The following is a 57,671-nucleotide window of genomic DNA, read 5'->3' as shown; positions in this document are numbered from 1 at the left end:
TCTCGGTATTGGCTTTGAGATCTTCATGGCCGAATAGGCGAAGCAGGAGGGCGACGTTGACCGCAACCGCTCCCATTTGGGCATCAGTCCCTTTACCGGTAAGGATATCGGTAATAATGGCACGGTTTTCTTCTGGCTCTCCACCCTTGATCGCTTCAAGCGGGTGGCTTTCAAGGCCGAAATCAGCTGGCGTTAAGGTATATTCGGTGATCTCGCCATTGATGATTTCTGCTACCGTGGTTTCGCCATGGATTGCGACTTCATCCAAGCCGCTACCGTGAACAACGGCCGCGCGTTTCATGCCCATGGCTGCCATGGTTTCGGCAATTGGGCGAACTAGCGAGGCGTCATAGACACCCATCAGCTCAATGTTAGGGCGAGCTGGGTTAATCAAAGGACCCAGTACATTGAAGATAGTGCGGGTCTTTAGCGTCTGGCGAACCGGCATCGCGTGGCGAACACCACCGTGGTACTCCGGTGCAAACAAGAAGCACACGCCCAAATCGTCAAGGGCTTCACGGGCTGTTTCTGGCTTCATAGCAAGGTTAATACCGAACTTATCAAGCAGGTCGGAAGAGCCAGATTTACTTGATACGCCACGGTTGCCGTGCTTGGCTACCTTGACGCCACACGCAGCTGCCACAAAAGCCGCTGTGGTCGAGATGTTGATGGTGTTGGCACCGTCACCACCAGTCCCGACGATATCGGCAAAGTCATACTCAGGGCATGGGAATGGGTTGGCGTTGGCCAGTAATGCTTTGGCAGCACCAGCGATTTCTGCCGGTGTTTCACCTTTGATTTTCAGTGCCGTCAATACCGCCGACAGCAATACTGGTTCGACTTCGCCCTTGATGATGGCATCAAACAGGGTCTGGCTTTCTTCTTGGCTTAATGCCTGCTGGTCGTAAAGCTTGTTGGCAATGGTGTAGATGGTCGCATCCATAATTAAAATCCTTGTTGTCTATACCGGCTGATTATTGGTTCAGCTCATTATTGTCGGTCGGTGACGATGTGACCCACTCCAGCGTATTGGTCAGTAGCTGGGCTCCTTGGGTAGTGAGGATTGACTCAGGGTGGAACTGGTAGCCACACACGCGATCCTCATCATTAGTCACCGCCATGACCAAGCCGTTGACATCGGCAATGATATTCAGACTCTCTGGGACGGTTTCAGCAACCAGGGAGTGGTAGCGGGCAATCGATAATGGGCTTGGCAGTTCGCCGAAGACATCGTGGCCAGTGTGGTTCATCATGGCTGACTTGCCATGGACAATTTCACCAGCACCCGACACCTTGCCACCATAGGCTTCAACAATGGCTTGATGACCAAGGCAAATGCCGATCATCGGCACTTTACCGCGAACTTGCTTAATCAGCTCAGGCATACAGCCTGCGTCAGCTGGTGCGCCCGGGCCTGGTGATAGCACCAGCACAGGATTACTCTTTTCTACTAGCGCCAGCTCCATTTGCTCGACCGTCAGGCTGTTTCGGTAAATGGTTACTTCGCAGCCCAGCGAGCGGAATTGATCAACCAGGTTATAGGTGAAGGAGTCAAAGTTATCGAGCAATACAATATGAGGTTGGGACATCTTTGGCTCCTTAGCGCGATTTGCTTGCGTTGGTGGTACTGGTAGTGTGTTCGCAGGCATTCGGCGCACTGTGTGCCTTGCGAATCGCGGTGATCACCGCCTGAGCTTTACCACGGGTCTCATCAGCTTCTGCCTGAGGGACTGAGTCATAGACCACGCCAGCACCCGCCTGAACACTGGCTTTGCCATCTTCGACATAGGCCGAGCGGATCACAATACAGGTATCCATATCACCATGGCCAGTCAGGTAACCGACGGCACCACCATAAGTACCTCGGCGGCGTTGTTCTACTTCACGAATAAGCTGCATGGCACGGATTTTTGGCGCGCCGGTCAGGGTGCCCATGTTCATACAGGCTTGGTAAGCGTGCAGGGCATCCAGATCACCACGTAGCTGGCCGACAACGCGTGAGACCAAGTGCATTACGTGGCTGTAGCGGTCTACCGCGAGTAAATCGGCGACATAGCGGCTGCCCGGTTCGCTGATACGGGCGACATCGTTACGGGCCAAGTCAACCAGCATCATGTGCTCGGCGTTCTCTTTCATGTCGCAGCGCAGTTCAAGCTCAATACGGCCATCAAGGTCGAGGTTGATAGAGCCATCAGCATTCTTACCACGGTGTCGGGTACCGGCTATCGGGTAGATCTCAATTTGGTTGCTCTCGGTACAGTATTTGAGTGCACTTTCCGGAGAGGCGCCAAAAACAGTGAAATCAGCGTCTTGCAGGTAGAACATGTACGGGCTTGGGTTGCCGATCTTCAGTTCTTTGTAGGCATTGAGCGGTGACGGACATGGCAGAGTAAACTGACGAGATGGTACCACCTGGAATACATCACCTTTAATAACATGTTCTTTAAGATCAACGACCTGCTGGCAGAAATCTTCATCGCTTACACTGGCGACCGGCTCGCATTCATCCAGCAGCACGGCAGCAGGAAGCGGCATTGGCTCCAGGCAGGCTTCTTTGATGTGCTGTAGGCGGCGGCTCAGCTCGAAATAGCTCGAGGTATACTCATCTCCTCCGAACAGGGTTGCCTGCAGCTTGCCTTTACGGCGCTGGTGGTCGATGACCAGCAGGGTTTCGGCAATGTAGAACAGGTAATCCGGGCAGCGGTTATCTTGCTTGACGCCAGGTAACGGCTCAAAGCCGTCGACCACGTCATAGGCAAACAGGCCACCTAGGAATAAGGCTTCGCGAGGATGGCCGGCAATATTGAAGGCATGCTGGATCATTCGCAGCGCGTCAAATGATGACGTTTGGCGCAAGCGACTGTCTTCATCCAAAGTGCGCTCTGCCGACGGGAAGGTCAGTGTTAGCTCACGGCCTTGGCGTTCTGCATTGATATCGGTCGGCATCTTGCCTTCCAACGTTTGCAGTACATTCAGACCGTTATCGGTCAGGGCCTCAAGGGTGACCACCTTGCCGCGGCAGACAATCCGCACTGCCGCATCAATAAGCATTAAGCTTTTCAGGTCTTGTTTGGAGTCGATTTCGGCCGACTCCAGCAATAGGTTATGTGGGCGGTCGCCACAGACGGAGTAATATAACTCCGTCGGATCCGCAACATAGGGTACATCGAGGCTGAGTAATTCCAGCTCGCCGACACCTAGTGGGGTAGTATTCACAGCGTTCTCCCTGCCGCTTCTACAAACGGTTTCAACTCTTGCATCAACTGTTCAAACATTGGACCGGTCAGTGCCTGGTGGCCGTCCGACAAGGCTTCACACGGGTTAAGGTGTGATTCGACGATAATACCATCAGCACCAACAGCCGCAGCGGCACGTGACAGTGGGATCACCAGTTCACGGACGCCAGTACCGTGGCTAGGGTCAACAACAACCGGTAGGTGGGTACGTTGCTTAAGGTATGCCACAGCGTTCAAATCCAATGTGTTACGTGTTGCTGTCTCGTAGGTACGGATTCCACGCTCACACAGGATAATATTCGGGTTGCCTGCATCGTAGATATATTCCGCCGCGAGTAACAGCTCCTCGATAGTGGCTGAAAGTCCGCGTTTGAGCAAGACCGGTTTCTTGCTTTCACCGACTGCTTTTAGCAGGGCGTAGTTCTGCATATTGCGTGCGCCAATCTGAAGACAGTCGATATATTCACACATCGAATCCATCTGGCTGACTTCCATCACTTCCGATACGGTCGGGATCCCCAGCTGTTCGTTGGCCTGTTTCAGTAGTTTTAGACCTTCGACACCCATGCCCTGGAAATCATAGGGGCTGGTACGTGGTTTGTAAGCACCGCCGCGAAGAGCAACAGCACCATGTTTTTTCACCATTTCTGCCACGCTTAGTAATTGCTCTTCTGACTCAACAGAGCAAGGACCAGCGATAACGGCAAACTTGTCACCACCAACAGCGGCATTGCCAAAGCGTACCACGGTGTCGTGGGCTTGCACTTCACGGCTCACCATCTTGTACTTGGTCAGGATAGGTTTGACGTTTTCTACACAAGGGTAGGCGTCAAGGTCAAGTTGTTGAAGAACACGTTCATCACCCAATGCACCTAGAACAATACGTTCAACCCCCGGCATGTAGAGTGGCTTTAGACCGGCTTCTTCGATGCGGGTAAGGATTTCTTTGGCTTGTTGTTCCGTTGCATTTGGCTTTAGTACGATGATCATATTCTTTTCCTCTTCAGAGCGCTGCTTGATGGTGGCGCTCTGGTTACATTATTTGTTTGGCTGAATTCGGTTACAAAAAAACCCGCGTCAAGGCGGGTTTGTGTTATCTGTTTAAGGCACAGCTAATCACACCACCCGCGTTGGGAAGTGCCACCACCAAATTGAGAAAGCGCGGAGCTGATGATGAATTTGCTGTACCATGTAAATATCCTTTCAGTGTAATACTGGATAACTGCGTACTAGTAAACTAGTTCGTAAATGTAAAGTCAAGAAGATAATTTATGTTGTTTGATTTACACAGCCATACCACCGCATCAGACGGGCGGCTGTCACCTGAAGAGCTTGTTTCGCGTGCAGTTGAACGCCGCGTCGATGTCTTGGCCATTACCGATCATGATACAGTGGCAGGTCTCGCCGCTGCTGAGCAGGCAATAGAAGCTAAAAATCTGCCTCTGACTCTCATCAAAGGTATTGAAATATCGACACTTTGGCAAAATTTTGATATTCACATTGTCGGTCTGAATATTGACCCTGAACACCCTGCAATGGTTCACTTGATTGAAGAGCAGCTTCAGCGCCGGGCAGAGCGTGCAGCCATGATGGGAGAGCGCCTAGAGAAAAACCGGATGCCGGGGGCACTGGAAGGGGCTAAGGCGATTGCTAATGGTGCAACCTTAACTCGGTCCCATTTTGCCCAGTGGATTGTCGAACAAGGTTATGCCAAAACGATGCAGGCTGTGTTTAAAAAGTTCCTGACCCGCAATAACCCCGGTTATGTGCCGCCTAATTGGTGCTCGATGGCTGAGGCCGTTGAGGCGATCCATCAAGCTGGTGGGCAGGCGGTGCTGGCCCATCCAGGCCGTTACAACATGACCGCGAAATGGCAAAAACGCATGCTAACCGCGTTTGTTGAAGCCAAAGGTGATGCTATGGAGGTGTCGCAGCCTCAGCAGTCACCTCAGGAGCGACGCCTGCTCGGGGATTATTCAATTGATTACAAGCTACTAGCTTCACAAGGCTCTGATTTCCATTATGCCTCGCCATGGACCGAACTTGGTCGCAATCTGTGGTTGCCCAAGGGGGTGACTGAAGTCTGGCAGGACTGGAGCGTTGAGAAGAAACGCATAGATGAGGAAGTGCGCGATTAGGCTGCATTTCCTATGGAGGAAGAATGAGTCAGTTTTTTTATGTTCACCCTGAAACGCCACAAGTACGTCTGATCAACCAGGCTGTGGCGATCATCCGCAATGGTGGGGTGATCGTTTATCCTACCGATTCTGGCTATGCCCTTGGTTGTCAGCTGGAAAATAAATCAGCATTGGAGCGGATCTGCCAGATCCGCCGTTTGAACGACAAGCACAATTTTACCCTGCTATGTCGTGATCTTTCCGAGTTGTCCCTGTATGCCCGCGTTGATAATGCGGCATTCCGCTTGCTGCGTAACAATACACCGGGTGCCTACACCTTTATCTTTAAGGGAACCAAGGAAGTACCGCGCCGTTTGATGAATCCGAAGCGAAAAACCATCGGTATTCGTGTGCCCGATAATGCGATTGCATTGGCCTTGCTTGATGCGCTGGGTGAACCGATGATGTCGACATCATTGATTTTACCGGGTAACGAAACCACCGAGTCCGATCCAGAAGATATCCGCGATAAGCTAGAGCACGCCGTGGACTTGATTATCAGTGGTGGATATCTCGGCGAGCAACCGACTACGGTGATTGACTTCAGTAATGATGCCATGGAAGTGGCCCGGGTTGGTGCCGGTGACCCAACTCCATTTGAGTAAGCTTCTCGGTTTACCTATTACTATGCATCTAATTGTTTAGTGGGTGAGATATGACAGGAAATACCGTATGTTTACGGTGTTTTCTGTGGTATCTCAGCTAAGCTTTTGGCATAATCCGCCATCGCTTTAAGATGGCTTAAAGCATGATGATATTTCGACGCCTGTGAAGGCGACAAAGGTTTGTCTAATGAGTGAAAAATTACAGAAGGTACTGGCGCGTTCTGGCCAGGGTTCTCGCCGAGAAATCGAATTAATGATCCAGAACGGTCGAGTTAGTATCGACGGTAAGGTAGCCAAACTCGGCGACCGACTGGATGATCTGTCAGTCAGTGTTCGCATTGATGGCCACAACATCCAACTGGTGTCTTCTTCAGAAGAAGTGTGCCGTGTGATGGCTTACAACAAACCGGAAGGTGAGTTGTGTACTCGTCATGACCCAGAAGGTCGTCGTACGGTATTTGATCGTCTGCCTCGTCTTAACGGTGGCCGATGGGTATCAGTAGGTCGTCTTGATGCCAATACGGCAGGTCTGTTGCTGTTCACGACTGATGGTGAATTGGCTAACCGCCTAATGCACCCAAGCCGCAGTGTTGAGCGTGAATACATGGTCCGTGTATTTGGCGAAGTAACAGAAGATATGGTTCGCAACCTGGTTAAGGGTGTGAAACTTGAAGATGGTATGGCACGTTTTGAAGACGTGGTTTACGCTGGCGGTGAAGGTATGAACCATACTTTCTACGTAGTGATCACCGAAGGTCGTAATCGTGAGGTTCGTCGTTTGTGGGATTCACAAGGCGTAACAGTAAGCCGTTTGAAGCGTGTTCGCTACGGTGACATCTTCTTGACCAAAGATCTTCCTCGCGGTGGCTGGATGGAGCTTGAGCTCAAAGATGTCAACTACCTGCGTGAGAAAGTCGAGCTACCACCTGAAACGGAAACTATGCTGACGGTCGAAGGCCAGAAGCGCAAGCGTGGTGTTCGCCAGATCCGTCGTGCAGTTCGTCGCCATGAAGAACGTTTGAACGATGATAGCAGCCGCGGTCGTCGTGGTGGACGTCAAGACCAGCGTCGCTCGACGAACCGTAACCCAGGTGAAGAGAGCAGCAACGAGTCGCGTCGTAAGCCTTCAGGCAACGTATCTAACCGCCGTGGTGAAGATAACAGCGAGTCACGCCGTAAGCCTTCAGGCAATACAGCGAACCGCCGTAATCAGGCTGAAGAGAACAACGGTTCACGCCGCAAGCCGTCAGGTAATGCAGCTAACCGTCGTAATCCGCTGAAAAATAAGCCGGCTAAGCCTCGTTCACGTAAATAGTCGCGTTCACGCAAGTAAGCCTTGCAAAACAGCCGATAAATTAAAAAAGCAGCCAATGGCTGCTTTTTTGTTCATAGCTTACTAGAATTATCTAGTTGCCATGATTGAAGTCATATCATAGTTGGGCAATATTGACATGTGATTCAATAACGTCTCTTGGAAGAGTCATAACCGCATAGTCTTTCCGCCAACCATTAATAGTATTGGTGCTACGTAAGCGCAGTTGAATCGCATTGTTGAACTCAGTTGTGTTCAGGTTTTGCAGGGTTTCTTGTTCAATGCGAACGGTGATAGGAGAATCGGGTTTGCCAGCTAAGTTTTCGACTTGCCATTCATCTTTACGCGCACCAGTGCGATCCCCCATGATGCTAAATTTGTACTCTCTATCATCTTCCCAGAGTGAAAGGTTTGTCAGTTCAAATGAGACTAATAGATCATCGCCGTCGCCTGCCAGTTCTACGCCTTCAAACTGTGGCTCCCATAATGTTGGTGACGTTTGCGGTGCATCGTACGGAGTTTCAATCGTAAATGATGTACTGTACCAAAGGTGGTCGGAGACAAACTCTCGCTCACCATAGTATGGTTCGCCATTGTTATCGACTTTCACGCCCGTATGCAGGTCACTCCAAACGTAGGTATCATCTTCGCTGTGTGGACCTGGGAAGTATGTCTGAATTCGCGGACCGATGAGTGAGGCATCTACCAGTTTAACGTCTTCGGCATCAGCATTGTAGTAAATCAAATCAATACGGTCTCGGTCATCTTGTGCTCGTCCACATTCATTTATATAGGAATTACCGCTCATCCAGCTGTCATCCTGATGGAATGGCCAAGAAGCCCCTGGGTGCGTGACCGGATCAGGGAAGAGTTCGCGGTAGGTATCGGTATAACCCGCTTCTCGAAGTAGGCGGTGAGTCAGGAAGTCATGGACCGTGCCTTTGCGATCGAACTGCTGTGCACTATCTGGTGTCCAGTCAAGACCGGATGGTTCGTTAAAGTCACCGCCAAAGATGATAACCGCGTTTTCATCCATATATTGCTGGGTTTGCGTAATGAGGTGACGGGCTTGGTTTGGTCGTTGGGACTTTTCATTCATCGCATCTAATTCGTCGTTGTCCTGCTCTGGAATGCATTGCGAGCGAGCAGCCCAAGAGACACCATCTCCACCACGTGCGTCGTAGGTAATGTAATGGGTGTAGTCAAGGTGATTACTCCATACCACGACATCACGGCCATTTACGTCGAGTACTGCACCGATGAGATTACCCCTGTCACCAACATTATCTCCACTTTGCAGTACTTCTTTGATTGGGTATTTAGATAGTAGGCCGACGCTGGATATAAAATGCTCGCCCTGCCATACATACATTCCTAGCTCTTCTCCAAGGCGAGTCGTAATACCCGAAGCTTCAGATAGCAACAGGACATCAGGGGCAGCAAAACGAAGCTCTTCAACGGCAATATCGTATGAGCTTTGGTTGTTAGCTGGAAAATCTGAAGTCAGGCTGTGCCACATGTTGGCGGTGATAACTTTTAGTTCGGTTTGGTAAGTCCCTTCGGGTATGTCCGGAATGGTTGGTGTTTCACCCACTTTAGGGGGTTCTGATGACGTGGAGTTACAACCAGCAATGATGCCTGCAAGTAGGCAAGTAAGGAGTGTACGCTTATTCATTCGATTAATTACTTTGGTTCTGGAATTTAGGTTAGTCTACGAGGGTAAAATGACAATATTCATGTAGAGAAGTGATTGATTTACGAATGATTTGATAAGTTTAACTTATCAACAGTGTTGCCATACACTTCGCCCAAAAAGGTCGTCTATAAGCTAATCACTCATAGCAGGAGATAAATGGCCCATATAGCGGACTATTATTAAATGCGTGATACGTTTATTTTACGGGGAAGGTTGTGAGATTTGGTGCTCTGACACTTGATTTATTAAAGGAGGTCAACGTCGATGATAACGGTGATTAAAGAACAATTGAAATAATTAATTGCGGGCGTGCAAGGGGGGCAATGCTTTTAAACGTCAAGTTTAAATATGGAATATTCATCACGACTTTTATCAGCGAGCCTGACGTTATTGTTAAAACATCAGTCTTGAAATTGTTTAATGGCTCATACTGCTAGAAAAGGCATTAATAATTACCGTACCCACTAAAATAAAGCTAATACCGATCATTGCTGGTATGTCGAGCCGTTGGTCGTAGACTCGCCAAGCGATACCGGCGACCAGTACGATACCAGCCCCACACCAGATGGCATAAACTTGACGACTTGGGCCAGGCAAGAAAATGCCAGCGCGTAGAAGCCAAGACAAAGCAGCGTGGGCAGAGGCTTGGTAAAACCAGCGGTTTTTGCCAGGGCACTGGTCGCTGCAACTTCGGCGATAATAGCAACAGCCAGAAAGAAGTAGTGCATATCATTTTCTCTTGCACATTGAGTAAATATTTAGCTCTGCAGCGCATCGACGAGTGCTTTTTCAGGCTGTAGCGCCAAAAAGCGTTGTTGTAGCCAACCAGTAAACAGGGTGACTTTTGGCGGTGCATGGTTGCGCTCATATTGCAGATAGTGACAATCAGTGGATGAAATGGTGCTGTCATTAAATACAACGATGCGTTTGCTCTGCAGCAGCGGCAAGGCATTGAGTGAGCGACAAAGCATTATCCCCGCTCCTTGTGCCGCTAGTTCCAAACCCATCATAGTACTATCTACTTCGTATTGTTGTAATGGCGGGGAGTTAGAAAGTGTGTTGCTGCTTAGCCACTCATGCCAACCTTCGGTGTAGCCACGTACATAAATACCAGGTAATTGCTCTAAAGCGCATTGCGCCAGTTCTTCGTTGTGTTGCGCTTTAAATTCAGGGCTGCATACCGCTATCCAATACTCTTTGCAAAGTAGTTCAGAATGAAGTTCTTTGCTGGGTTGCCCGTTAACGATTTCGATATCGACTTTGGTTTGGTTGGCTTGTAATTGTGGCCAATCTTCAGTGTGTAACTTCACCTGAATAAATGGATAGCGTTGGCAGAAGTCCTGCAGTTGTGGTAACAGCCAGTAGTAGCAGAATGAAGTATTGACCTTCACCGTAAGCTGTTGAGGTTCATTACGGTGGGTTAGCGCTTTAGTCTGGTGACTGATCGCGCGTAACGATTGGTGAACTGTAGGGTAGTACTGTTGACCACGAACAGAGAGTTTTAGCCGACGGTTTTCACGGTTAAACAATGCAAACCCCAAATATTGCTCAAGAGCCTTAATATGCTGACTGATCGCAGCTTGAGTGACGTGCAATTCTTGCGCAGCCTTGGTAATTGACTGGTGGCGAGCACAAGCTTCGAATGCAACCAGAGATTTTAGCGGGGGCAACATAGTAACAACACTCCAGAGAATAAACTGTCAGCACAGTAAGAAGAGTAAGTGTCATAAATATGACCGAATGATGAAGTTAGTTTTACTTAAGTGTGTGACATGTCAATGACTTAATATTTAAGCCTAGCTTAACTAAGAAGGGCAAAATAATCATTTTACTGTCACTTTGTCTTAACTATTGATGGTTAACTTATGCATCAACTTAATTGCTTCCTAGGTTGATGGTGGCAATGAAATATTTATTTCTGGAGATTGTCATGAAAAAGATTTTGCTAGCTTCAATAGTTGCCGCGACATTTAGTGCCGCTGCATTTGCTCAAGAAGAACTGACTGTTTATACCGCTTTTGAAATTGAGCAGATCCGTGCGTTGGAAATGGCATTCAATGCTGAGTACCCAGATATCAAATTGAATTTCATGCGTGATTCGACCAGCGTTGTGACTGCACGTTTGTTGGCAGAGAAAAACAACCCTCAGGCAGATGTTATTTGGGGGTTGGCAGCAACGTCCATGATGGTGCTTGATAAAGACGAGTTGCTGGCTCCTTATGCGCCACAAGGTCTGGAAAAGCTGGACGAGAAATTCCGTGATAGCCGTGAAGTACCGCACTGGATTGGTATGGACGCATGGATTGCTGGTGTTTGTTTTAACACGATAGAAGCAGAAAAACATGGTCTAGAGATGCCACAAACTTGGGCTGATCTGACTAAGCCTGAGTACAAAGGTCACATTGTAATGCCTAACCCGGCTTCTTCTGGTACGGGGTTCCTTGATGTTTCAGGCTGGCTGCAGCAGTTCGGTGAAGAAAAGGGCTGGGAATTCATGGAAGGCCTTCATGACAATATCGCTCGCTACACTCACTCAGGATCTGCGCCATGTAATTTGGCAGCAACTGGTGAGGCAACAATGGGGATCTCGTTTGCATTCCGCGGTGCGACTTTGAAACAACAAGGCGCGCCAATCGAGATGATTTTCCCAACCGAAGGCGTGGGCTGGGATATGGAAGCAGCAGCGATTGTTGATGGTACGCCAAAAGTGGCGGCTGCACAGAAGTTGATTGATTTTGCAGCTTCTGCAGAGGCTAACCGTCAGTACAACAAGTTCTACCCAGTTATTGCTAAGCCGCATCTAGCAGAAGCGGTTGCGTTTTACCCTGATAACGCCACTGAACTCATGATTGAGAATGACTTTGCTTGGGCGTCTGACAACTACGAGCGAATTATCGGCGAGTGGGCTCAGCGCTTCGATGGGAAGTCTGACGCCAAATAAACCTTAAATTCCATGAAACAATTTCAAGGCCGCTGTTTTTGATGGCGGTCTACTCTGTGTCCGACTGTAGGGTCGGATACAGTATTTAAAGAGAGTTTAATACCGAAATGACTAGTAGTTACCTGCATATTGACCGTCTAATAAAACGCTTTGACGACTTCACCGCCCTTAAAGGGATCTCTCTAGATATCAAAGAGGGTGAGTTTGTTTGTTTCCTCGGCCCATCAGGGTGTGGCAAAACCACCTTATTGCGCGCAATTGCTGGTTTGGAATTACCAAGTGAAGGCCAAATCGTGCAAAACGGTCGGGACGTGACAGTGCTGCCTCCTGAGCAGCGTGATTTCGGTATTGTATTCCAGTCTTATGCCTTATTTCCAAACCTGACCGTGGCCGACAATATAGCCTTTGGCTTAATCAACCGTGGCATGAAAAAAAACCATGCAATGGAAAAAGTGCGCGAATGGCTTTGCCTTGTCGACCTTGACGGCTATGAAGACAAATTCCCGGCCCAGTTGTCAGGCGGTCAACAGCAGCGTGTTGCACTGGCGCGTGCCTTGGCGCTTTCTCCCGGTCTACTGTTGCTTGATGAGCCGCTATCAGCGCTGGATGCCAAAGTACGCATCCACCTGCGCCACGAAATTTGCCAGTTGCAGCGTAAGCTAGGGATCACCACCATAATGGTGACCCATGATCAGGAAGAAGCCTTGACGATGGCTGACCGTATTGTGGTGATGAACCACGGCGTGGTTGAGCAGGTTGGTACCCCGGAAGAGATATACAACAACCCGGCGTCTGAGTTTGTCGCTCAGTTTGTCGGAACCATGAACTTCCTGCCAGCAGATGTGGTCGATGGCGACCAACTTAAGATCGAGGGTATTACTGTACCTTCTCCACAAGATGTTAAAGGCCGTCATGTAATGCTGGCATTGCGCCCAGAGCAAATCCGTATAGGTAAGCCGTCTGAGTCAGGATTAGATGCGACAGTAAAGACGATAGAATTTATGGGCTCTTTCGTGCGTCTAGAGTGTCAATTGCGTGATAACTCATCGTTATTACAGGTTGATATATCGGCAGAGCGGGCTAAGCAAGGCTTGCCTGTGCGAGGCGAAATGTGCACGTTGAGTTGGGATGTCGTAAACAGTCAGGTATTTGAGGGGGAAGTAGCATGAGTGTCGAAAGTGTCATAAGTGTTGAGTCCGACCTAATTACACCGACATCAACGCCTCTGTTTGAGCGGGTTAAAGGGGGCTTTAACCGCATGAGTACTGACCAATGGGTGATGGGGGGCGTGTTGATATTGGCAGCCTTACTGATGGTCATTGGTCTTATCGCCCCGTTAGGTGCGATGTTTGTCAAAAGTGTGCAGGATCGCAGTGGTGAGTACATTGGTTTTGCGAACTACATAAACTATTTGAATAATCCGGCGCTGACCCAGTCTATTTATAACACCTTATTTATCGGCATCGTGGTTTCGTCTATTGTTGGACTGTTGGCTTTTTGCTACGCCTATGCGTTGACTCGGACCTGTATGCCGGCGAAACGTTTGTTCAAGTTAGTCGGTAGCTTGCCGATATTGGCTCCTTCACTGTTGCCGGCCATCTCCCTGGTTTACCTGTTCGGTAATCAGGGGATCTGGAAGTCGTGGCTGATGGGCAGCAGTATATATGGTCCTATCGGGATAGTGCTTGGCTTGGTTTTCTGGTGTTTTCCGCATGCGTTGTTGATCATGAGTACTGGGCTGTCTACTGCTGATGCCCGCCTGTATGAAGCGGCAAGAGTGATGCGCACCTCACCGATCCGCACCTTCTTTACCGTTACTTTACCGGGCGCGAAATACGGTTTGATGAGTGCCATGGTGGTGATTTTTACTTTGGTGGTATGTGATTTTGGTGTAGCTAAAGTGATTGGTGGACAATACAACGTCTTAGCGACCGATATTTACAAGCAGGTGATTGGCCAGCATAACTTTGCGATGGGGGCGGTAACCTCGGTGGTTCTGCTGTTCCCTGCACTGTTATCTTTTGCTCTTGAAACGCGCATTCGTAAAAAGCAGCAGAGCATGATGAGTGCCAACTCAGTGATCTATCAGCCAATGCCAAATAAAGCCCGAGATAGAGGCGCATTCGTGTTCTGCCTGATTGTTGCTACCGCCATTATGGTAGTGATCGGGATGGCGTTTTATGGCTCCCTGATTAGTTTCTGGCCTTACAACAAGGCGTTGACTTTGGGTAACTATGATTTCAGCCGGTTTATTAGCTATGGTTGGGCGCCGTTCTACAACTCAGTGAAAATGGCTCTGCTGGTGGCTTTGATTGGTACCTTGTTTACTTTTTTGGTCGCATACTGTGTCGAAAAAGGACGTAAAATGCAGCCGGTGCGTAGTGCTCTACACCTTATGGCAATGATGCCGATGGCGGTACCAGGTATGGTACTGGGGTTAGGGTATATTTTCTTCTTCAACTCGCCGACCAATCCAATGAACAATTTTTACGGCACCATGACTATTTTGGTGGTGTGCACCGTCGTTCACCTTTATACAGTCGGTCATATGACCGCACTAACAGCGTTGCGACAGATCCCAGCGGAAATCGAAGCGGTGGCGGCGTCACTAAAAATCCCGCAGTACAAGGCATTCTTGAAGATCTCTATTCCGGTCGGTCTACCTGCTCTGCTAGATATAGGTAGCTACCTGTTTGTTAATGCGATGACTACCACTTCTGGAGTGATATTCCTGTACACCACAGATAATGTACTGGCGTCCATTGCTGTGATGCATCTCGATGAGATGGGGTATACCGCGGCCGCAGCAGCCATGGCGGTGATGATCATGCTGACTTCAGCTATCGCTCGATTGGTCCACGGCGCCTTTAGCCATCTGCTACTTAAGCGCACCCAGCGCTGGCGTACACGCTAAGCACTCCCCGTTAGCGTATTGCACCAATGCGCTAATAACCCTCTAATTTTAGATACCGAGGCAGGTATAATGGCTGCCTCCGGTTAGGTACACCCTTATGAATATGAAAACCCCTGAAGCGGCGACGGAGCTTGTTGTCTTTGATATGGACGAAACCTTAATCGGCAACGATCTCACGGTATTGTGGCATGCCTTTGTGGTTAGTGAGCTGGGATTGGCTGATGACCGCTTTTTGGCTCAGGACAAGCAGATGATGGATCTTTATTATCAAGGGAAGATGGATCTTGATGCTTATATGGCATTTAGTCTGTCACCGCTTATGTCACTGACGGCTGAGCAGGTTGATGCGTTGGCTGACCGTTATGTGAGTGAACAGGCTGCGCAGTACATTTTTCCGCAAGCCAAAACCTTGTTGGCGGATCTACGAATGCGAAATGTTACCTGCATGATTATTTCTGCGAGTGCGTCGTTTTTAGTCAAGGCGATGGGGCGTTATCTAGGTATTCCATATGCAGAAGGTGTCGATCTTGTTGTTGATAATGGTTATTACACTGGAAAAATTGATGGTATTCCGAGTTATCAACACGGTAAGGTCATTCGCCTGCAACGTTGGCTAGAAGCGAATGACGGTAGTTATACTCCGATCCATTTCTATTCCGATTCAATAAACGATCTGCCACTGTTGCTCGAAGTGGATTACCCTGTGGTTGTTAATGGTTGTCCCAAGTTACAGTCCGAAGCGATAACGCGAGGATGGCCTCAGCTTAGATGGCAGATCTCAAATGTAGGCTAAAGTATGAGTGCTTACACGGCTTTGATTAATTGCTTACTAGCAATGCTTCACGCCAGCTAAGTTTCCTATTGGGTTAGTGTCAATCATCTGAGGTAACGGCATGATTATGGTGTGGGGTTAGCAAGCTCCAGGTAGGAGCTTGCTGTTATTAGTCGCAATGGATAATTAACTTCCGGCGCCCGGTTTGCGCTTGGGCTGAGCATCAATGCACTGGCCGTTGACGTCCTTGCTTTCAGGGCCTATCAGGTAGAGGTACAGCGGCATGATTTGCTCTGGCGTTTTCAGCAATGATGGGTCTTCTGCTGGGAAAGCCTTGGCACGCATACCGGTACGGGTGCCGCCCGGATTGATGGCATTGACCCGCACAGGTGTATTGGCCATTTCGTCGGCCAAAATCTGCATCATTCCTTCGGTGGCGAACTTAGACATCGAGTAAGCCCCCCAGAAGGAGCGGCCCTGATGGCCAACGGTCGATGAGGTGAACACAATGCGGCCGTCTTCGGCTTTCTTGACTAGTGGCATAATGGCTTGGGTCAATAGGAACTGGGCTTTGACGTTGACCTGCATGACGTCATCAAAGGTATCTTCGCCAAGTTGGTCGAATGGGCTGAGCACGCCCAGCAGGGAAGCATTGTGCAGCACACCGTCCAAGCGGCCGAACTGGCCCTCGATCGTTTCGACCATATCAAGGTAGTTCTGCTTGGTGGCGCCCATCATATCCATAGGGATAATCGCGGGTTGAGGATAGCCCTGCGATTCGATTTCATCGTAAACGGCTTCTAATTTGGCTACGGTGCGTCCGAGCAAGATAACGGTCGCGCCATGGGCGGCATAACTGATGGCAGCTTGGCGGCCTATTCCATCACCCGCTCCGGTTACCAGAATAACTCTATCTTTCAGTGAGTTTTCAGCGATTTGATAATCCACTGTGTACTTCCTTATTGGTTTTTTCGTCAGCTCATTGTATACCCAAACTATTCTCATCTTGAAGTGGTTTGGCTATATTGCGATAGCGGTATGGGTGACAACTTGGTTACAATGGCTTAATGCCAATAAATGAGGACTCGACATTGGATTTTTTGTTTGATTATGGATTGTTTCTAGCCAAGATTGCCACGGTGGTTGTGGCATTCATCGCGATTCTGGTGGTGGCTAAAAGTGTGAAAGGCCATCACGGTAGCCAGAAAGGTGAGCTAGAGGTCACTGATCTGACCGAGCAGTATAAGCACACTGTGCATCAACTGGAGTCTCACTTATTTGATAAGCCGTTGCTCAAAGCACGCGACAAGGCTGAAAAGAAAGCGGATAAGGAAAAGCACAAGGCAAGACAGAATGAAGTGAAGAAAGCGGCCAAAGAAGGCGATTTGTCGCACTCGCGTGAGCCTCGTCTGTTCGTTTTGGATTTTCATGGCAGCATTGATGCCCGTGAAGTGACCTCACTACGTGAAGAGGTGACCGCTATTCTGGCTGTGGCAATGGAGGGCGATGAAGTTCTGCTGCGCCTAGAAACTGGCGGCGGCATGGTCCATGGTTACGGCCTTGCTTCTTCTCAGCTTGACCGTCTAAAAGCTGCCGGGATTAAACTGACGATCTCTGTCGATAAAGTTGCTGCCAGCGGTGGCTATATGATGGCGTGTATTGCCGACAAAATCATCTCGGCACCGTTTGCGATTGTTGGTTCTATCGGGGTGATAGCCCAATTACCAAACTTCAATAAAATATTGAAGAAGAACGATATTGAATTCGAACAGATCACCGCCGGCGAGTTCAAACGTACCCTGACGATGTTTGGAGAGAATACTGACAAGGCGCGCGAAAAGTTTCAGAGCGAGATCGAAGAGACCCATGGTTTGTTCAAAGATTTTGTGTCTGAGCACCGCCCTGAGCTAGATTTGGCCAAGGTGGCTACCGGTGAGCACTGGTTTGGTAAGCAGGCATTTGAGCTGGGCTTGGTGGATGAAATTGGTACCAGCGATGACTACATCAGCCTATCGTGTAAAGATCGCGAAGTGCTGCAGGTACGTTATGTCCAGCGCAAGAAGCTGGCTGAAAAACTGGCTGGTGCTACAGGCGACGCCGCTGATAATGTATTGCTGAAATGGATAAGCCGTGGTCAGCGTCCAATTGTTTAAACGTCCAATTGTATAAAGAGGTTACGATGGGTCAAAAGTGGGCCTTGTTTTCATTTCAGGGACGGATGCGCCGCCGGGATTATTGGTTGTATAGCATTCCCGTGCTGCTGGTATCGTTGCCGGTGTTTCTCTATACCACACCGGAAAACGCGGATAATCCGCTGCTTAATATTCTGTCGATTATTGTGTTGGTATTTGTATTCTGGGCCTCTGCGGCTCTGAATATAAAACGCCTGCATGATCGCAATAAAAGCGCTTGGTGGATCATTCTGACCTTCTTGCCTTTGATCGGGCCGATCTTTGTGATTGTTGAACTGGGTATCTTAGATGGCACAGTCGGTGATAATCAGTTTGGTGCCGATCCTAAGGGACGTGGTGCGCCGCCGTCAGGGCCGAGTGCGGACAACGAGTCTAAGGATGACAAAGATACGATGACCATTGATATGTAATCGTTTTACATCACTAGAAACGTTGAATTGCTAGGAATAAATCAGCCCCGTTTGACGGGGCTGTTTTTTTACTTTAGTTCAAAAAAGACAATTACTTGCCGAGGGTGAATTTCGGCGAAAGCTGGTGGGCAAGGTATTTGAACATATTGAATACTGCCGTGGTCTTTTCTGTCGGCAGACCGTTGTCATCGAGGAAATACTCGCCTTTGAAAATCAGTACCCCGGCACGTTCTTCAACGGAGTCAGCTCGCATACCGTCAATGTAGGCTTCATGATCTTGGATAAGCTGGTTGGCAATCATCAGTAGCTCATCATTTGCAATGGATTCTTTGGTGCTCATTGTGTCTCTCTCATCTCACAGCAGTTCGCCGGTTGGGTCTCCGGCCAAGGTGGCTAAGTGTATTTGAGTTGATTCGGGATGACAAATTTTGAAAACAATATTGGGTGCCATTTTCGTGGCACTGTTGATTTTTCGCGATGACTGGCTATATCTTGAAAGAAAGGCCGTGATGATTATTGTGCGATCAAAGGGTAAATCAGCAGGGTATAAAGATTAGGCATTAACCTTATGAATTGCCGAAAAAATGTGAGCGACGGCAAAAAATAGTGGTTTTTTATAGTCAAAGCGGTGCTGAGGTGGTAATGATTAGCGCCCATTGAGGGAGATGTTTTTCAGTATTGCGGCATAAATGAGAGGAATATCGCGTGGCAACCGAACTTATCGGCACGTTTTTTTCCTATTTATTAAGTGGTGTAACTATCTGTTAACAAGTGGGGAAGGGACAACCAAACGGTCTCGTTTTGTTAAAAAGCAGTTGACCTTCTCCGATTGTAGCCCAATATGTAAATACCAATCACATTACGTAACTAGTTATCCGGAGCTGTCCTCAACCGGTTGGATTTCGCGATTTAAATAGTTACTTAATCAGTTTGGTGTACCAGCGTTGCCGTGCTAGCTCTAGTTTTTTTAGCGTGCAACTAGTTGTTTTAATTTTAAGTTTTGTGAGCACGAGGACGTAATAGAATTATTATGGGTAAATCACTCGTTATTGTGGAGTCCCCAGCCAAGGCGAAGACGATCAATAAGTACTTGGGTAAGGACTTTGTGGTTAAGTCAAGCGTCGGTCACGTTCGTGATTTGCCGACTGGTGCTCGTAGCACCGGTAAGAAAGCGGCGGCTACTTCAACCAAGGGCTTGAGCGCCGAAGAAAAAGCGCGCATCAAAAAAGAAAAAGACCGCAAATCGTTGATCAATAAAATGGGCGTGGACCCATACAATGACTGGGAGGCTCAATATGAAGTGCTTCCTGGCAAGGAAAAAGTGGTCAACGAACTACAGAAGCTAGCGGAAGATGCTGACTTTGTTTATCTCGCAACCGATTTGGACCGCGAAGGAGAAGCTATTGCGTGGCACCTTCGTGAGATCATCGGCGGCGATGATGCACGTTATAAGCGAGTGGTTTTTAACGAAATCACCAAAAATGCTATCCAGCAGGCTTTTGAGCAGCCGGGTGAGCTGAACATGGATGGTGTGAATGCCCAGCAGGCACGTCGATTCCTCGATCGTGTGGTCGGCTTTATGGTTTCCCCTCTGTTGTGGAAGAAAGTCGCACGTGGTCTTTCTGCCGGCCGTGTACAGTCGGTTGCGGTTAAGCTGATTGTTGAGCGTGAACGCGAAATCAAGGCGTTCGACCCTGAAGAATACTGGGATATGCATGCCAACACCCAAACAGCAGGTAACGATGCACTGCGTTTGATGGTGGCACAGCAGGCAGGTAAGGCATTCCGTCCGGAAAACGAAGCTGACACCATGGCGGCAAAATCGTTGCTCGAGAAGGCTGCCTTCACGGTTAAAGACCGCGAAGACCGACCAACCAGCAGCAAGCCGTCAGCACCATACATCACTTCAACGTTGCAGCAGGCGGCTAGTACTCGTCTAGGCTACGGCGTTAAGCGCACTATGGGCTTGGCCCAACGCTTGTATGAAGCCGGTTACATTACCTATATGCGTACCGACTCAACCAACCTGTCTAAAGAAGCGGTTGAAGCGGCACGTGAGTTTATTGCTGGCGAATACGGCGATAATTACCTACCGCCATCACCTAATGTGTACGGTAGCAAGGGTAATGCTCAGGAAGCGCACGAAGCCATCCGCCCTTCAAGTGTTGACGTGAAAGCGGAAAACCTTGAAGGCATGGAGCAAGATGCTATCAAGCTGTACGATTTGATCTGGCGCCAGTTCGTGTCCTGTCAAATGGTGCCGGCAAAATACGATTCCACCACGATTACGGTGACAGCGGGTGACTTTACCCTGAAAGCCAAGGGCCGTACCCTGCGCTTTGCGGGTTGGACACAAGTTCAGCGCCCGTCTGGTAAAAATGAAGATACCACGCTGCCAATGGTTCATGTGGGCGATACGCTCAAGGTTGAATCGTTGGAGCCGAAACAGCACTTCACCAAGCCACCTGCACGCTTTACTGAAGCGGCATTGGTTAAAGAGCTGGAAAAGCGAGGCATTGGCCGTCCATCGACTTACGCATCGATTATCTCGACGATCCAAGATCGTGGTTATGTGCGTGTTGACCAGCGTCGTTTCTATGCCGAGAAGATGGGTGAGATTGTTTCCGATCGCCTTGACCAAAGCTTTGCCGATCTGATGGACTACGACTTTACCGCCCGCATGGAAGGTAACCTCGATAAAATTGCCGAAGGTGATGCGGGCTGGAAGTCGGTACTTGATAAGTTCTTCAGTGACTTTACCGGTGAGCTTGAGAAAGCAGAGCTGGATGAAACTGAAGGCGGCATGAAACCGAACAATATCGTACTGACCGATATCAAATGTCCGACTTGTGAACGCCCGATGGGGATCCGTACTGCGTCGACCGGTGTATTCCTTGGTTGTTCTGGTTATGCACTACCGCCGAAGGAACGTTGTAAGACAACGATCAATCTGGGTGATGAGGACGGTATCATCAACGTGCTGGAAGAAGACGTTGAGACGGCTGCCCTGCGCGCCAAGAAGCGTTGTCCGAAATGTAGCACGGCGATGGATGCCTACCTGATCGATGCCGAGCGCAAGTTGCATGTGTGCGGTAACAACCCAAGCTGTGATGGCTATGTGGTTGAGAAAGGCGAGTTCCAGCTAAAAGGCTACGACGGTCCGGTTATCGAATGTGACAAGTGTGGCTCTGATATGGAGCTAAAGAACGGTCGCTTTGGTAAGTACATGGGTTGTACCAGTGAAACCTGTAAGAACACCCGCAAGATTCTGAAGAACGGCGAGATTGCGCCACCGAAGGAAGATCCGGTACATTTACCAGAGTTACCTTGTTCACAGGATCCAGACGCTTACTTTGTATTGCGTGATGGTGCTTCCGGTCTGTTTATGGCGGCAAGTACTTTCCCTAAATCGCGCGAGACACGTGCGCCGTTGGTAGAAGAGTTAGTTCGTTTCAAAGACCGTCTGTCGCAGAAGTTCACGTATTTGGCTGATGCACCGACAGAAGATCCAGATGGCCGTCCGACAGTGGTTCGCTTTAGCCGTAAGACTAAGGAAAACTACATTCGCTCGGAAGTTGATGGTAAACCATCAGGCTGGACGGGGCTGTTCATTGACGGTAAGTGGGAAATTACCGACAAGCGTAAAAAGCCGAAGAAAGAAAAGGCTGATGAATAGCAGATAAAAAAACCGCCGAAAGGCGGTTTTTTTTCGTTTTGAGTACAGGCGATAACCGGGTTCCTAGTTTCTATAAAACGCTAAAAGCAGGCGCTAAACCTCTGTCACTTCTAACACTGGAACACCACTGTGGAAGCGGAAGGTATCATCAGGGGTGTTGATGAGCAGAGCTTCTCGGGCGCCAATGGAACGGATGCGCTCGCTGATATCTTCACCTGCGATTTGCTCGGCCAGTTTAAGGTAATCTTGATAATGGCGGGCTTCGGAGCGTAGCAGGGAAATATAGAATTTCTTCAATTCATCATCGAGGAAAGGGGCTAGCTTGGCGAATCGTTCGCATGAGCGTGCTTCGATATAGGCACCGATGATCAGCTTGTCAATTAAGGTACTTGGCTCATGGGTACGAACAATCTTCATCAGCCCTTTAGCATAACGTCCCGCATGAAGGTTAGAGTAAGGGATCCCTCGGTTCTCCATTATCTCTAGTACTTGCTCGAAGTGATGGAATTCTTCTTTGATCAGGCGGACCATCTTGTCGATCAGCTCTTCGCCGTGGGCAAAACCGGCCTTGGGCTTCAACTCGGCGGCAAGGCCGTTTTTCTTGCCGTGGAAACTACGGGCATCCCGTTCGATACCATAGACGAACTCTTCATAAGGCTTTGCCCATGCAAGCAACGCCTTGCCGCTTTCTGCGTCAACGGCATATTTGCGGATCAGAAACATGGCGGTTTGGCTGGCTTTCAGCTCGCAGTTACAATGGTCAACCAGCAGCGGAGTAAGGTTTTCTGGTTTTTTGGCTTCGGTGATCCAGGTGTCAGGCGTATCGCATTGCAGGAACTGTTTGATCGGCTCAAGCAAGGTATCGATCATGTGCTGGGTTGTATTCATGGGCTAGGTTTGTTGAGTCTTGTTGTTGATTTTCGTCCAGTATACCAATGCTCGTGGAGAAAATGGTAATGGCAGAAAAAACAAAGGCCACCGTATGGTGGCCTTGAAAGAATATACAGAGCTGAGAAGCGCTTACCATTTCCGCTTAGGCTGGAACAGTACATCAATTTCGTCTTGATCTTTTTCTAGCATCTGTTGGCGCTTCTGCTCATGGGTCATGTTCTGGCTGCTATCAATGTCTTTAAGCATTTTCTGCAGTTTCTCACGGGCCTGATTCGCATAATCGTCATTGTTGCTGGCTAAGACATCAATCCCTTTTTTCAGTAATTGCTTTGCCGTACCCAATTGCTTTTTGACGCGGGCTTCATTGGCTCGCTTGATCACGTTCTCAATGTTGATTCTTAACTGGATACCTTCAAGGCGGGCATTCTCGGTTACAAAGGCCTGGGTTGGCATACGTCCTTTGCTATGCTCGCTTTTGACAACGTTCTTCAGGCGCTTGACAAGTTGCAGCATGCCGAGTGCTTGCTTGTCAGTGCTTGGGACCTTGAAGCTCGCTACATCAGCTTGCGAATAATTGGCTTGGAGTTGGTTGATCTGCTCGGCAACATTGCTAATACGTTGTGGCAGTGACTTATCTGTCGGATCCGTTTCCTTCATCGTTTCCAAAGAGAACAGTACTCGTTTATTGAGGCAAACCAGTAGTTCTTTGCTGTAGGGAAGATGATGGGCGTTACTGATCAACTCTTCGGTTGCATCAATAATCGCGATAAATTTGGCTAATTCCTGTTGCTTTGCGCTTTCCAGTTTATGTCGATACTGAATAATGATGTTGTAACCAACAATCAAGATCAGCAACAGGCTTACCAGGCCAATAATTAGAGGCATGCTCATGGGGTAGAGGACCATCCGTGCTTACGTGAAGCCCTATAAGATACACCATATCGATAATAGGTCATAGCCGTGAGATCGCTTTCTATCATATCCTTACCGTGTCGGTGCATGAAAATGCTGTCAATGAGAGGCCTAATTGGCATTTTATAGAAAATGTCGCTTAACTGTCGGAAATTAGACACCTAATACTGGGAAACTGGGTCTATAAGTTATATAACATTATGTTATAAAGCCCAGTAGGAAACAGCGCAGGGGACCCCCTGAGGCAGGGCAAAGATGATAAAGGACTATCACTAGGCGGAACCATGAAACTACAACAATTAAGGTATATCGTCGAGGTCGTCAATCACAACCTGAATGTCTCGGCAACGGCAGAGAGTTTATATACCTCTCAACCCGGGATCAGTAAGCAAGTCAGGTTGCTTGAAGATGAACTTGGGGTGCAGATTTTCGAACGGAGTGGTAAGCACTTGACTCAGGTTACACCGGCAGGTGAGTCAATTGTTAAGATTGCTCGGGACATCTTATCACGGGCAGAAAGTATCAAGTCGGTGGCGGGTGAGCATACCCATCCTGAAATGGGAACACTGAACATTGCGACGACCCATACCCAAGCAAGATATGCGCTTCCTCCTGTGATCCAGGGGTTTACCGCCCGCTATCCTAAAGTGACATTGCATATGCACCAAGGGACGCCTAACCAGCTTGCTGATGCAGTGTCCAAGGGGACGACTGACTTTGCCATTGCTACTGAAGCATTGCATCTCTATCAAGATATGATCATGCTGCCTTGTTACCATTGGAACCGTTCGATAGTGGTCAAAGCTGATCATCCCTTGGCGCAGAAAGCAGAGATCACCATCCATGACTTGGCGGCTTACCCATTGGTCACCTATGTGTTTGGTTTTACGGGCCGCTCGGAGCTCGACAGCGCTTTTAATCGCTCAGGTCTAACTCCAAGAATCGTGTTTACGGCAACTGATGCTGATGTGATCAAAACCTATGTACGTTTGGGAATAGGGGTCGGGGTGATCGCCAGTATGGCGATGGATCCGGCCACTGACAGTGATTTGGTTGCGATTGACGCCAGCCATATTTTTGAAGCCAGCACCACGAAGATCGGTTTCAAGAAGGGAACGTTCCTGCGCAGTTATATGTATGACTTCATCAAGCGATTTGCCCCTCACCTTACTCGGGAGGTGGTTGATCAGGCGGTAACGCTCAAAACCAATGCGGAAATCGAAGCGATGTTTGCAAATATGCCACTTCCGATAAAATAGCCCTTATCAGGCTGCCATTTGGCGGCCTGCTCTCTCTTTGCGTGAATCTTTCCTATCGTAAATAGCCTCCTTTTGCCCATTTGCCTTATTTCCGTTTACAATACTTGGGATTTTTCTGATTAACCCAAGAGTACCCCATGCACGCCCCGCGCTTTTCCCAACTCGATAGCTTACTGACAGATACCCGTGAGTGGTGGCAGTTTATGCCATTCTCCACTTCACAGGCAGAATGGGAGCAACGCCACCCAGAGCTGACACACTGGCTGCTTGGATTGGATGAGCAGCAAGTGGCCATCTTTCGGGAAAGCCCCGATCAGTTAGCCGCTGCACTAACTCAGTGGATCCCTCAGTCCGCAGAGATGCAGGCATTGGCAGCACTCGGCGCTTTGCCACAGGTAGAACGTGTTACGCCTCGTGGTTTGGACACTGGTATTCCTGGTCGTAAATGGCAGCAGTTGCAGGCTTTTAATGGGGTGTTACCGGCGCTATCGTTGCCATGGCTAGAATGGTGTGCTGGAAAAGGCTTCCTCGGCCGGGTGCTTGCGGCTACCCACAAGACATCGGTAACTAGCTTGGAGTGGCAACAGGCGCTGTGTGAAAGTGGTGAAGTTGCTGCTCGCAAGTTGGCTTTGCCGATGACATTTGTCCATGGTGATGCGTTTTCGCCAGACAGTGGCAAATTTATTCTCTCGCAGCAGCATGCGGTTGCTTTACATGCCTGCGGTGACCTTCATGTCTCGCTGTTGCAGCGTGTCGTTGAGCAAAAGGGGCAAGCTGTCAGCGTATCACCGTGCTGTTATCACCTGATCAGGGATAGTGTCTATCAGCCGATGTCTATGTTAGCGAAACAAAGTGTGTTGAGGCTTAGTAAGCATGATCTTCGCTTGCCTTTACAGGAGACAGTGACGGCTGGTAACCGGGTTCGAAATCTGCGTTTTGTGGAGGTGAGCTTTCGCCTTGGTTTTGACCGTTTACAACGCAGTGTGACCGGAGAGGATGTGTACCTGCCGGTGCCTAATGTCCAGAAGGCACTGTTCAATGATGGCTTTGAGGCCTTCTGCCGTTGGGCGGCCGAACAGAAGGGGCTGGTATTACCTGATAATATCGATTTTTCCCACTGGCAATATGCTGGTGAACAACGGTTTGACTGGGTGGAGCGGTTGGAGCTGCTGCGTCTGCTATTCCGTCGGCCATTAGAAATGTGGCTGGTTTATGACCGGGCCTGTTTTATGGAAGAGGCCGGTTATGAGGTTACGGTTGGTACATTTTGTGATAAACCGATCACCCCGCGAAATATTATGATTCATGCGCAGTTAAAGAGTTAAGTCGAATTCAGCACCGAAGTTTATTGAGGTGTGTATTTTGTGTTTAAGTTCTAATACAAAGAAAACAAAGGCCAGTCATTTGCAGTGACTGGCCTTTGTTGTTTTCTAACGAGAGTTATCCCTGAGAGAGCGGCTAGACGACTTCGGGGTTTACTTCCGGGATATCATTGAGCAGGGAGAAGTTTCGCTCCTCGTGCTCGTGGGCCGGTAGTGGTCGGCCGAGATAATACCCTTGGCAGAAATCGAAACCACATTGCTGTAAATAGCGTAGTTGCGTCTCGGTTTCAACGCCTTCGGCCACGACTTTCAGCGCCAGTTTTTCACAGATAGCCTGGGTGGCTTCGATAATTGCCTGGCTCCCTTTGTGCTCACCCTGAACAAAGCTTTGATCAAGCTTGACGGTACTGATAGGTAAGTCCTGTAGCTGTGACAAGGATGAGTAACCGGTACCAAAATCATCCAGATAAAGTTCGAGGCCTAGTGAGGCGAGATCATCAAGGCACTGTTTTGCTTCATCGTATTCTTGCAGCATCGTAGACTCGGTAAGCTCAAGTGCAAGCTGCGAGGGTGGGATCTGATATTGGTTCAGAAGTCCCTCGATGGTTGGTGCCAAGCTTGACTGTAATTGGGCGCGCGACAGGTTGACACTCATGATGAACGACTTGCCGTACTTTTTCTCCCATAGGGCAAGCTGCTTGCAGGCCGTTTTTAGGATCCACTTACCAAGCGGTACGATCTGGCCGGTTTCTTCAGCCAGCGGAATAAATTCGCCTGGAGAAACTTGTCCCAACTCTTCATCATGCCAACGGATCAGCGCCTCAAAGCCTTTGAGAGACTTCGAGTTCATGTCAACTATCGGTTGGTAGTAAAGCTCGAATGCTTCGGCTTCTAAGGCTAGGGTCAGGTGATGGCGCAGCGTCATTTTGCGATACAGTGCATCGGCCATATCTGGCGAGAAGTGATGACTGCGGTTGCGGCCCCGTAACTTGGCGCGGTGCATGGCCATATCGGCTTGGGTCACTAGGGTTTCGATATCTTTTGCATCTGTTGGGTAATCTGATGTACCGATACTGCAACCAATTGACAGTTCCCCCACCTCTTTTAGGTGGAAGGGGCGGTTTAGGGCCTTGATAAGCTGTTTGGCAAACAAAGCTGAATTGTCGATGTTTCGGTGTTCGACTTGGACAATAAATTCATCGCCACCAAAGCGTGCCAAAAGCCCTTTGAACTTTACTTCTTCTTGTAGACGAATAGCGATAGCCCGCAGCAACTTATCACCAATTGCATGGCCATAGGTGTCATTGACCAGTTTGAAGCCGTCGATATCGAGGAACAGTAAACTATAAGGGTGCTGGCTGTGTTGGTTTTCGATAATGGCATTGGTGATGCCGCGTCGGTTTAGCAACCCGGTGAGGAAGTCATGCTCGGCATTGTATTTGGCTTTATGGAGCTGCTCTTTTTCCTGGCTGATGTTGATGAGGCTGAGTAACAGCTGATGTTTATCTGACAGCCACTTACCGTCGATGTTGAGCCAGTTGTGGCTTTTTCCGGTCCAGCACAGACGTTTGGATTTCAATACTCCTTCAGTTCTGGCCGTGGATAGCCATTTTTCAGCTAATTGGGCATCACCGAGAAAGCTGGCGAGGTCGTGTAAATCTTCCCCAAAAGAGTGAGTAAAAGAGTTGTTGGCGCTGATCAGGTGACCGTTTTCTTCAAACAGTAACGCGAGGTTTGAGCTGCCAGAAAAAGCTAACTCACGACGCAGACTGGCTTCTTCTGCAATGACTTCAACCAACATGACGGTTGAGCCGTCAGGGCCGGGCATTCCTGAAAAATAGCATAACGCTTTTTTGATCATATCGTTGGGGGAGAAGTACCACCAAGTTTTGATTTTTTCGCCTTGATGGAAACGACTGAGATAGCCGTCAAGGATGGCATCGACGGCCTCTGACATATCCAGGCTGAGATCGCGAGCGGTAAGCTCACTGGTCGTTTCCGCTTCCCACAAAGAGAGTGAGGCGGCGTTGGCCCAAAGAATACGTTTTTGGTGAATATCGAAAATCCAAACAGGGGTCTGCAGGAACTCAAAGAGAGAAAAATTTTGGTTCATCACCAAGGCTTTGTTATTTATTGTGATATTTATCAGATGCTATATCAAAAACGGCGTTTTAAATACGCATACGGGATAAAATCGTGAGCTTTATTCACGAAAACTGAAATAAAACATGTAATATATTGAAACTTAGCAAAAAAGGCGATAGAGGTCGCGCTTTTTTGCTATTATTTCTGGTTTTATTGCAGAGCCAGTTTGACTTCTAGGCCAACGAATACCGGATCATAGGCGGCACCCGCGTCGAGCGCGAAGTTAGCTGCTTCGGTATTACCGAACCATGGCGTATAAGTAAAGCTAACATCGGCATCGCCCTGCCACCAGTCTGTTATCCAGTAGTGGATATGCCCAACAGGGTTGAGAAAGAACAGGCTGACATCACCCATTGTTTGCGATCCCATCACCTTGCCACGGTTGGCCGTGATCTCCATCTCGGTTTGAAACATCCATTCACCGACAGCTGCACCAAACAGTGGTGTAACGATAATATCTTGAATCGAAGGAACTTCGGCGAAGGCTTCTACGCCATACTCCCAGAAGAAAGTCGACATCGTTGCAGAGTACAAAAACGACTCCCATTCATTGAATCCCGAATGGCGGGCTGCGGTGTAGTAAACACCACCGAAGTATGGGTGCATTATATAGTTAAGGTAGTGATCGTCCTTGTCCCAAACCGGGCCTTCCTTAACATTGTCCCACCACTTTTTACCCAGGCCTTTTAGGTTTGTATCTTCTGGATCCCAGTTGGTAACACTTTCTGGTAGCAATGTCATGAGACCAACCGTTGCCACACTTAACCCCAAAATGGTGTATGACTGCTCAAGTAGATAGTCCCAGTCTTTCTCGGGAGCGACTGACAGGTGCTTGGGTAGTGGGTTGGTGGTTGTCTCACTGGTAGCAGGTTGCAGCGAAAGACCTTGATCCATGGCTGTGTACTGTAACTCGCTGGTATCTACCAGTGATTGGCTAGGCTGGGAAGCGTAGCTGTTTAGAAACGTTTGTTGTTGGTATGAACCAACATCGGCATTCTCATTCCATGCGAATGCAGGGGCGCTGGTGGCAATCCCCAGAACAAGTGGTGATAGAAGTGAAGTGCGCAAGATACGCTCCGCAATAGATCAAGGTGGATAGGATAAAAAAGTGCGGGAAGTATCACTGAAATAATTAAAAAATCCTAGTAGTGATTCATTATTATTACGCAAATTTGTGCAAAAAAAATGTAAAAAATAGCAATTCATATTAATGAACCTTTGTATTAACAACATTGTTCAAATTGATTGCTAGGTGGAGTGAGAAGCGGCAAGCAATTTATTGAATATAAATTACTTGCCGTTGAATGGTTAATTAGCCCACTGCCGGGATCAGGCCTGCCATTTGCAGGAATTGAGCGGTGATGATCAGCACACCGGCTCCGGTTGCGGCGGTCATCGCTAACTTGCCGCCAGCGACTTGATACCCAGCACCTTGTGCGCCAGCCTTTAGGTGAGCTGTACTTTGGGAACCATGGCTATCTTCAAACTGTTTGCGCTGTGCACTGACCATAGCGACAGGCAGGAAAATGGCGAGGATCACGAGAGCGATGGCAGCAAAACCCAATGCCATGATGAAGCCTTGCGGGTAGAACAAAGCAAAAGCCAGAGGTGGAACAAATGTTATTGCTGCAGTCTGTAGTCGACCATACTTCTTATCATGCTGTTTGAAGCTGTCGGCAACAAAGTCAAACAGGCCGAGGCTGACACCCAAGAATGAGGTTGCTAATGCCAAGTCTGCAAAAATAGAAACGGACTGGCTAACCATCGGGTTATGTAGCAATTCACTCAGCGAGCCAATAAATGAGCCAAGGCTGTTGCTTGCCATCAAATCGTGCTGACTCAGTACGCCCTGGCTTGTCATCTGCCAGAAAATGTAGAGCACGAGTGGTAGCGAAGAGCCGATGATCATGACTTTTTTCAGTGCTTTAATATCCAAACCGATGTAGCGAACGATAGACGGAATACTGCCGTGGAAGCCAAAAGAAGTGAAGATTACAGGCAAGGCTGAAATGATCAGTCCTTTTTCTACCGGCATGTTGACCAGGAAGCCGCCTTCGACATTGGGTGCCAGCAAGCCAAGCATGACGACCAAGGCAATGGCTTTTAGCGTAAACAGAACTCGGTTAACCATGTCTACTGAGTGGGTACCAATGGCGACCACGCAGGCAATGCCGACAGTAAACAGTACTGCACTGGCTTGTGCTGAGACGTTCAACCCCACCCAGTTGGTCAGCTTGTCGTTGAGCTGATCGCCCCCGCCAGCAATGTATGCTGCACAAAGCGAGTACATCAGAAAACAAACTGCAAAGTTTGCTAAGTACTGACCTTTTTTACCCAGCAGATCGCGGGCCAATGAGTTGAGTGTCGCTTGGTGATCGGCATATTGGTGGACTTCAAGCATTAAGAGTGCGGTGTAGGTCATCAATGACCAGATCGCAATCATAATTAAAGTTGCGGTGGTAAAGCCAAGCCCGGCAGAGGCCAGTGGAAGGGCAAGCATGCCAGCGCCAATGGTTGTACCGGCGATGATCAGCATACTGCCGAAAGTCTTGTTCATAGACATGGGGTCAATTGCTCCGAGTATTCAATGTGTTGGTGCTCGGGAGGTGGTGTTTGCACCTGTGGTTACTCCCTTTCTTTTATTAAAGAGGGCCACAATGGCAATGAAGTGTCAGTAATTATTTACACTTTATATAGCCACTGCGGCTATCGATAGAAAGTGCCGGTTTGGTGATTATTCATGGTTTGATCCATTTTTTATAGTGATAAATGGTGGTTTTTACGTGTTTGCTAACGCTTGCTTCTGGTTGTGAACAATATAGGGATTGCATTTGACTGTCAACTTTTGTGTTTTTTGGTGTAAACTTATGTTTACGATGATTCCTGATTGATATGTCATAGAGTGATATCTGGTTGATGATGATTGATTAAGTAAAAAATAACGTGCTGAAATAGATAGAGATATGCTTGAATGTTCAAATAGAGACTTGGTATAGAAAAAGGGTGTCGCAGGTCGGCATAATGGGGAAAAGATATGCTGAAAGTAGCAATGATAAGTACGGGTGAAGAAGTGCTTCACGGAGACATCACCGACACCAATGCAGCGTGGATGTCGTCACTGTTCTTTCAGCGGGGTTTTCCTCTGTCGCGGCGGACGACTGTCGGTGATCAGCTCGATATGTTAGCCAAAGAAATAGAGCACTGTAGCCTGACTGCCGATGTGGTGATCGTTAACGGTGGCCTTGGGCCGACAACCGATGATCTGACTGCGCAGGCTGCTGCCGTAGCCGCCGACGTCGGGTTGGAATTGGTTGATGAGTGGGTCGTGGCAATGGAAGAAAAATATGCTCGGCTCGGTCGTGTGATGCCCGAAACCAATCTTAAACAAGCGATGTTGCCGGAAGGTGCAGAAATACTGGATAACCCGGTAGGGACAGCTTGTGGTTTTGCGATGCAGATAAATAGAGCTTGGGTTTTCTTTACACCGGGTGTGCCGAGTGAATTCAAGAAGATGACCCATGAGCAAATATTGCCACGCTTGGAAAGTAGTTATGCCAATGACAGTGCTCAAGAATGTATCCGCCTTTATACGTTTGGTCTATCGGAGTCGGGGATAGGTCAGTCACTGCAATCCATTTGTCTGCCGGACGGCTTCGAGCTCGGCTATCGCTCAGAAATCCCGTTTATCGAAGTTAAAGTCTTTTGTCCGCAGGGGCATCAGCAAATACCTGTTTTGGTCGAAGCAATTGCCAGTCAACTTGGCGACAACCTGGTCGGACACAATCAACCGTTGCTGGAGTCGGTTGGCAAGCTTATTTCGGATAAAGGTTATTCATTGGCAATTGCCGAACATTTTACCGGCGGCTTTCTAACTAGTTGGTTATATGATGATGACTACCTAGCTGGATGTGTTACTCAGTCTTGGGTGCTCGGGAGAGATGTTGTTCCAGAAGGAGAAGCCAAAGCGCCTGTGGACGCATCATTGTCGATGGCTCAGGTGGCGCGGGATAAAAACCGAGCGGATATTGGGCTGGCGATAGGAATGGAACAAGACGGGTATGTGGTTGTGGCTATGGTGACACCCGAAGGGGAATGGGCGCAGCAAGTGGCGACTAAACGTCGCTATGGCTCACGTGATTATCGCTATGTATTGGCAACGCTGGGCCTGGATATGCTTCGCCGTTGGCTTGAAGGAAAACCTGTGTTCGGTCATTCAGAGTCGCTTCAGCGCGCTGCCTATATCGACAACAAATTCTAGTTGTTGCTGATCACTATTCTAGACGGCCTAGCTAAGGCAGCCCTTAGCTAGGGCTGCCTCTTTTTTTAGGGTGCTTCCTTGTGCGAGCGCTTTACCTATTGAGCAGTAGCCTTAACATGCATATTGGCGACATATTGATCTTCGGCCCAGTAAATCCGATTGGCAACCATCGCCTCGGGGTTTAGCTCGACGCCTTCCAATACCCGTTTTTTGAAAGCATGGTAGCCTGAACGGTCGATCAGGTGGCCCATGTGTAGATAGATAGGGTTACCGTGAAGCATCTCTTGTTCGAACTCAAATAGATTATCGAGAACTTGATGGAGTACATCTTCGGTCACCCAGTTCAGGAAGAGCTTACCCACCCTTGGGGTTTTCTTCGATGTTCTTCCGCCTAGCTTGACCATGTAAAGCTGTTTTGGGTTACGTTGCCAGGCAAGGGTTGGGCAAGCGAGGACGCACTCGCCGCAACCGATGCATTTACTCTCTTCTTTGACTGCTTTACCATTCTCAAGGCTCAGGCAGTCAACCGCGTGGTGTTCGCAGGCTCTTACACAGGCGCCGCAGCCAATACAACGCTCACTTTGAAAGTCGATCTTGGCGACCCCCATCACCCCGAAGTCAGACATGTTGGCTTTGGCACAGTCATTCGGGCATCCGACTAAGACGATTTTCAAATGGTATGGCTGAGGGTAAACGTGACGCTCAAGGCGTCTTGCGAGCTCCGTGGTGTCCGTGTTGGCTTTTTGGCAGATCTGGCTACCTTGGCAAGCCACGATATTACGTCCGCCAATACTCTGGTAACCCGCCTGGGTGTCTTCTACATCAATACCACATAAATCTACCGTGATGTCCTTGATAAAGGGCTCTAGGGCTTTGTTGACTTGTGGGATGTCTTCATACTTTATCCCCGGCATTGCCAATTTCTGGCGGGTTGTTAGGTGGATGGTGCCGTTACCGAATTTCTCCGCAATGTGCTGGGCGGTTGAAAGTAGGTAGGCTGGCATAATTCCGCCGGGGATCCGGACGCTAATCATGCATTCGCCACGTACCTTGGACAGGCGATATTCACCGTTGGCACGTGCTTTAATGATGTCGATATCAAGACTCATGGTCACTCCTCAGTCAATCATATGTTGGGCTTGGTCAAAACGAAATACGGGGCCGTCGAGGCACACGTATTTGTCACCGATCCGGCAGTGACCACACTTACCAACCGCACAGGCCATGCGGCGTTCATAGTCGACCCAGATTTGCTCTTTGCTGAGCCCGCGCTCCAGTAATGCCAGCACCACGAACTTGATCATGATCGGAGGACCAACAACAATCGCCTGAATAGCCTCAGGGCGCGAGAAATCGAGCTGATCGATGTAGTCGGTGACCCGTCCCACACAGAACTCTTCGTCTGGCTCGCCTTCATCTAGAGTGACAATCAGATTTTGCTGCTGTCGCCATAGGTTGAGATCTTGCTGGAAGAGAACGGCATCTCTGTTTTTGAAGCCTAAAATCATATCCAGCTGTTTGATCGCTTTTGGATGACGGCAAAAGTGCGAAAGTAGACCTTTGACCGGAGCAACGCCGGTTCCTCCTGCAATCACGACGACTTGCTTTTGGTCATATTCCGACATCGGGTAGCCATTACCGTGGACGCCGCGCATCCATACTTTATCGCCGGGATGAAGAGCAAAAAGCTGGTCGGTGACCTTGCCAACTTTCCTGATCAATAGGTCGACATAATCTTCGCCGTAGTCGGATACAGATATTGGTGCTTCGCCGGCGAGCGGCAACGAGACTTCAACAAACTGGCCGAAGTGGGCATCGAAGTCTTTGGCAACGCGGAAAGTCCACTCAAGCTGGGTGTGCTTTTCTATAGCTAGTATTTCATAAGCCTTAGGTAGCAGTTTGTTTTCAGCCGTTTCGTGTTGTTTGCTTTGACATTGGCAGTGATGGTTCGATGATTGTTCAGTCATGTTGCGGCTCCAGCGCTGCAGAGTTAATGGCGCTTTCTACAACGTTACTCATTCGGTTGATGATGTTTGAAAATGAAATGTAGTGCGGGCAGCGGTCGTCACAGCGGCCACATCCGACACACATATGATCTGTGCCCTGACGTGCTTTGTAGTCATTGACTTTGTGCAGAGCACGGTAGCGTAGCCGTTCACCGGTTTTATCTCGAAAACTATGGCCACCGGCCATGTCGGTGAAGTTGCCAGTCATACAACTTGCGTGCTGGCGGCGTCGTTCACCGATACGGGCTTCAGTGTTGTAGCTGATATCGAACACACTGTAGCAGGTACAGGTTGGACAAGATGTCGTACATCGGCCACAGCCAATGCAGCGTTTGTCATACTCTTGCCATAGCTGGTTTTCCGTTAGGGTTTTCCTGATCAGGTCCGGGTTATCGCATACCTGATCTGGGGTACGAACCTTGACAGGATTGCTGGTGACAAAGCTCGGCTCGAAGTTGCTGTTTGTGCCAAGTAGGTCAAAGTAAGCTTTCAGGTTGGGATCGGTGATATCTATCGCAACCCCCTTGTCATCAAACCGAACTGCTGCGGCATAGTTGTCTGTTTTGTTGGTACCCATTGAGACACAGAAGCAGTTTTCGAAACTGCTTTGGCATTCAAGCAAGACCAGTTTCACTTTCTTGCGCAAGCGATCGTAATACCAGTCTCGGTTGCTGCCATTCTTCAGATACATGTGATCGAGCCGTTCGATGGCGTGGATGTCGCACGTACGGGCGAACAGCAAGATAGGTTTGATGTTATCGCTCGGTTGAATGATTTCGTCGCCGTGGAAATGGAACAGGGTCTGGGTGATCGGTAGCACCGTTTCTTTCGGAGAAAAGTGAGACTTCTCCTGCCAGACAATATCTGATGCGTTTTCAATATCCTGGTAAATCAAGTTGTCGGTATGGGCAAACCGACCACCGTGGTGCTCATAGGCTGGGGCAAGTACCCGGTACTCCGAGCGCAGGTGTGTCAGCGCCTCATCGAGTTCATCTAGGGTAAGGTATTTAGCCATCACATAGCTCCTTCAAGTGAATGTTCAAATAGGTGTTCATTTTGCTGGTGGTTGGAGTGCCATTTAATTTGATTGGCTAAATCGACGGTCTCACCGATGACGATTAACGAAGGTGCAGACGGTTTGTGTTTGAGGAGGCAATTTTCGAGCTCAATAAGCGTGGTGCTTAACTGATGATGCTGTGGTTGAGTACCGTGGCTGATAATGGCGATTGGGGTTTTTTCTGCCATTCCATGCAGCATGAGGCTGGAAGCAATCCATGCTGCACAGTGCAGTCCCATATAAAATACCAGGGTATGGTTAAGGTTAACCAAGCTTTCCCAGTTGATCTGGTACTGCTCGTTGTTACCACGGGCTGTGACCACGGTAAAGCCACGGGAAATACCTCTGTGGGTGAGAGGTATACCGCTATAGGAGCAGCAGCCCAAAGCAGCCGTAAGGCCCGGTATCACTTCAAACGGGATCTGCTGCTGTTCAAGGGCGATGGCCTCTTCGCTGCCTCGGCCAAAGACAAAAGGGTCTCCCCCTTTGAGGCGGCAAATCCGTAGTCCCCGTTGGGCCATTGTCACCAGCATGGTGTTAATCCCTTCCTGTGTTGCCGAAGGGTTGTTGTAGCTTTTGCCAACTTCAATGATATGGGTCCCGGGTTTGGCATTTTGGATGATCGCCTTGGTGACGAGATGATCATGCAAAATGACATCGGCTGATTGGATAGCCTTCAGAGCTTTGAGGGTCAAGAGTTCTGGATCGCCAGGACCTGCACCGACCAAGGAAACAAAACCTTGTTTATCTGCATGTATAGGTTTTCTAACATGTGATGGCCGAATTGGCTGTGGGGTATGGATAGTTTTGCGGTTAAGTAATTGCATACACATAATTTCCGAAGCGATGGGAAACAGCCAAGCTGTGCTATCTGCTTGAACTTTATCTGCTCGGAATAGTTGCCCAAAAAATGAGTCAAATCTATTTTGACTTGATGAACCGCTCGTTCAGCAAAAGTGAAAGCTAGTGCATAGATCAGGGTGATATGTCGGTGGTGTTAGATAATTGCTTGATAGTCAAGTGGTTATGTATGCATTAGTCGCCGTGGTGTAGAAGTAATGTCTATCATCAGCTAGGCACTGACACGCTTGAAAAGTAAGTTTGCTGTTTCGACGTAGTTGGTTAGCGCCTAAACCGGTGATTGATTTTTGAACTGATGATAAAGCGAGAACGCTTACTGAAGGATTGAAGAGGAGGCGGAATAAGCCCCCGACAAGTGGCAAAATGGCTGTGATTGGTGTTTTAGCGATAGCGTGGAAAGGTAGAAAGCACGCCGCATATTACTGGTGCCAAATGACGGCTTTAAAGATTTGCTTGCTGATCTTGTTGTTGGAGTTGATATTCGAACTCGACATCAACATTGCTCTTGGGGATAGAGCAACACGCCAAGACTTCGTTTGGGGCAATAAATGCCATTGAATCGTGTTGGTCGACCGCGCCGGATTTTAGCTTACAGCGGCAAGCACCGCACATACCGTTGCGGCATTGGTACTCGGGTTGAAAGCCTGCATTTTCCAGTTGGTCGAGCAAAGGTTCACGGCTATTGCCGTGAACCTCTATACCATTGACGCGAATGGCGACTCGACTCATAGTTCGAAGTCACCCAGATCATCGACACTGACATCGTTATCGATCTGGCCTACTAGGTAGGAGCTGATCTCCGCTTCCTGAGGTGCGACCTGAACGTTGTCAGATGACAACCAAGAGTTGATCCATGGGATTGGGTTCTGAGTCGCGCCTGGGTAAGCATGCTCAAGGCCCACAGCTGCCATGCGTAAGTTGGTAATGTACTCAACGTATTGGCATAGGATATCTTTATTCAGGCCGATCATCGAACCGTCCTTGAACAGGTACTCTGCCCATTCTTTTTCCTGCTCGGCGGCATCACGGAAAATCGCAAAGCATTCTTCTTTGCATTCTTCAGCAATTTCAGCCATTTCAGGATCGTCCTGGCCAGTGCGCAGCAGGTTCAGGATATGCTGGGTACCGGTTAGGTGCAATGCTTCATCACGGGCGATCAGTTTGATGATTTTGGCGTTGCCTTCCATCAGCTCACGCTCGGCAAAGGCAAATGAACAAGCGAAGCTGACGTAGAAACGGATCGCTTCCAGTGCGTTCACCGACATCATGCACAGGTATAGCTTTTTCTTTATGTCACGCAAGTTCACCGTAACGGTGCTACCGTTGATTGTGTGAGTACCTTCACCTAGACGGTGGTAATCGTTAGTCGCTGCGATCAGATCATCGTAGTACTTTGAGATGTCACCGGCACGTTTGATTATTTGTTCATTTCCGACGATATCATCAAACACAACCGCTGGGTCATTAGTGATATTACGGATAATGTGGGTGTACGAACGTGAATGGATCGTTTCTGAGAACGACCACGTTTCAATCCAAGTTTCCAGCTCAGGGATCGATACGATCGGCAGCAGGGCAACATTCGGGCTGCGGCCTTGGATTGAATCAAGCAGTGTCTGGTATTTCAGGTTGCTGATGAAAATGTGGCGCTCGTGATCTGGCAGGTTGTTGTAATCAATACGGTCGCCAGACACATCCACTTCTTCTGGACGCCAGAAGAAAGAAAGCTGTTTTTCAATCAGCTTTTCGAAAATCTCAAATTTTTGTTGGTCATAACGCGCAACGTTGACAGGCTGGCCAAAGAACATTGGCTCTTTTAGTTGGTCGTTATTTGTTTGACAGAAAGTGCTATATGCCATCATATCCTCAACATCGATGGGAGCCGAAGCTCCCACCGTTTCAAATCATTAAATCTTGCAGCTTGTGCAGTCGTCTGCGCCTACATCACCCTGGCTATCTGAAGCGCCGTCTCGGGTGTTGTGGTAGTACAAGGTTTTCACACCGAGTTTATACGCTGTAAGCAGGTCTTTTAGCAACAGTTTCATAGGCACTTTTCCGCCTTGCTGTCGGCTCGGATCGTAATTGGTGTTTGCTGAAATCGCCTGATCGATGAATTTCTGCATAATACCCACTAGTTGTAGGTAACCGTCGTTGCTACCGATGTTCCAAAGCAGCTCGTAGTTGTCTTTGTACTTGCTGTACTCCGGTACAACCTGCTTCAAAATACCGTCTTTCGATGCTTTAACTGAAACAAAGCCACGTGGCGGCTCAATACCGTTAGTCGCGTTTGAAATCTGCGACGAGGTTTCTGATGGCATCAGAGCAGACAAGGTAGAGTTGCGTAAGCCGTGAGTCTTGATTTCTTCACGCAGTGCTTCCCAGTCATAACGCAACTCGGCGCTACACACTTTATCGATATCTTTCTTGTAGGTATCGATAGGGAGAATGCCCTGCGCGTAAGTCGTCTCGTTGAATAGCGGGCAAGCACCTTGCTCTTTCGCCAAGCCAACAGAGGCTTTCAGCAAGTAGTACTGAATGGCTTCGAATGCTTCGTGGGTCAGGTTATTTGCACTGCCGTCAGAGTAGCGTACGCCATGCTTCGCGAGGTAGTAAGCGAAGTTAATTACACCTACACCTAGGGTACGACGGTTCATGGTTGAACGGTAAGCCGCTGGCAACGGGTAGTCTTGGTAATCCAGAAGCGCATCTAGGGCACGTACCGTCAGGTCAGCCAACTCTTCCAAATCGTCCAGAGTATCAATAGCGCCAAGGTTGAACGCCGATAGTGTACACAGGGCGATCTCACCGTTTTCATCTTCCACGTTGTTCAGTGGTTTGGTTGGCAGTGCAATTTCCAGACATAGGTTAGACTGGCGGATTGGCGCTACACTTGGGTCGAACGGGCTGTGGGTATTACAGTGGTCGACGTTTTGAATGTAGATACGGCCAGTTGATGCACGTTCTTGCATCAGTAGCGAGAATAGCTCGATGGCTTTAATCGTCTTACGTTTGATGCTGCTGTCCTGCTCGTATTTCACGTACAGGCGCTCGAATTCTACTTGATCGGCAAAGAATGCGTCGTACAGCCCAGGAACATCAGACGGTGAGAACAAGCTAATGTTCTCGCCTTTGATCAGGCGGGTGTACATCAATTTGTTGATCTGCACGCCGTAGTCCATGTGGCGAACACGGTTTTCTTCAACACCGCGGTTGTTCTTAAGTACAAGCAGTGACTCTACTTCACCATGCCACATTGGGTAGAACAAGGTGGCAGCACCACCACGAACACCACCTTGTGAACAACACTTAACGGCTGTTTGGAAGTATTTGTAGAATGGGATACAGCCAGTGTGGAAAGCTTCACCGCCACGGATTTCAGAACCTAGCGCACGGATACGACCTGCGTTGATACCGATACCGGCACGCTGCGACACGTAGCGAACAATCGCACTTGCTGTTGCATTGATTGAGTCTAGGCTGTCATCACACTCGATCAGTACACATGAGCTGAACTGGCGAGTTGGTGTACGCACACCCGACATAATTGGTGTCGGCAGTGAAATCTTGAATTGAGACACAGCATCGTAGAAGCGCTTAATATAGCTCATACGGGTTTCGCGCGGGTATTTGCCGAACAGGCAAGCGGCGATCATCATGTATAGGAACTGGGCGCTTTCGAAGATTTCACCGCTCACACGGTTCTGCACCAGATACTTACCTTCCAACTGCTTGACGGCAGCGTAAGAGAAATTCATATCACGCCAGTGATCGATGTAGTCTTCCATCAGATCAAATTCTTCACGGCTGTAGTCTTCAAGCAAATGCTTGTCGTACTTACCTTTATTGACAAGGTTTGTTACATGGTCAAACAGCTTTGGTGGCTCGAATTGGCCATAGGCTTTCTTACGTAGGTGGAAGATAGCCAGACGAGCAGCCAGATATTGGTAATCTGGTGTTTCTTCAGAGATCAGATCAGCTGCAGCTTTAATGATGGTCTCGTGAATGTCTTCAGTCTTGATCCCTTCATAGAACTGAATATGAGATTTGAGTTCGACCTGTGAAACCGAGACATTCTCTAGGCCTTCGGCGGCCCAAGTGATGACTCGGTGGATTTTATCGAGGTCGATACTTTCTGTGCGTCCATCACGCTTGGTAACAGTGAGCTGTTGATTCATTTTTGGTAGTTTTCCCAGATTTCCATCAATAGCAGTGTTTTTTGTAACTTTCAGCAATAATGTTAGCAAAGATTGTGATCTTTGTTGGATTTATGATTGCCTATTAAAACACTATATATGGGGGTGTTGAGCTTATGGTGTTACAAGATAGTGGTGAGAGGGGGGTAATGCAAGGCGGTAATTTTTAACCGGCTGTGGATAACATGGGGATTCATAAAATTAAGTTAGTGCCCACTAACTGATTTGCGCAGGTATGACAATATCATAGAAAAAATCAAAGTTTTTTGTAGTAAAAAAATGTGCCTGCAAAAAAAAATATCTTGATTTTTTACAGGCATTATACGTGCTGACAAACTTCATATTTTTTGGTTATTTCTTGGTTAGTTAGTGGCACGTTGCAAGCGGTTCTAGCTGTCGATGACGGCTAAAATTTCGCTTGGGTGAGTCAGTACACCGAGCGCGTGCCACTCTGAGGGCGTGTGCTCATCGCCAATATATCCCCAACCGGCGACATAGCCTGCCATGTTGGCTGCTTTGGCGGCGATCATGTCTTTTTCAATATCACCGATATAAATACAGTCACGGTGATCCATGCCCATTTGCTTGCTGGCATGGAGTAACGGCTCGGGGTGGGGTTTGGCGACAGAAAGGGTATCGCCACACACAACTGTTTTAGCGCGGAGCAATTCGGGAAAGAAGGGGAGCAGCATGTCGGTCAGGAAGCCGGGCTTGTTGGTCATGATCCCCCAATCGACCCCTTTTTCATCCAGTTGCTCAAGCAGGGCAACCACACCGTGGTAGAGCGATGTGTTGACACAAATGTTGTCTTGGTAATAGCGCAAAAAATCCTCTCTTAGCGCCATAATGTCAAGGTGCGCGGGTATGCGACCAAAGCCGGCGGTCAGCAATCCTTTAGCACCCATGCTGGTATTGGCCTGGATTTGTTTTTGGGTCAGCGGTGGTTGGTTATGATCGGCGAGCACTCGGTTAGCCGCTTCCGCCATGTCTGGAGCGGTATCTAGCAGTGTGCCATCCAAATCGAATAATATCGCTTTTTTATTCATCGCCATATACTGGTCCTTGTATCGAAGAAGGGGTCATTACTGGGCATATCAATGAGTATATACGTGGTAATAGAGGAAAAAGCGATCAGTACGATCTATTGCAATAATTCTCTGCTGATCGTAAATCGGTGATAGTTGAATGAAGGGGGGGGGAATGAAACCAGAGTGCGGGAATTCGCAGTCGCTAGGGTGGAGCCACCCTAGCGAAAAGGGGCTACAACATAGTTGTATGAACAATGTAGTTCACATCGACATTGTTGCCCAGCCAGTAACGGTCGGTCAGAGGGTTGTAGTGCAAGCCGGTTATATGACGGTCTTGCAGCGGTGTGGCGTCAATCATGTCTAATAATTCTGACGGGCGGATAAATTTCTCGTGGTCATGGGTTCCTTTGGGAACCAATTTCAGTAGCTGTTCGGCGCCGACAATGGCGAACAGGTAGGATTTGAAGTTACGGTTGAGTGTTGAGAAAAACACGTGGCCACCTGGCTTGACCATTTTGGCGCAAGAGGCGATGACCGATGCCGGATCAGGCACGTGCTCCAGCATTTCCATGCAGGTCACTACATCGTAGGTCTGTGGAAAAAGCTCGGCATGCTCTTCTGCCGTTCGCTGGACATACTCAAGTTTGGTGCCTGTTTCTAATGCGTGTAAGCGGGCAACGGTCAACGGCTCCTTACCCATATCTAGCCCCGTTACTTCAGCACCTTCGACGGCCATACTTTCCGCCAAAATACCACCGCCGCACCCGACGTCGAGTACCTTTTTGCCAAAGAGTCCTTCGGCACGATCAATCACGTAGTTGAGGCGTAGAGGGTTGATTTGGTGCAAAGGCTTGAATTCACCTTCCAAATCCCACCAACGGGACGCCATTTGTTCGAATTTGCTGATTTCTGCTGGGTCTACATTCAACTGCTTGGTCATGAATCTTTGCCATATTCCTTTTTGATAGCGGCATTATATACCCAAGCTTATTGAAGGTGCAGGTGTTAGAGAAAAATTATTGGCATGTAAAGATAATTAAGAGTGGGGGAATGGCTGTCGCTCTGAAAAGGAAAGAAGAGCGACAGAATTAGCCATATGCAGTAACAAAAGACGCGAACAGCTTCGAAAAAGGAGAAGTAAAATGTGTTTCGCTGCCCTTATAAACAATTCAGGCTCAAAAGCTGTGATGCGTTATTTTCGCATTGTGACTTCTAAGCCCGATAAACATTCCATGTTTGCATAGGTTTTACTCAGCTGGTTCTATCATGGCTAGCTGCATCAAATCAGCCTGTACACCACCTGTTGTCATCGCGATACCTGCGATTATAAGCATAAGAAGATATTTACCGCCAATGATACACATACCAAGTGTTGTAATTACTCTGCCTAACATAATTGACCTCGCTTAATTGGTTATTTTTGAAATCTTAGTTTTTGTTCTTGCGGGTTCAATTGTACCTAATTGCTTGGAAGCAAAATTGATAATGATCAGTTTTCTGTTCAGCTTTTGGTCAGGTCATTGAGGAAGTGGTGTAATTTCGATCTTGGTCAATAATTTACAATTGGTTGCAAAATAAACGTGCCAGAATCAAAACTAAGAAAAGTAAGAAAAAACAAGCTTTGAGTAAAAAACAGGCTGTCGGTGAGGTAATACTTAGAATAGTGCTTTCGATTTTTTTTCAATCCGCTAAATTACTCACAACATAATGGTGAAAGGTGTGCCTATCTGGGCTGAAATATGCTATATTCTCGCACCTTGCACGTATGGTACTAGACGTTATAGATATCGCCTTAAATTGGCTCTCAGCCCGTTTTAGCGCTAACTATGCCGTTTGGTATACGTATACGACAGAAATTACCTGAGGGATATTGGCTCCATGAGCGATCTTGCAAAAGAGATCACGCCCGTAAACATTGAAGAGGAGCTGAAAGGCTCATATCTCGACTACGCGATGTCAGTTATCGTAGGTCGTGCTCTTCCTGATGTGCGTGATGGCCTTAAGCCGGTACACCGTCGCGTTTTATTCGCGATGAACGTGCTGGGCAATGACTGGAATAAAGCATATAAAAAATCTGCCCGTGTGGTCGGTGACGTAATCGGTAAATATCACCCGCACGGTGATAGCGCGGTTTACGATACGATCGTACGTATGGCGCAACCTTTCTCTCTACGCTACATGCTGGTAGATGGTCAGGGTAACTTCGGTTCGATTGACGGTGACTCCGCCGCTGCAATGCGTTATACCGAAGTGCGTATGTCCAAGATCGCCCATGAATTGTTGGCGGATCTTGACAAAGAGACGGTAGATTACGTTCCTAACTACGATGGTACCGAGCAGATCCCTGCGGTACTGCCAACTAGGGTCCCGAACTTGCTGGTTAACGGCTCATCGGGTATCGCGGTTGGTATGGCGACGAATATTCCGCCTCATAACCTTGGTGAGGTCATTGATGGCTGCTTGGCTTATATCAATGACGAGAGCCTCACCATTGATCAGCTGATGGAGTATATCCCAGGTCCGGATTTCCCGACTGCAGCGATGATCAGTGGTCGTAAAGGTATTGTTGACGCCTATAAGACAGGCCGTGGCAAGATCTACCTGCGCTCGAAAGCGAATATCGAAGTTGAGAAGAATGGTAAAGAAACCATTATTGTCACCGAGATCCCTTACCAGGTTAACAAAGCTCGCCTGATCGAAAAGATCGCCGAGCTGGTTAAAGACAAGAAGATTGAAGGTATCAGTGCCCTGCGTGATGAGTCTGACAAAGACGGTATGCGCATTGTTATCGAATGTAAGCGTGACGCTGTGGGCGAAGTGGTTCTTAATAACCTCTACGCGCAAACTCAGCTGCAAACCACATTCGGTATCAACATGGTGGCACTGGACAACGGCCAGCCGAAGACATTCAACCTGAAAGACATGTTGAAGTGCTTCGTCAACCACCGCCGTGAAGTGGTGACTCGCCGTACTATCTATGAGCTACGCAAAGCCCGTGAACGTGCTCACCTCCTTGAAGGTTTGGCGCTGGCACTGGCCAACATCGATGAGATCATCGAGTTGATCAAAAACGCGACAACACCAGCCGAAGCGAAAGCCGGCCTTGTTGCGCGTGGTTGGGAACTTGGTAATGTTGCTGCAATGCTTGAGCGCGCAGGGACCGATGCCGCTCGTCCAGAATGGCTGGAAGAGCAGTACGGTATCCGTGATGGTCAGTACTACCTGACTGATCAGCAAGCACAAGCAATTCTTGACCTTCGTCTACACAAGTTGACCGGTCTAGAGCACGAGAAGATCCTTGGTGAATACAAGACACTACTTGAAGAAATTGCAGAGCTGCTGCATATCCTTGGTAGTTCTGAACGCCTGATGGAAGTGATCCGCGAAGAGCTAGAAGCGGTGAAAGAGCAGTTCAACGATGTACGTCGTACTGAAATCACTGCTGCTAGCCACGATATCGACTTGGAAGATCTGATCAACCAAGAAGATGTTGTTGTGACTCTTTCTCACGAAGGTTACGTGAAATACCAGGTTCTGAGCGATTACGAAGCACAGCGTCGTGGTGGTAAAGGTAAGGCTGCAACGCGTATGAAGGATGAAGACTTCATCGAGCGTCTGCTGGTGGCCAATACCCACGATACTATCCTGTGTTTCTCAAGCCGTGGCCGCATGTACTGGCTGAAAGTGTACCAGTTGCCGCTGGCTAGCCGTACTGCCCGTGGCAAGCCGATTGTGAATATCCTTCCGCTGGAAGAAGGCGAGCGCATTACCGCTATCCTGCCGGTGAAAGAATACGAACAAGACAAGTTTGTCTTCATGGCGACAGCCGATGGTACTGTTAAGAAGACGCCGCTGACTGACTTCAGCCGTCCTCGTAGCGCAGGTATCATTGCGGTGAACCTACGTGACGGTGACTCGTTGATCGGTGTTGATATCACCGAAGGTAGCGATGACATCATGCTGTTCTCGAAAGCGGGTAAAGTTGTTCGCTTCTCGGAAGAGCAGGTGCGTGGCATGGGCCGAACAGCTGCCGGTGTTCGTGGTATCAAGCTGGCTGAGAGTGACAAGGTTGTGTCCTTGATTGTTCCTCACAACGATGGCGATGTGCTGACAGTAACCGAAAATGGTTACGGTAAGCGTACAGAGCTTGAGGAATACCCAGCGAAGAGCCGTGCGACCCAAGGTGTTGTGTCGATCAAGGTTTCTGACCGTAACGGTAGCGTAGTCGGTGCTGTTCAGGTTGAAGACGGCGATGAGTTCATGATGATCACCAACGGTGGTACGCTGGTTCGTACCCGTGTGGCTGAAGTGAGCCGTGTCGGCCGTAACACTCAAGGTGTTACCTTGATCCGTACTGCTGAAGGCGAACTGGTTGTAGGTTTGCAGCGTATCGATGAGCCTGCTGAAGAGGATCTTATCGAAGACGCAGAGTTGGTTGAAGGTGAAACGGCTGCAGAGGGCGAAACGCCAGCTGCTGACACACCAGTAGATGACTCTTCTGAGCAAGAGTAACTAGCCAGTTAGTTAATCTGATAAAAGCGCAGCCAGTAGGCTGCGTTTTTTTATGCCTGAAGATAATGGCGAAGACAAAGTGGCAGTATTTTCTTATCGCCTCTTTTCAGCAACGTCATAAAGGTGTAAAAAAGATTTGAGTCACACTTTATAACCACAACCTTATGTTTTTCCAGCAGGAGCAAGTCTTTCACCATGGACAACGTTTTTAATTTTTGCGCCGGACCAGCGATGATCCCGGCAGACGTACTGAAAAAGGCCCAACAGGAACTCATTAACTGGAATGAGTTAGGCACGTCGGTGATGGAGATCAGTCACCGTAGCAAGGAGTTCATCGCCGTTGCCAAACAGTCCGAACAAGATTTGCGAGACCTGCTTTCGATTCCCGATAACTACCATGTACTGTTTTGCCACGGTGGAGCCCGTGCCCAGTTTGCAGCTGTACCGATGAACCTGCTTGGGAATGCGACTTCGGCGGATTATATGGATGGTGGTTATTGGGCCCAAAGTGCTGCTCAGGAAGCCTCGAAGTACTGCCAGCCAAATGTTGTCGATATCACCTGTGAGCGTGATGGCAAAATAGCGATTTTGCCAGCTGCCGAGTGGCCGCTATCTGATGATGCCGCATTTGTGCATTTTTGCCCGAATGAAACTATCGATGGGCTTGAAATCCGTGATCTCCCCGTTACCGATAAGCCGATTGTTGCGGATCTGTCTTCAACGATCCTTTCTCGCCCGATCGACGTTTCGAAATACGGTGTGATTTATGCCGGTGCGCAGAAAAATATCGGCCCTGCCGGCCTGACCATTGTCATTGTTCGTGATGACTTACTGGGCAAAGCCCAGTCTATTCTGCCTAGTATTCTAGATTACAGCGTACAGGTAGACAAAGAGTCGATGTTCAATACCCCACCAACGTTCGCTTGGTATCTTGCCGGTGAAGTGTTCAAGTGGCTCAAGGAGCTGGGGGGTGTTGAAGCAATGGAGCAGCGCAATGTGGCTAAAGCAAATGTGCTGTATGATTATATCGATCAGTCAGAGTTCTACCGTAACGATGTCCACACGGATAACCGCTCTTTGATGAATGTCCCTTTCCAGCTCAAAAACCCTGAACTTGACGGGCTGTTCTTGGAGCAAGCCGATGCAGCTGGCTTGAAAGCGCTCAAAGGCCACCGTGCCGTCGGTGGTATGCGTGCATCGATTTACAATGCGATGCCGCTTGAAGGCGTGCAAGCACTGGTCGATTTTATGAAGAGATTCGAGCTCGAAAATGCCTAAGCGGTTAGGAAGGCTCACAGCTGCTAACTAAAATGAAAAAGCCGCTTTCATGAAGCGGCTTTTTTACATCAGTCGTTTGAAAATTTCTTTATCACAAATGTTGTGACTGGTCGGGATATAACAGCCTCTCGGTTTCGAACCCCGCTTGTTTAGCAATGGCAATATAGCGGTCGATCTGTGCCTCATCCAAGACTGGCTCTCTGGCGAGTAGCCATAGATAATCGGTGTTATAACCACTGACGAGGGCTACCGAATAGTCTGGCTCAAGAAAGAACACCACATAACTGCTGTAGAAGGGGCCGAAAAAAGAGACCTTGAGGTGAGCTTTGTCGTCTTCACCGACAAACACAGCCCGACCATCGGCTTGTTGCCACTCTTGCTCGTCGACATCAAATCCGCGGTTGATGACTTTGATTGAACCATCCGTATTGAGGTGATAAGTAGCACTGACATTGCTAAGGCCACGCTCAAAACTATGGTCGAGTCGGGCAATTTCGTACCAGGAGCCAAGGTACTTGTCGACACTGAAGGGAGAGACTGGCTTGACCGATTGGGGCATACCTGTACAGCCCGTCAATACTATTGTACTTAATAAGGTATACAGCCATGTAACTACACTGTGGGGTTGCCACTTTTTCATCATTGTCATCATTCCTTGAGTCGTCGAGTTAGCTGAAAACAACTGTCGTTTTGAAGTGGGTATTATTATCCTTAGCAGCAAATTCCCACCCCACCTTTTCACATATGCGCTCTACGATGACAAGGCCACAGCCGTAGCCGGCATTGAAGGTTTCATTGCCATCATGGCGGTTAACAATAGTGAGCTTATTACCTGAGAGCTGGATTGCTATATCGCCAATACTGTAACTGAAAGCATTTTTAATCAAATTGTTCATGACGATATTGATGAAGCTTTCAGGTGCCGAAATGGAGCTTGGTGACACGATCTTTAACACATAGCTCGCATCTTGCTTGGCAAAGATCGGGGCCATGACATCGAGCTGCTGGCGGAGGTTTTGCTCAAGCTGATAAGTCCCGAAATGATGTTGGTCAATGCTCTCTTTGCCAAGCAGCAGAAAGGCTTCAGTTAACTCCCGCATTTCTGCACTGGCTTTTTGTAAGCGATTGATGGCCTTGACAGCCACTGGTGGCTGGTTAGGCACTTTTCCCAGCAGCTCAGTTGAGCCCTGAATCACCATGATTGGTGTTCTGAGCTCATGAGAGGCAAAGCGGCTAAATTCGTGCTCACGCTGAAAAAAGCGTGCAATGTTAACCTTGCTCTCATGCAGCGCCTGCTCTATCTCCCGGGTTTCTTTGTAATCTGTTTCGACCATGAATTCTGGTTGATCTGGTGGCATATTACGGATTTTGTGTTCGATGGTTTCGAGCGGTCGAGAGACACTCTTGACGAAATACCAACTGTAGATCAGCACAGCGAGCGAGACTAGCCCTCCCAGGGTAAATGTCATGAAGTGCAGGCGAGCCTCATAATCATCGAGATAATCATCCGCATCATCTTGGAACACGATATAGAAGAGCCCTTCACCGGATGGGTGCTCGGTCACGATAAAATGTTTGTCTTCTTTGCCCAACAGGTGTTCATAAAACCCTGGCTTTTGATAATTATTAAGCCATGAGGGCGGGGTTTCTTTACTCCAGTAACTATAAAACTCTTTTTCGTTGGGGAGCTGGGCTTGATCACCAAAACGTTGATAGTCACGGCTATAGCGGCTGGCCTCGGTATCCAACCAGTGGTGAAGGCTGATGATCTCTAATTCATTTTCGGCTAAATAGATCACTGACCAGAATAAGGTAAACATGATCAATGTTGGAATGCCAAAGCTCCAGCGAATTTTGCGGTAAATGCTGGGATAGGATTTAGGCTTTAAGTCGGTATCCTTGGCCATGGATAGTCTCTAGTCGTGTTTCTACAAAGTCTTTATCGAGGGCACTTCTCAGCCCATAGACATGGCTGCGCAACGCATCGCTTCCTGGTGCATCTTCTCCCCAGACGGTATCGATGACTTCTTGCCTGGATACGATAGCTGGAGCCCGTTGCATCAAAATCGATAGGATCTTGAGTTGGATTCGACTCAGTTTGATAGGCTTGTCATCTCGTATAACCTCACCGGTTGCCTGATTGATTGTGATATCAGCAAAGCAGAGTAAACCGATATCCTTGCGTCCCCCTCGACAGGCAAGTGCTTGTAACCTAAGGCATAGCTCCTCCATGGCAAAAGGTTTGATGAGATAATCGTCCCCTCCAGCCTGAAAAGCGGCAATTTTATCTTCAAGGCTGTCTTTCGCGGTTAAAAAGAGAATAGGGGTGTCACACATTACTTCTTCACGTATTTTCTTCACGGCAGAAATTCCATCAACCTTGGGCATCATTATATCCATGATAATGACATCATAGTGATGTTCCTTGATCAGTTGAATCGCACTTAGGCCATGGTAGGCACAATCTATGGTATGGCCTTCTAACTCAAGGTAATCAGCCAGAGTTTCAGCCACATGATGGTTATCTTCGACTATCAGTACTTTCATATGGCAGCTATTTTTTTCTCATTCAGGTTTTCTTCACGGTTGCTTCACGGAGCCAGCTATAAGATAGCGCCGGTTTTCAATTAAGCACAATTAATCATAGGAAAATTATGAAAAAAATGGCACTAGCTTCTCTAGTCGCAATGGCATTAGTTGGCTGTGGTGGCGGTTCAGGTTCGGGTAACTCTGCTGCGGAAGCCAAAACTGGCCGCCTCGACGGTCAGGTTGCCAACATTTCGCACAGCAACAAGACCTTAACCGTGAACGGGTATGCGCTTCGCGGTGATGGTGAGCCGGTGATGTACCGCGATGGTGTGGCACTGCCTTTCGAACAGCTGGTCAACGGTATGCGCGTCCAGGTCGATGCTGATAATAATCAGATCGAAACAATGAAGGTGGATCCTTCTCTGACCGGTGTTGTTACCGCGGTTAACGGTGATGAGTTTACGGTCAACGGTATCACGATGACTTTTGCCGACCTGTCCGGGATCCAAGTTGATGATTGGGTAATGGTGACCACCTACCCATTGGCTGACGGCTCGGTGGAAGTGGTGGCAGTTCAGAAAGTGCCTGCACTTGGTTTTGTTGAAATTGAAGGTCCAGTATCGCAGCTCGATAATTACACCTTTAAAATTGGCACGGTGATTGTTGATTACAGCAATGCCGATGTGGATGATCGCGAAGAGTTAGCTAATGGCGCGTGGGTCGAAGTTTATGGTGCATATAATACCGACACCAAGACCTTGCTCGCTACTGAGGTGGATGTTGAAGATGACAATGACTACGACGATACCGAAATCGAAGGTGTTATTTCTTGGGTCAATAATAGTCTGACCCAGATTGAGCTTAACGGTCGCCTGCGCATTGAAGTGAATGATGGAACCGAGTTCGACGATGGTCGCCGTGAAGATTTGGCATCTGGTCGTTGGGTGGAAGTTGAGATGGCCCATCGTTCAGGGCGTTTGATCGCAACTGAAATCGAATTTGAGGACGATGGGGATATCGTATCGGGTAAAGAGTTTCAGGTCGTTGGCGAAGCCAAATACCAAGCAGGAGTGTTCACGATCAATGGCATTGAAATTGAAATTAATGGTCAGACCGAATTTGATGATGGCTTGAACCACAATAACCTCGATACTAGCTGGGTTGAGGTTGAAGGTCGCTTTGTCTCTGATCGCTTCGTGGCGATCGAAATTGAACGCGAAGATCGCTTCGAGGACGACATTGAACTCGAAGGGCCTGTAAAAGGCGGCACAATCTGGGGCTATGCGGCCGCAGACAGCTCATTGGGCAAATACGAAGGACGTTGGGTCGATCTTGATTGCGACTTTGACGGTACCTATTTATCTAACTGTGATGATTAAGCCTCATCCTAATTAGCATGACAAAAGCGCCGGTAGGCGCTTTTTTGTTGGGAGCAAGAAAGGCAAGATAAAGCCCACGCATTCAGTACTAGCGAACTGAGGCATTATTGGTTAATCTGCAAGGACTGCGACCAAACAGGATTAATGAAATAACAGATGGAAAGTTTAACGTTACAGCCGATCAGTAAGATTAATGGCACCGTAAATTTGCCTGGTTCCAAAAGTGTCTCGAACCGAGCTTTGCTATTGGCAGCGTTAGCAAGCGGTAAGACCCGACTGACTAACCTTCTTGATAGTGATGACATCCGTCATATGCTAACAGCCCTGACCAAGCTGGGAGTAAACTATCAACTGTCTGACGACAAAACCGTGTGTGAAGTTACTGGCCTTGGCGGTGCGTTCAAGCCAGCCGCGGCAATGGAACTCTTTTTAGGTAATGCCGGTACTGCAATGCGCCCATTGGCTGCGGCACTTTGCTTGGGAGATGGCGAATTTATCTTAACAGGCGAGCCGCGGATGAAAGAGCGCCCAATCGGCCATTTGGTTGATGCCTTGCGTACTGCTGGCGCTGATATTACCTATCTGGAAAATGACAACTACCCACCGCTGAAAATCAAAGGTACGGGCCTTAAAGGCGGAGAAGTCGAAATCGACGGTTCAATTTCCAGCCAGTTCTTGACCGCTTTTTTGATGTCAGCCCCCTTGGCCTCGGCAGATACGGTAATTCGCATCAAAGGTGAGCTGGTTTCGAAACCTTATATCGATATTACTTTGCACATCATGGCTCAATTTGGCGTCGAGGTGGAAAATCACGACTACCATGAGTTTGTCGTTAAAGGTGACCAGAGCTACCAGGCACCGGGAGACTTTTTGGTGGAAGGCGATGCCTCATCGGCCTCTTACTTTTTGGCGGCGGCTGCTATTAAGGGCGGCGCAGTGAAAGTCACCGGTATTGGTAAGAGGAGTATCCAGGGCGATGTACAGTTTGCTGACGCGCTTGCTGCGATGGGCGCTGAAATTGAGTGGGGCGATGACTATGTGATTGCCCGTCGTGGTGAACTGAAAGCGGTTGATCTGGACTTTAATCATATTCCAGATGCGGCAATGACTATCGCCACCGCGGCTTTGTTTGCCGAAGGTACAACGTCAATTCGTAATGTCTATAACTGGCGCGTGAAGGAAACGGATCGTTTGGCGGCGATGGCAACCGAGTTGCGTAAAGTGGGTGCCGAAGTGGTTGAAGGCGAAGATTTTATTACCATTACACCGCCAGCACATCTGACTCATGCCGCGATTGATACCTATGACGATCACCGCATAGCAATGTGCTTTTCGCTGGTGGCCTTGAGTGATACTCCGGTGACGATTAATGATCCCAAGTGTACCTCCAAAACCTTCCCGGATTACTTTGACAAGTTGGCAATGTTGAGCAACTAATTGTTTAAATTATCAATATATAAAGAAAACCCGCTGACTGGCGGGTTTTTGCTTTTTCCGGATGAGTATTTGGCCTTTAGCCCGATTACTGATTGGTATCACAACTTTTTTCTCGTATAATATGCCCCCGTTTGAGAGTGGTAATAAGTATCGGTATGTCAGGATGGCGTGGCGATGGGTATTACTGTTTTGATTTAAACAAGTTTGGAGATTACCTATGTCTACTCACGCACCAGTGATTACTGTCGATGGACCAAGCGGCGCCGGAAAAGGCACGCTGTGCATGCTGTTGGCAGAAAAGCTGGGCTGGAAGTTATTGGACTCTGGCGCCATTTACCGCGTGCTGGCCCTTGCGGCGCTGCACCATGGTGTTGACCTTGAGTCTGAAGACGCACTTGTCCCTTTGGCTGCCCATTTGGATGTGCAGTTCGTGGCTGAAGGCGAGTTGGTAAAGGTGATCCTTGAAGGGGAAGACGTGTCGGATGAGCTTCGTAAAGAAGAAACCGGTATGGCAGCCTCTAAGGTGGCAGCACTGCCGCGTGTTCGTGAAGCGTTGCTTCGCCGCCAGCGAGCCTTCAGTGAGGCTCCGGGTTTGGTGGCGGATGGTCGCGATATGGGCACCGTTGTGTTTCCTCAGGCAGAAGTCAAGTTCTTTCTCGATGCCAGTGCTGAAGAACGTGCGAATCGTCGCATGAAGCAGTTGCAACAGAAAGGGTTAGATGTTAACTTTGACCACCTTTTGAAAGAAATTCAGGAACGTGACTATCGAGATCGCAACCGTGCGGTCGCGCCGTTACGTCCCGCGGCTGATGCTTTGGTGCTAGACTCTACAGAGATGTCTATTGACCAAGTCATTGAACTTGCATTAGCCCATATTGAAACGAAATTGTCAGCCGAATAATTCGGCAGATGGCGTCGGTGTCACGGATGATAACTGACTTTACTACCAACCCCATGAGGTAGGATACCCATGGTTGTTAATCACATTGAAGATTAAATAATGACTGAATCTTTTGCTCTACTTTTTGAAGAGTCTCTAAACGAACTAGAAACACGTCCAGGCGCGATCGTTAAAGGTACTGTTGTAGCTATCGAAAACGGTTACGTACTAGTTGACGCAGGCCTTAAGTCTGAGTCTTCTATCCCTGCTGAAGAATTCAAGAACGCTGCTGGCGAACTTGAAATCGAAGTTGGTGCTGAAGTTGACGTTGCACTAGATGCAGTAGAAGACGGCTTCGGTGAGACTAAGCTATCTCGTGAGAAAGCTAAGCGCCACGAAGCTTGGATTGTTCTTGAGAAAGCTTACGAAGACGCTGAAACTGTTGTTGGTATCATCAACGGTAAAGTTAAAGGCGGCTTCACAGTTGAACTTAACGGCATCCGTGCGTTCCTACCTGGTTCTCTTGTAGACGTACGTCCAGTTCGTGACACTGCTCACCTAGAAAACAAAGAGCTAGAGTTCAAAGTAATCAAGCTAGACCAGAAGCGTAACAACGTAGTTGTTTCTCGTCGCGCAGTTATCGAATCTGAAAACAGCGTTGAACGTGATGAGCTTCTTGCTTCTCTACAAGAAGGCATGGAAGTTAAAGGTATCGTTAAGAACCTTACTGACTACGGTGCGTTCGTTGACCTTGGCGGTGTTGATGGTCTACTACACATCACTGACATGGCTTGGAAGCGCGTTAAGCACCCATCTGAAATCGTTAATGTTGGCGACGAGATCAACGTTAAAGTTCTTAAGTTCGACCGTGAGCGTACTCGCGTATCACTAGGTCTTAAGCAGCTAGGCGAAGATCCATGGGTAGCTATCGCTAAGCGTTACCCAGAAGGCACTAAGCTTTCTGGCCGCGTAACTAACCTAACTGACTACGGCTGCTTCGTTGAAATCGAAGAAGGCGTTGAAGGTCTTGTACACGTTTCTGAGATGGATTGGACTAACAAGAACATCCACCCATCTAAAGTTGTTAACGTGGGCGACGAAGTTGAAGTTATGGTTCTTGATATCGACGAAGAACGTCGTCGTATCAGCCTAGGTCTTAAGCAGTGTAAAGCTAACCCATGGCAGTCATTCGCAGAAATGCAAGCTAAGGGCGATCGCGTAACTGGTAAGATCAAGTCTATCACTGACTTCGGTATCTTCATCGGTCTTGAAGGCGGCATCGACGGTCTAGTTCACCTATCTGACATTTCTTGGAATGTTGCTGGTGAAGACGCAGTTCGTGACTTCAAGAAAGGCGACGAGATCTCTGCTGTTGTTCTAGCGGTTGACGCTGAGCGTGAGCGCATCTCTCTAGGTGTTAAGCAGATCGAAGAAGACCCGTTCAACGGCTACGTTGCTGTTAACAAGAAAGGCGCACTAGTAACTGGTACAGTTACTGCAGTTGATGCTAAAGGCGCAACTGTTGAGCTAATCGAAGGTGTTGAAGGTTACCTACGTGCTTCTGAAGCATCTGTTGACCGTGTTGAAGACGCAACTCTAGTTCTTTCTGTAGGCGATTCTGTTGAAGCTAAATTCACAGGCGTTGACCGTAAGAACCGCGTAATCAACCTATCTGTACGCGCTAAAGACGTTGCTGAAGAGCAAGAAGCTATGGCTAACCTGAACAAGCAAGATGATGCTTCTTTCGGTAGCGCAATGGCTGACGCTTTCAAAGCGGCTAAAGGCGAATAATTGAGCGAGGGGGGATCACTTTTCCTCCCAAGCGGTTATACTATTGAGAAACATACTAAAAACGGAGTGTTTATGACAAAGTCTGAATTAATTGAAAGACTATGCAGTCAACAAACACATCTTTCTGCCAAACAGGTAGAAGATGCAATTAAGGAAATCCTTGAGCATATGGCTACGACACTTGCCGAGGGTGACCGGATCGAAATCCGTGGCTTTGGTAGCTTCTCGTTGCATTACCGCGCTCCACGTGTAGGTCGAAATCCGAAAACAGGTGACAAAGTTGAGCTGGACGGCAAGTACGTTCCTCACTTCAAGCCAGGTAAGGAATTACGTGACCGTGTTAACTTGGCGATTGCTAGTTAACCGCGTTTAGAACAAAAAAACGGCATGCTGTTAAGTATGCCGTTTTTTTATGCGTATTGATCATGGTCTGATGAGGCAAAATCTTGCATAATCAGGCCATACCCTTCTGTGTTTATACCAGATGTTTTTCTGTTTTGGGGCATTGCCTTGACCAGATAGGTATCATCTCCATTTCGTTCAAGTGAGAAGGATTCACGATGAAGATACTGACTGTACTCTTACTGGCTGCATGTTTCTTGGTTACCCTCGCGCTGGGTGCCCAAAATCAGCAGTTGGTTAACTTTGACTTTCTGTTAGCCCAGGGAGAATTCCAGCTTTCGACTTTGCTGGGTATTACCTTCGGTTCCGGGTTTGTGATCGGCTGGCTGATTTGTGGCCTGCTGTATCTCAAGACTCGTTTCACCAAAAACCGCCTGAGCAAGAAAGTACAAAAGCAGAAACAAGAATTGGATCAGCTACGAGCCGAGCCAGTTAAGGAATAACATTTAATGCTAGAACTGTTGTTCCTGCTATTGCCTATCGCAGCCGCTTACGGCTGGTACATGGGTAACAGGAGCGCTAGTAACAAGCAACAAGAGCAGTCTCATCACATGTCACGCCAGTACGTGACAGGTTTGAACTTGCTGTTGTCGGATCAGTCCGATAAAGCAGTCGACGTGTTTATTGAGCTGCTCCAGGTTGATAGCGAAACCATCGATACACACCTGGCTTTGGGCAACCTTTTCCGAAGCCGGGGAGAAGTTGATCGTGCGATTCGCATTCACCAGAATTTAATTGCCCGTCCAAACCTCACCATCGATCAACGCAATCTCGCTCTGCAGCAACTGGCGCAAGATTATATGGCGGCTGGTTTCTTTGACCGCGCCGAAAAAATCTTCGAACAGCTACTGGATGAGCCCGATCATCGCAAAGGGGCTTTGCAGCAACTTCTGACTATTTACCAACAGACACGGGAATGGGAAAAGGCAATCAATATTGCTACCCACCTGGTCAAAATGGGTAAGAGTAAACTCAAGCACGATATTGCCCACTACTGGTGTGAAATGGCAATGCTTGAGATGAGTGCGCAGAATCCTGATAAAGCGAAGCTGCTGATCAAAAAGTCGCTGTCGGCGGATAAGACCTGTGTCAGGGCCAGTATCATGCAGGCAAAAATCTTGATAGCCGAAGAAGAGTTCAAAGCGGCCGCAAAACAGCTCGAGCGGGTTGCTGAGCAGGATCTCGAGTTTATCGGCGAGGCGCTGCCACTTCTACTACAGTGCTATGAAGCGATGGACAATGAATCTGGTTGGCTCAAGTACTTGCGCTACTGTGTTGAGCAAAAAGCCGGTTCAACAGCTGAGCTGATGTTGGCCGATGAGATAGCCAAGCGAGAAGGCCCGACCATGGCCCAGACGTTCATGACCCGTCAGTTGCAGAAAAACCCGACGATGAAGGGCTTCTATCAACTGATGGATTACCATTTGGACGAGGCTGAGGACGGCAGGGCAAAAGACAGCTTGACCACGTTACGTGGCTTGGTAGGGGAGCAACTTAAAATCAAGCCTCACTATCGTTGCCGGCAGTGTGGCTTTGCAACGCACTCTTTGTATTGGCAGTGTCCATCTTGCAAGGGGTGGGGGGCAATAAAACCTATCCG

At 48.5% G+C, this 57,671-nt stretch carries 48 protein-coding genes, 1 pseudogene and 1 other annotated feature (2 of these 50 only partly in view); of the genes and pseudogenes, 22 read left to right on the top strand and 27 right to left on the bottom strand.

Going from position 1 to position 57,671, the window contains the following annotated elements:
• The 4 genes in view from trpD to ACVA58_RS07030 are tightly spaced (at most 31 nt apart) and all read right to left on the bottom strand, a layout consistent with a single transcriptional unit that may run on beyond the window.
• Positions 1–943 carry the 5' portion of an anthranilate phosphoribosyltransferase gene (trpD, locus tag ACVA58_RS07045; protein ID WP_446509725.1) on the bottom strand. Its footprint begins 68 nt before the window's first position, so the window shows 943 of its 1,011 coding nt (coding positions 1–943); it begins with the start codon at positions 941–943; its stop codon lies beyond the left edge, outside the window.
• A gap of 31 nt (positions 944–974) precedes the next feature.
• Positions 975–1,589 (bottom strand): aminodeoxychorismate/anthranilate synthase component II, encoded by a 615-nt coding sequence (locus tag ACVA58_RS07040; protein ID WP_446509724.1) that lies wholly within the window; start codon positions 1,587–1,589, stop codon positions 975–977.
• A gap of 10 nt (positions 1,590–1,599) precedes the next feature.
• Positions 1,600–3,216, bottom strand: coding sequence for an anthranilate synthase component 1 (locus ACVA58_RS07035; protein WP_446509723.1), 1,617 nt, complete (start codon positions 3,214–3,216; stop codon positions 1,600–1,602).
• Positions 3,213–4,226 carry a bifunctional 3-deoxy-7-phosphoheptulonate synthase/chorismate mutase gene (locus ACVA58_RS07030; protein ID WP_446509722.1) on the bottom strand — a complete coding sequence of 338 codons (1,014 nt, stop codon included), beginning with the start codon at positions 4,224–4,226 and terminating at the stop codon, positions 3,213–3,215. Before ACVA58_RS07030 ends, ACVA58_RS07035 begins: the two co-directional genes overlap by 4 nt.
• Positions 4,227–4,298: 72 nt before the next feature.
• Positions 4,299–4,391, bottom strand: a sequence feature (Trp leader region).
• 116 nt (positions 4,392–4,507) lie between these two features.
• On the opposite strand from ACVA58_RS07030, the gene rnm reads away from it, so the two are divergent.
• From rnm to rluB, 3 genes are all read left to right on the top strand, one after another.
• Positions 4,508–5,374 carry an RNase RNM gene (rnm, locus tag ACVA58_RS07025; RefSeq protein ID WP_446509721.1) on the top strand — a complete coding sequence of 289 codons (867 nt, stop codon included), beginning with the start codon at positions 4,508–4,510 and terminating at the stop codon, positions 5,372–5,374.
• Between the two features lie 23 nt (positions 5,375–5,397).
• A complete protein-coding gene (locus ACVA58_RS07020) occupies positions 5,398–6,018 on the top strand; it encodes an L-threonylcarbamoyladenylate synthase (protein WP_446509720.1) in 621 nt (206 codons plus the stop codon).
• Between the two features lie 187 nt (positions 6,019–6,205).
• Positions 6,206–7,333: a 23S rRNA pseudouridine(2605) synthase RluB gene (gene rluB / locus ACVA58_RS07015; RefSeq protein ID WP_446509719.1), complete on the top strand. Its 1,128-nt coding sequence runs from the start codon at positions 6,206–6,208 to the stop codon at positions 7,331–7,333.
• A gap of 115 nt (positions 7,334–7,448) precedes the next feature.
• Here rluB and ACVA58_RS07010 read toward each other — a convergent pair whose 3' ends face one another.
• The 3 genes and pseudogenes from ACVA58_RS07010 to ACVA58_RS07000 all read right to left on the bottom strand — a co-directional run bounded on the left by ACVA58_RS07010 (position 7,449) and on the right by ACVA58_RS07000 (position 10,699).
• Entirely contained in the window at positions 7,449–9,005 is a 1,557-nt protein-coding gene (locus ACVA58_RS07010) for an endonuclease/exonuclease/phosphatase family protein (RefSeq protein ID WP_446509718.1), read from the bottom strand.
• A 438-nt stretch (positions 9,006–9,443) separates the two neighbouring features.
• Positions 9,444–9,754, bottom strand: a pseudogene (locus tag ACVA58_RS07005) (DMT family transporter).
• Positions 9,755–9,784: 30 nt separating this feature from the next.
• Positions 9,785–10,699: a LysR substrate-binding domain-containing protein gene (locus ACVA58_RS07000; RefSeq protein WP_446509717.1), complete on the bottom strand. Its 915-nt coding sequence runs from the start codon at positions 10,697–10,699 to the stop codon at positions 9,785–9,787.
• 257 nt (positions 10,700–10,956) lie between these two features.
• Here ACVA58_RS07000 and ACVA58_RS06995 point away from each other — a divergent pair, with 257 nt between their 5' ends.
• The 4 genes from ACVA58_RS06995 to ACVA58_RS06980 all read left to right on the top strand — a co-directional run bounded on the left by ACVA58_RS06995 (position 10,957) and on the right by ACVA58_RS06980 (position 15,674).
• Positions 10,957–11,967: a putative 2-aminoethylphosphonate ABC transporter substrate-binding protein gene (locus ACVA58_RS06995; protein ID WP_446509716.1), complete on the top strand. Its 1,011-nt coding sequence runs from the start codon at positions 10,957–10,959 to the stop codon at positions 11,965–11,967.
• A 107-nt stretch (positions 11,968–12,074) separates the two neighbouring features.
• Positions 12,075–13,136 carry a putative 2-aminoethylphosphonate ABC transporter ATP-binding protein gene (locus ACVA58_RS06990; RefSeq protein ID WP_446509715.1) on the top strand — a complete coding sequence of 354 codons (1,062 nt, stop codon included), beginning with the start codon at positions 12,075–12,077 and terminating at the stop codon, positions 13,134–13,136.
• Positions 13,133–14,881, top strand: a complete 1,749-nt coding sequence (locus ACVA58_RS06985) for a putative 2-aminoethylphosphonate ABC transporter permease subunit (RefSeq protein WP_446509714.1) — start codon at positions 13,133–13,135, stop codon at positions 14,879–14,881. Before ACVA58_RS06990 ends, ACVA58_RS06985 begins: the two co-directional genes overlap by 4 nt.
• Positions 14,882–14,978: 97 nt before the next feature.
• Positions 14,979–15,674: an HAD family hydrolase gene (locus ACVA58_RS06980; RefSeq protein ID WP_446509713.1), complete on the top strand. Its 696-nt coding sequence runs from the start codon at positions 14,979–14,981 to the stop codon at positions 15,672–15,674.
• Between the two features lie 165 nt (positions 15,675–15,839).
• On the opposite strand, the gene ACVA58_RS06975 is transcribed toward ACVA58_RS06980, so the two are convergent.
• Positions 15,840–16,601: a YciK family oxidoreductase gene (locus ACVA58_RS06975; RefSeq protein ID WP_446509712.1), complete on the bottom strand. Its 762-nt coding sequence runs from the start codon at positions 16,599–16,601 to the stop codon at positions 15,840–15,842.
• 143 nt (positions 16,602–16,744) lie between these two features.
• Here ACVA58_RS06975 and sohB point away from each other — a divergent pair, with 143 nt between their 5' ends.
• The gene (sohB, locus tag ACVA58_RS06970) at positions 16,745–17,806 is read left to right on the top strand and encodes a protease SohB (RefSeq protein ID WP_446509711.1); all 1,062 of its coding nucleotides are present in this window, start codon (positions 16,745–16,747) and stop codon (positions 17,804–17,806) included.
• Positions 17,807–17,832: 26 nt separating this feature from the next.
• On the top strand, positions 17,833–18,255 hold the full coding sequence (locus ACVA58_RS06965) for a DUF805 domain-containing protein (protein WP_446509710.1): 423 nt from the start codon (positions 17,833–17,835) through the stop codon (positions 18,253–18,255).
• A gap of 91 nt (positions 18,256–18,346) precedes the next feature.
• On the opposite strand, the gene ACVA58_RS06960 is transcribed toward ACVA58_RS06965, so the two are convergent.
• Complete coding sequence (locus tag ACVA58_RS06960; RefSeq protein ID WP_255041321.1) at positions 18,347–18,595, bottom strand: YciN family protein; 249 nt, start codon at positions 18,593–18,595, stop codon at positions 18,347–18,349.
• Positions 18,596–19,285: 690 nt separating this feature from the next.
• Between ACVA58_RS06960 and topA the strand changes: the two genes are divergently transcribed.
• Positions 19,286–21,931 carry a type I DNA topoisomerase gene (topA, locus tag ACVA58_RS06955; protein WP_446509709.1) on the top strand — a complete coding sequence of 882 codons (2,646 nt, stop codon included), beginning with the start codon at positions 19,286–19,288 and terminating at the stop codon, positions 21,929–21,931.
• A 93-nt stretch (positions 21,932–22,024) separates the two neighbouring features.
• Here topA and miaE read toward each other — a convergent pair whose 3' ends face one another.
• Positions 22,025–22,819 carry a tRNA isopentenyl-2-thiomethyl-A-37 hydroxylase MiaE gene (gene miaE, locus ACVA58_RS06950; protein WP_446509708.1) on the bottom strand — a complete coding sequence of 265 codons (795 nt, stop codon included), beginning with the start codon at positions 22,817–22,819 and terminating at the stop codon, positions 22,025–22,027.
• Positions 22,820–22,951: 132 nt separating this feature from the next.
• Complete coding sequence (locus ACVA58_RS06945) at positions 22,952–23,713, bottom strand: DNA repair protein (RefSeq protein ID WP_446509707.1); 762 nt, start codon at positions 23,711–23,713, stop codon at positions 22,952–22,954.
• Between the two features lie 305 nt (positions 23,714–24,018).
• Here ACVA58_RS06945 and cysB point away from each other — a divergent pair, with 305 nt between their 5' ends.
• Both cysB and ACVA58_RS06935 read left to right on the top strand, forming a co-directional pair.
• A complete protein-coding gene (gene cysB, locus ACVA58_RS06940) occupies positions 24,019–24,993 on the top strand; it encodes an HTH-type transcriptional regulator CysB (RefSeq protein WP_446509706.1) in 975 nt (324 codons plus the stop codon).
• A 137-nt stretch (positions 24,994–25,130) separates the two neighbouring features.
• The gene (locus tag ACVA58_RS06935; RefSeq protein WP_446509705.1) at positions 25,131–26,318 is read left to right on the top strand and encodes a methyltransferase; all 1,188 of its coding nucleotides are present in this window, start codon (positions 25,131–25,133) and stop codon (positions 26,316–26,318) included.
• 133 nt (positions 26,319–26,451) lie between these two features.
• Here ACVA58_RS06935 and ACVA58_RS06930 read toward each other — a convergent pair whose 3' ends face one another.
• From ACVA58_RS06930 to ACVA58_RS06920, 3 genes are all read right to left on the bottom strand, one after another.
• On the bottom strand, positions 26,452–28,428 hold the full coding sequence (locus ACVA58_RS06930; RefSeq protein WP_446509704.1) for a putative bifunctional diguanylate cyclase/phosphodiesterase: 1,977 nt from the start codon (positions 28,426–28,428) through the stop codon (positions 26,452–26,454).
• Positions 28,429–28,610: 182 nt separating this feature from the next.
• The gene (locus tag ACVA58_RS06925; protein WP_446509703.1) at positions 28,611–29,528 is read right to left on the bottom strand and encodes a DUF3943 domain-containing protein; all 918 of its coding nucleotides are present in this window, start codon (positions 29,526–29,528) and stop codon (positions 28,611–28,613) included.
• A gap of 244 nt (positions 29,529–29,772) precedes the next feature.
• Complete coding sequence (locus tag ACVA58_RS06920; RefSeq protein WP_446509702.1) at positions 29,773–31,023, bottom strand: aromatic amino acid transporter; 1,251 nt, start codon at positions 31,021–31,023, stop codon at positions 29,773–29,775.
• Positions 31,024–31,494: 471 nt separating this feature from the next.
• Here ACVA58_RS06920 and ACVA58_RS06915 point away from each other — a divergent pair, with 471 nt between their 5' ends.
• The gene (locus ACVA58_RS06915; RefSeq protein WP_446509701.1) at positions 31,495–32,718 is read left to right on the top strand and encodes a CinA family nicotinamide mononucleotide deamidase-related protein; all 1,224 of its coding nucleotides are present in this window, start codon (positions 31,495–31,497) and stop codon (positions 32,716–32,718) included.
• Between the two features lie 95 nt (positions 32,719–32,813).
• Here the strand turns inward: ACVA58_RS06915 and asrC are convergent, their stop codons facing one another.
• The 10 genes from asrC to ACVA58_RS06865 all read right to left on the bottom strand — a co-directional run bounded on the left by asrC (position 32,814) and on the right by ACVA58_RS06865 (position 43,257).
• Complete coding sequence (asrC, locus tag ACVA58_RS06910) at positions 32,814–33,827, bottom strand: sulfite reductase subunit C (RefSeq protein WP_446509700.1); 1,014 nt, start codon at positions 33,825–33,827, stop codon at positions 32,814–32,816.
• Positions 33,828–33,836: 9 nt separating this feature from the next.
• On the bottom strand, positions 33,837–34,685 hold the full coding sequence (asrB, locus tag ACVA58_RS06905) for an anaerobic sulfite reductase subunit AsrB (RefSeq protein WP_446509699.1): 849 nt from the start codon (positions 34,683–34,685) through the stop codon (positions 33,837–33,839).
• Complete coding sequence (gene asrA / locus ACVA58_RS06900; protein ID WP_446509698.1) at positions 34,678–35,739, bottom strand: anaerobic sulfite reductase subunit AsrA; 1,062 nt, start codon at positions 35,737–35,739, stop codon at positions 34,678–34,680. Before asrA ends, asrB begins: the two co-directional genes overlap by 8 nt.
• Positions 35,739–36,608: a uroporphyrinogen-III C-methyltransferase gene (cobA, locus tag ACVA58_RS06895; RefSeq protein ID WP_446509697.1), complete on the bottom strand. Its 870-nt coding sequence runs from the start codon at positions 36,606–36,608 to the stop codon at positions 35,739–35,741. Before cobA ends, asrA begins: the two co-directional genes overlap by 1 nt.
• A 475-nt stretch (positions 36,609–37,083) precedes the next feature.
• A complete protein-coding gene (gene yfaE, locus ACVA58_RS06890; protein WP_446509696.1) occupies positions 37,084–37,371 on the bottom strand; it encodes a class I ribonucleotide reductase maintenance protein YfaE in 288 nt (95 codons plus the stop codon).
• Entirely contained in the window at positions 37,368–38,501 is a 1,134-nt protein-coding gene (nrdB, locus tag ACVA58_RS06885) for a class Ia ribonucleoside-diphosphate reductase subunit beta (protein WP_446509806.1), read from the bottom strand. Before nrdB ends, yfaE begins: the two co-directional genes overlap by 4 nt.
• A 48-nt stretch (positions 38,502–38,549) precedes the next feature.
• Positions 38,550–40,817 (bottom strand): class 1a ribonucleoside-diphosphate reductase subunit alpha, encoded by a 2,268-nt coding sequence (gene nrdA / locus ACVA58_RS06880; protein ID WP_446509695.1) that lies wholly within the window; start codon positions 40,815–40,817, stop codon positions 38,550–38,552.
• A 407-nt stretch (positions 40,818–41,224) separates the two neighbouring features.
• Complete coding sequence (locus ACVA58_RS06875; RefSeq protein WP_446509694.1) at positions 41,225–41,887, bottom strand: HAD family hydrolase; 663 nt, start codon at positions 41,885–41,887, stop codon at positions 41,225–41,227.
• A 208-nt stretch (positions 41,888–42,095) separates the two neighbouring features.
• A complete protein-coding gene (gene ubiG / locus ACVA58_RS06870) occupies positions 42,096–42,803 on the bottom strand; it encodes a bifunctional 2-polyprenyl-6-hydroxyphenol methylase/3-demethylubiquinol 3-O-methyltransferase UbiG (RefSeq protein ID WP_446509693.1) in 708 nt (235 codons plus the stop codon).
• A 307-nt stretch (positions 42,804–43,110) separates the two neighbouring features.
• Positions 43,111–43,257, bottom strand: coding sequence for a hypothetical protein (locus tag ACVA58_RS06865; protein ID WP_446509692.1), 147 nt, complete (start codon positions 43,255–43,257; stop codon positions 43,111–43,113).
• Between the two features lie 484 nt (positions 43,258–43,741).
• Between ACVA58_RS06865 and gyrA the strand changes: the two genes are divergently transcribed.
• Complete coding sequence (gene gyrA, locus ACVA58_RS06860; RefSeq protein ID WP_446509691.1) at positions 43,742–46,375, top strand: DNA topoisomerase (ATP-hydrolyzing) subunit A; 2,634 nt, start codon at positions 43,742–43,744, stop codon at positions 46,373–46,375.
• A 195-nt stretch (positions 46,376–46,570) separates the two neighbouring features.
• Positions 46,571–47,653: a 3-phosphoserine/phosphohydroxythreonine transaminase gene (serC, locus tag ACVA58_RS06855; protein ID WP_446509690.1), complete on the top strand. Its 1,083-nt coding sequence runs from the start codon at positions 46,571–46,573 to the stop codon at positions 47,651–47,653.
• Positions 47,654–47,744: 91 nt separating this feature from the next.
• Here serC and ACVA58_RS06850 read toward each other — a convergent pair whose 3' ends face one another.
• The 3 genes from ACVA58_RS06850 to ACVA58_RS06840 are packed head-to-tail and all read right to left on the bottom strand — an operon-like array spanning position 47,745 to position 50,200.
• Positions 47,745–48,296 (bottom strand): lipocalin family protein, encoded by a 552-nt coding sequence (locus ACVA58_RS06850; RefSeq protein ID WP_446509689.1) that lies wholly within the window; start codon positions 48,294–48,296, stop codon positions 47,745–47,747.
• 25 nt (positions 48,297–48,321) lie between these two features.
• Positions 48,322–49,560: a sensor histidine kinase gene (locus ACVA58_RS06845; RefSeq protein WP_446509688.1), complete on the bottom strand. Its 1,239-nt coding sequence runs from the start codon at positions 49,558–49,560 to the stop codon at positions 48,322–48,324.
• Positions 49,532–50,200, bottom strand: a complete 669-nt coding sequence (locus tag ACVA58_RS06840) for a response regulator transcription factor (protein WP_446509687.1) — start codon at positions 50,198–50,200, stop codon at positions 49,532–49,534. The genes ACVA58_RS06845 and ACVA58_RS06840 overlap by 29 nt, the downstream gene beginning before the upstream one ends.
• A gap of 107 nt (positions 50,201–50,307) precedes the next feature.
• On the opposite strand from ACVA58_RS06840, the gene ACVA58_RS06835 reads away from it, so the two are divergent.
• The 7 genes from ACVA58_RS06835 to lapB all read left to right on the top strand — a co-directional run.
• The gene (locus ACVA58_RS06835) at positions 50,308–51,561 is read left to right on the top strand and encodes a DUF5666 domain-containing protein (RefSeq protein ID WP_446509686.1); all 1,254 of its coding nucleotides are present in this window, start codon (positions 50,308–50,310) and stop codon (positions 51,559–51,561) included.
• A gap of 156 nt (positions 51,562–51,717) precedes the next feature.
• Entirely contained in the window at positions 51,718–52,998 is a 1,281-nt protein-coding gene (aroA, locus tag ACVA58_RS06830) for a 3-phosphoshikimate 1-carboxyvinyltransferase (protein WP_446509685.1), read from the top strand.
• Positions 52,999–53,215: 217 nt separating this feature from the next.
• Entirely contained in the window at positions 53,216–53,899 is a 684-nt protein-coding gene (gene cmk / locus ACVA58_RS06825; protein WP_446509684.1) for a (d)CMP kinase, read from the top strand.
• 99 nt (positions 53,900–53,998) lie between these two features.
• Positions 53,999–55,669 (top strand): 30S ribosomal protein S1, encoded by a 1,671-nt coding sequence (gene rpsA, locus ACVA58_RS06820; RefSeq protein ID WP_107349509.1) that lies wholly within the window; start codon positions 53,999–54,001, stop codon positions 55,667–55,669.
• A gap of 72 nt (positions 55,670–55,741) precedes the next feature.
• A complete protein-coding gene (gene ihfB / locus ACVA58_RS06815; RefSeq protein ID WP_446509683.1) occupies positions 55,742–56,032 on the top strand; it encodes an integration host factor subunit beta in 291 nt (96 codons plus the stop codon).
• Between the two features lie 197 nt (positions 56,033–56,229).
• Positions 56,230–56,514, top strand: a complete 285-nt coding sequence (locus ACVA58_RS06810; protein WP_446509682.1) for a LapA family protein — start codon at positions 56,230–56,232, stop codon at positions 56,512–56,514.
• A 6-nt stretch (positions 56,515–56,520) separates the two neighbouring features.
• Positions 56,521–57,671, top strand: partial view of a lipopolysaccharide assembly protein LapB gene (gene lapB, locus ACVA58_RS06805; RefSeq protein ID WP_446509681.1) — the 5' portion only. The gene runs 19 nt beyond the window's last position; only the first 1,151 of its 1,170 coding nucleotides appear in the window; its start codon is at positions 56,521–56,523; its stop codon lies off the right edge, out of view.

The sequence above is a fragment of the Photobacterium sp. DNB22_13_2 genome (assembly GCF_052873915.1).
The sequence above is the reverse complement of the archived record's forward strand: the minus strand, read 5'-3'. Positions and strand labels throughout refer to the sequence as shown.

Coding starts and splice junctions, on each gene's coding strand:
- yfaE (WP_446509696.1), bottom strand. CDS start 37,371: ATGAGTCGAGTCGCCATTCGCGTCAATGGTATAGAGGTTCACGGCAAT.
- rnm (WP_446509721.1), top strand. CDS start 4,508: ATGTTGTTTGATTTACACAGCCATACCACCGCATCAGACGGGCGGCTG.
- asrC (WP_446509700.1), bottom strand. CDS start 33,827: ATGAGTCTTGATATCGACATCATTAAAGCACGTGCCAACGGTGAATAT.
- cobA (WP_446509697.1), bottom strand. CDS start 36,608: ATGCAATTACTTAACCGCAAAACTATCCATACCCCACAGCCAATTCGG.
- rluB (WP_446509719.1), top strand. CDS start 6,206: ATGAGTGAAAAATTACAGAAGGTACTGGCGCGTTCTGGCCAGGGTTCT.
- ACVA58_RS06995 (WP_446509716.1), top strand. CDS start 10,957: ATGAAAAAGATTTTGCTAGCTTCAATAGTTGCCGCGACATTTAGTGCC.
- nrdA (WP_446509695.1), bottom strand. CDS start 40,817: ATGAATCAACAGCTCACTGTTACCAAGCGTGATGGACGCACAGAAAGT.
- ACVA58_RS07020 (WP_446509720.1), top strand. CDS start 5,398: ATGAGTCAGTTTTTTTATGTTCACCCTGAAACGCCACAAGTACGTCTG.
- ACVA58_RS06865 (WP_446509692.1), bottom strand. CDS start 43,257: ATGTTAGGCAGAGTAATTACAACACTTGGTATGTGTATCATTGGCGGT.
- nrdB (WP_446509806.1), bottom strand. CDS start 38,501: ATGGCATATAGCACTTTCTGTCAAACAAATAACGACCAACTAAAAGAG.
- ACVA58_RS06845 (WP_446509688.1), bottom strand. CDS start 49,560: ATGGCCAAGGATACCGACTTAAAGCCTAAATCCTATCCCAGCATTTAC.
- ihfB (WP_446509683.1), top strand. CDS start 55,742: ATGACAAAGTCTGAATTAATTGAAAGACTATGCAGTCAACAAACACAT.
- ACVA58_RS06960 (WP_255041321.1), bottom strand. CDS start 18,595: ATGAGCACCAAAGAATCCATTGCAAATGATGAGCTACTGATGATTGCC.
- cysB (WP_446509706.1), top strand. CDS start 24,019: ATGAAACTACAACAATTAAGGTATATCGTCGAGGTCGTCAATCACAAC.
- asrA (WP_446509698.1), bottom strand. CDS start 35,739: ATGGCTAAATACCTTACCCTAGATGAACTCGATGAGGCGCTGACACAC.
- gyrA (WP_446509691.1), top strand. CDS start 43,742: ATGAGCGATCTTGCAAAAGAGATCACGCCCGTAAACATTGAAGAGGAG.
- ACVA58_RS06875 (WP_446509694.1), bottom strand. CDS start 41,887: ATGGCGATGAATAAAAAAGCGATATTATTCGATTTGGATGGCACACTG.
- ACVA58_RS06965 (WP_446509710.1), top strand. CDS start 17,833: ATGGGTCAAAAGTGGGCCTTGTTTTCATTTCAGGGACGGATGCGCCGC.
- ACVA58_RS06930 (WP_446509704.1), bottom strand. CDS start 28,428: ATGAACCAAAATTTTTCTCTCTTTGAGTTCCTGCAGACCCCTGTTTGG.
- ACVA58_RS06990 (WP_446509715.1), top strand. CDS start 12,075: ATGACTAGTAGTTACCTGCATATTGACCGTCTAATAAAACGCTTTGAC.
- topA (WP_446509709.1), top strand. CDS start 19,286: ATGGGTAAATCACTCGTTATTGTGGAGTCCCCAGCCAAGGCGAAGACG.
- ACVA58_RS06810 (WP_446509682.1), top strand. CDS start 56,230: ATGAAGATACTGACTGTACTCTTACTGGCTGCATGTTTCTTGGTTACC.
- miaE (WP_446509708.1), bottom strand. CDS start 22,819: ATGAATACAACCCAGCACATGATCGATACCTTGCTTGAGCCGATCAAA.
- ACVA58_RS07040 (WP_446509724.1), bottom strand. CDS start 1,589: ATGTCCCAACCTCATATTGTATTGCTCGATAACTTTGACTCCTTCACC.
- cmk (WP_446509684.1), top strand. CDS start 53,216: ATGTCTACTCACGCACCAGTGATTACTGTCGATGGACCAAGCGGCGCC.
- aroA (WP_446509685.1), top strand. CDS start 51,718: ATGGAAAGTTTAACGTTACAGCCGATCAGTAAGATTAATGGCACCGTA.
- ACVA58_RS07030 (WP_446509722.1), bottom strand. CDS start 4,226: ATGATCATCGTACTAAAGCCAAATGCAACGGAACAACAAGCCAAAGAA.
- ACVA58_RS06835 (WP_446509686.1), top strand. CDS start 50,308: ATGAAAAAAATGGCACTAGCTTCTCTAGTCGCAATGGCATTAGTTGGC.
- ACVA58_RS06850 (WP_446509689.1), bottom strand. CDS start 48,296: ATGATGAAAAAGTGGCAACCCCACAGTGTAGTTACATGGCTGTATACC.
- ACVA58_RS06935 (WP_446509705.1), top strand. CDS start 25,131: ATGCACGCCCCGCGCTTTTCCCAACTCGATAGCTTACTGACAGATACC.
- ACVA58_RS07010 (WP_446509718.1), bottom strand. CDS start 9,005: ATGAATAAGCGTACACTCCTTACTTGCCTACTTGCAGGCATCATTGCT.
- ACVA58_RS06985 (WP_446509714.1), top strand. CDS start 13,133: ATGAGTGTCGAAAGTGTCATAAGTGTTGAGTCCGACCTAATTACACCG.
- ACVA58_RS06980 (WP_446509713.1), top strand. CDS start 14,979: ATGAATATGAAAACCCCTGAAGCGGCGACGGAGCTTGTTGTCTTTGAT.
- ACVA58_RS07000 (WP_446509717.1), bottom strand. CDS start 10,699: ATGTTGCCCCCGCTAAAATCTCTGGTTGCATTCGAAGCTTGTGCTCGC.
- ubiG (WP_446509693.1), bottom strand. CDS start 42,803: ATGACCAAGCAGTTGAATGTAGACCCAGCAGAAATCAGCAAATTCGAA.
- rpsA (WP_107349509.1), top strand. CDS start 53,999: ATGACTGAATCTTTTGCTCTACTTTTTGAAGAGTCTCTAAACGAACTA.
- ACVA58_RS06915 (WP_446509701.1), top strand. CDS start 31,495: ATGCTGAAAGTAGCAATGATAAGTACGGGTGAAGAAGTGCTTCACGGA.
- serC (WP_446509690.1), top strand. CDS start 46,571: ATGGACAACGTTTTTAATTTTTGCGCCGGACCAGCGATGATCCCGGCA.
- asrB (WP_446509699.1), bottom strand. CDS start 34,685: ATGACTGAACAATCATCGAACCATCACTGCCAATGTCAAAGCAAACAA.
- ACVA58_RS06945 (WP_446509707.1), bottom strand. CDS start 23,713: ATGAGCATGCCTCTAATTATTGGCCTGGTAAGCCTGTTGCTGATCTTG.
- ACVA58_RS06920 (WP_446509702.1), bottom strand. CDS start 31,023: ATGTCTATGAACAAGACTTTCGGCAGTATGCTGATCATCGCCGGTACA.
- ACVA58_RS06840 (WP_446509687.1), bottom strand. CDS start 50,200: ATGAAAGTACTGATAGTCGAAGATAACCATCATGTGGCTGAAACTCTG.